A 56370-nucleotide genomic window follows, 5' to 3' on the forward strand; every position below is an offset into this window, starting at 1 on the left:
CTACGGCATGCCGGCGCTGGCGTACGACAAAACATCGCGAGGCGCCGTTGCCTACCTGGCATTGGCGGGCGAAATGGTTCGTCGTCAACGCAAAAACTCACGCATCGCCGCTGCTCAGGCAACTTAAGGAATCCCCATGGCCGTCAAGAAACGAGGTCTCGGACGTGGACTGGATGCTCTGTTGAGTGGTCCGACTGTCAGCTCGCTGGAAGAACAAGCGGCGCAAGCCGATCTGCGTGAGCTGCAGCACCTTCCCCTTGATCTGCTCCAGCGCGGCAAGTACCAGCCGCGTCGTGACATGGATCCGCAGGCGCTCGAAGAGCTGGCGCAGTCGATCAAGGCCCAGGGCGTCATGCAGCCTATCGTGGTTCGCCCGATCGGCGGCGGCCGCTTCGAGATCATCGCCGGCGAACGTCGCTGGCGCGCCAGCCAGCAGGCCGGGCAGGAAACGATCCCGGCGATGGTTCGCGATGTACCCGATGAAACCGCGATCGCCATCGCGCTGATCGAGAACATCCAGCGCGAAGACCTGAATCCGATTGAAGAAGCGGTGGCCCTGCAGCGTTTGCAGCAGGAGTTCCAGCTGACCCAGCAACAGGTGGCCGAGGCCGTGGGCAAGTCGCGGGTGACCGTGGCTAACCTGTTGCGCCTGATTTCCCTGCCGGAAGTCATCAAGACCATGTTGTCCCACGGCGACCTGGAAATGGGTCATGCCCGTGCTTTGCTCGGTTTACCGGAAATTCAACAGGTTGAAGGGGCGCGACATGTTGTCGCACGCGGGCTGACCGTGCGCCAAACAGAGGCACTGGTTCGCCAGTGGTTGAGTGGTAAACCGGAGCCTGTGGAAGCGGCAAAACCGGACCCGGATATTGCTCGTCTCGAACAGCGCCTGGCCGAGCGCCTAGGCTCTGCGGTGCAGATCCGCCACGGTAAGAAGGGTAAAGGGCAGTTAGTGATTGGCTACAACTCACTGGATGAGCTTCAAGGCGTACTTGCACATATCCGCTGAAACATTTCCTCATGTAGCGCGCAGTCGGAAATCACTACCTGACAGTTGAATAGGGGCAGAACCGCCCCTATACTCTGCGCGCATTTTGTCGGCACAAATTATGCCAAGTTATTGAATTTCGGCAGCCGACCATTGGAGAGTAAAAGTGATGGAAACCCGCACGCCAAACCGCCTGCCCTTCCATCGCCTGGCAGTTTTTCCGGTGTTAATGGCTCAATTTGTCGTATTGCTGATTGCCGCTTTGGCGCTTTGGTACCGATATGGAGTCGTTGCCGGGTACTCGGGACTCTGCGGAGGCCTGATAGCCTTGCTACCCAATGTTTATTTCGCTCACAGGGCATTTCGGTTTTCCGGCGCTCGAGCGGCCCAGTCCATCGTCCGGTCTTTTTATGCCGGCGAGGCAGGCAAACTGATTTTGACGGCAGTGCTGTTTGCACTGGTGTTTGCAGGTGTGAAGCCACTGGCGCCGATTGCAGTATTCGGTGCCTTCGTGCTGACTCAGTCAGTCAGCTGGTTCGCTCCCCTGCTGATGAGAACAAGACTTTCGAGACCTTAGGGCGTTTGAGGCAACCATGGCAGAAACAACCGCTTCGGGCTATATCCAGCACCACTTGCAGAACCTGACTTTCGGTCAGCTCCCTACCGGCGGCTGGGGCTTTGCCCACACCGCAGCAGAAGCCAAGGAAATGGGCTTCTGGGCTTTCCACGTCGATACCCTCGGCTGGTCGGTCGCATTGGGTCTGATCTTCGTTCTTCTTTTCCGTATGGCGGCAAAGAAAGCGACTTCGGGTCAGCCAGGTGCTTTGCAGAACTTCGTTGAAGTATTGGTCGAATTCGTCGATGGCAGCGTGAAAGACAGCTTCCATGGCCGCAGCCCGGTGATTGCACCGCTGGCACTGACCATCTTCGTCTGGGTGTTCCTGATGAACGCCGTCGACCTGGTACCGGTCGACTGGATTCCTCAGCTGGCCATCCTGATCACCGGCGACCACCACATCCCGTTCCGTGCCGTGTCGACCACCGACCCGAACGCGACCCTGGGCATGGCGTTCTCGGTTTTCGCACTGATCATTTTCTACAGCATCAAGGTCAAGGGCCTCGGCGGCTTCATCGGCGAGCTGACCCTGCATCCGTTCGGCAGCAAGAACATTTTCGTTCAGGCCCTGCTGATCCCGGTGAACTTCCTGCTGGAATTCGTGACCCTGATCGCCAAGCCGATCTCCCTGGCTCTGCGTCTGTTCGGCAACATGTACGCCGGTGAGCTGGTCTTCATTCTGATTGCTGTGATGTTCGGCAGCGGTCTGCTCTGGCTTAGTGGCCTGGGCGTTGTTCTGCAGTGGGCGTGGGCTGTGTTCCACATCCTGATCATCACCCTGCAGGCGTTCATCTTCATGATGTTGACCATCGTTTACCTGTCGATGGCACACGAAGAAAACCATTAAGACCAGTCTCGACTAGTCTGATGTCCTTCCCGGTAAAACGGGAAGGTGCTCCTTACGGGGCATCTGAAACGATTTGTTTTACCGCTTTAATCTAAAAAACCTAAACCATACGACGTAAAAGTCGGGAGGAAAGATGGAAACTGTAGTTGGTCTAACCGCTATCGCTGTTGCACTGTTGATCGGCCTGGGCGCACTGGGTACCGCAATTGGTTTCGGCCTGCTGGGCGGCAAGTTCCTGGAAGGCGCAGCGCGTCAGCCAGAAATGGTTCCAATGCTGCAAGTTAAAATGTTCATCGTTGCCGGTCTGCTCGACGCCGTAACCATGATCGGTGTTGGTATCGCTCTGTTCTTCACCTTTGCGAACCCGTTCGTTGGTCAAATCGCTGGCTAATTACTCGGATCTTCCGGGTAATTTGGTGTGATGGACAACGTAACTGCGAGGTGTTGGCGTGAACATTAATGCGACCCTGATTGGCCAGTCCGTTGCGTTCCTGATTTTTGTACTGTTCTGCATGAAGTTCGTATGGCCTCCGGTCATTGCGGCTCTGCACGAACGTCAAAAGAAGATCGCTGATGGTCTGGACGCTGCCAGCCGTGCAGCTCGCGACCTGGAGTTGGCCCAAGAGAAAGCGGGTCACCAACTGCGCGAAGCGAAAGCTCAGGCAGCTGAAATCATCGAGCAAGCCAAGAAACGCGGTAACCAGATTGTCGAAGAGGCTGTTGAAAAAGCCCGTGTCGACGCTGACCGTGTGAAGGTTCAGGCTCAAGCCGAGATCGAACAGGAACTGAACAGTGTCAAAGACGCGCTGCGTGCCCAAGTGGGCTTGCTGGCAGTCGGCGGCGCCGAGAAGATCCTGGGTGCCACAATCGATCAAAACGCGCACGCAGAGCTGGTTAACCAACTGGCTGCTGAAATCTAAGCGAGGGCGATCATGGCAGAACTGACCACGTTGGCCCGACCTTACGCTAAGGCGGCCTTCGAGCACGCTCAGGCCCACCAGCAACTGGCCAATTGGTCAGCCATGCTCGGCCTGGCTGCAGCGGTGTCGGAAGACGACACCATGCAGCGCGTGCTCAAGGCCCCGCGACTGACGAGCGCAGAAAAGGCCGCCACGTTCATTGACGTGTGCGGCGACAAGTTTGATGCCAAGGCACAGAACTTCATCCACGTCGTTGCCGAAAACGACCGTCTCCCGCTGTTGCCGGAGATTGCCGCTCTATTCGACCTGTACAAGGCCGAGCAAGAGAAGTCGGTAGACGTTGAAGTGACCAGTGCTTTCGCATTGAACCAAGAACAGCAAGACAAACTCGCCAAGGTTCTCAGTGCACGACTCAACCGGGAAGTGCGCCTGCAAGTTGCGGAGGACGCTGCCCTTATTGGTGGTGTCGTCATCCGCGCCGGCGACCTGGTTATCGATGGCTCGATTCGCGGCAAAATCGCGAAACTTGCCGAAGCATTGAAATCTTGAGTTTGAAGGGGCAGCAGAGCAATGCAGCAACTCAATCCTTCCGAAATAAGTGAAATTATCAAGGGCCGCATCGACAAGCTCGATGTGACCTCCCAAGCCCGTAACGAAGGCACTGTCGTCAGCGTATCTGACGGTATCGTGCGGATTCACGGTCTGGCCGACGTAATGTACGGCGAGATGATCGAGTTTCCGGGCGGCGTCTTCGGTATGGCCCTCAACCTGGAGCAAGACTCCGTAGGTGCCGTTGTATTGGGCGCATACCAGTCTCTGGCTGAAGGCATGAGCGCCAAGTGCACTGGCCGCATCCTGGAAGTTCCGGTTGGTAAGGAACTGCTGGGTCGCGTAGTCGACGCACTGGGTAACCCTGTTGACGGCAAAGGTCCACTGGGCAACACCGAGACCGACGCGGTCGAGAAAGTTGCTCCAGGCGTGATCTGGCGTAAGTCGGTAGACCAGCCTGTACAGACTGGCTACAAGGCTGTCGATGCCATGATCCCTGTCGGCCGTGGCCAGCGTGAGCTGATCATCGGTGACCGTCAGATCGGTAAAACCGCTCTGGCGATCGACGCGATCATCAACCAGAAGAACAGCGGCATTTTCTGCGTCTACGTAGCAATCGGTCAGAAACAATCGACCATCGCCAACGTGGTTCGCAAGCTGGAAGAAAACGGCGCCCTGGCCAACACGATCATCGTGGCTGCCAGTGCTTCGGAATCTCCTGCGCTGCAATTCCTGGCACCGTACTCCGGTTGCACCATGGGTGAATTCTTCCGCGACCGCGGTGAAGACGCGCTGATCGTTTATGACGATCTGTCCAAGCAAGCAGTGGCTTACCGCCAGATTTCCCTGCTGCTGCGCCGTCCACCAGGCCGTGAAGCTTACCCAGGCGACGTGTTCTATCTCCACTCCCGTCTGCTGGAGCGCGCATCCCGCGTTTCGGAAGAATACGTAGAGAAGTTCACCAACGGCGCAGTGACCGGCAAAACCGGTTCCCTGACCGCACTGCCGATCATCGAAACCCAGGCTGGCGACGTTTCCGCGTTCGTTCCGACCAACGTGATTTCCATCACCGACGGTCAGATCTTCCTGGAATCGGCCATGTTCAACTCGGGCATCCGCCCTGCAGTGAACGCCGGTGTTTCGGTATCCCGTGTGGGTGGTGCCGCTCAGACCAAGATCATCAAGAAGCTGTCCGGTGGTATCCGTACCGCTCTGGCTCAGTACCGTGAACTGGCGGCATTCGCCCAGTTCGCTTCTGACCTGGACGAAGCGACCCGTAAGCAACTTGAGCATGGTCAGCGCGTTACCGAGCTGATGAAGCAGAAGCAATACGCACCAATGTCGATCGCTGACATGGCGCTGTCGCTGTATGCCGCTGAGCGTGGGTTCCTGACTGACGTTGAAATCGCCAAGATCGGCAGCTTCGAGCAAGCGCTGATTGCTTTCTTCAACCGCGATCACGCCGATTTGATGGCGAAGATCAACGTGAAAGGTGACTTCAATGACGAAATCGACGCTGGCATGAAAGCCGGTATCGAGAAGTTCAAGGCCACCCAAACCTGGTAAGCCGCAGCGGGAGCCGCAAGGCTCCCGCTTGCTAACCTGATAGGTGTTACATGGCAGGCGCAAAAGAGATTCGCAGTAAGATTGCGAGCATCAAAAGCACGCAAAAGATTACCAGCGCCATGGAAAAAGTGGCGGTCAGCAAAATGCGCAAGGCACAAATGCGCATGGCTGCTAGCCGTCCTTATGCGGAGCGTATCCGCCAGGTAATTGGGCATCTGGCCAACGCCAACCCGGAATACCGCCACCCGTTCATGATCGACCGCGAAATCAAGCGTGTGGGTTATGTCGTAGTGAGCAGTGACCGTGGTCTGTGCGGCGGCTTGAACACCAACCTGTTCAAGGCCCTGGTCAAGGACATGGCGGTAAACCGCGAAAACGGCGTCGAGATCGATCTGTGTGTCGTTGGTAGCAAGGGTGCGGCCTTTTTCCGCAACTTCGGCGGTAACGTCGTTGCAGCTATCAGCCACCTGGGTGAAGAGCCGTCGATCAATGATCTGATCGGCAGCGTCAAGGTGATGCTGGATGCCTACCTGGACGGCCGTATTGACCGCCTGTCCGTGGTGTCCAACAAGTTCATCAACACCATGACGCAACAGCCTACCGTGGAGCAGTTGATTCCACTGGTGGCAACCCCGGATCAAGACCTCAAGCACCACTGGGACTATCTCTACGAACCGGATGCCAAGGAGCTGCTGGACGGCTTGATGGTCCGTTACGTGGAGTCGCAGGTCTACCAGGCGGTGGTCGAGAACAACGCGGCTGAACAAGCTGCGCGGATGATCGCGATGAAGAACGCTACCGACAACGCCGGTGATTTGATCAGCGATTTGCAGCTGGTCTACAACAAGGCGCGTCAGGCTGCGATCACCCAAGAGATCTCGGAAATCGTCGGCGGCGCTGCCGCGGTTTAACGGTTCAAATATTCAGAGGATCCAGCTATGAGTAGCGGACGTATCGTTCAAATCATCGGCGCCGTTATCGACGTGGAATTTCCACGCGACAGCGTACCGAGCATCTACAACGCGCTGACTGTACAAAGCGCGGCCGGGACCACCCTGGAAGTTCAGCAGCAGCTGGGCGACGGCGTGGTTCGTACCATTGCGATGGGTTCCACCGAAGGCTTGAAGCGCGGTCTGGACGTTGTCGACTCTGGCGCAGCCATCTCCGTACCGGTCGGTAAAGCGACTCTGGGCCGGATCATGGACGTTCTGGGCAACCCGATCGACGAAGCTGGTCCAATCGCTACCGAAGAGCGTTGGGGCATTCACCGTCCAGCGCCTTCGTTCGCTGAACAGGCAGGCGGCAACGACCTGCTGGAAACCGGCATCAAGGTTATCGACCTGGTTTGCCCGTTCGCCAAAGGCGGTAAAGTCGGTCTGTTCGGTGGTGCCGGTGTAGGCAAGACCGTAAACATGATGGAACTGATCCGTAACATCGCCATCGAGCACAGCGGTTATTCCGTGTTCGCCGGTGTGGGTGAGCGTACTCGTGAGGGTAACGACTTCTACCACGAGATGAAGGACTCCAACGTTCTGGACAAAGTGGCACTGGTTTACGGTCAGATGAACGAGCCGCCGGGAAACCGTCTGCGCGTAGCACTGACCGGCCTGACCATGGCCGAGAAGTTCCGTGACGAAGGTAACGACGTTCTGCTGTTCGTCGACAACATCTATCGTTACACCCTGGCCGGTACTGAAGTATCCGCACTGCTGGGCCGTATGCCTTCGGCAGTAGGTTACCAGCCGACCCTGGCTGAAGAGATGGGCGTTCTGCAAGAACGTATCACTTCGACCAAGGAAGGTTCGATCACCTCGATCCAAGCGGTATACGTACCTGCGGATGACTTGACCGACCCGTCGCCAGCGACCACCTTCGCCCACTTGGACGCTACCGTCGTTCTGTCCCGTGACATCGCTTCCCTGGGTATCTACCCAGCGGTCGATCCACTCGACTCGACTTCGCGCCAACTGGACCCGAACGTAATCGGCCAGGACCACTACGACACCGCTCGCGGCGTTCAGTATGTTCTGCAGCGTTACAAAGAACTGAAGGACATCATTGCGATTCTGGGTATGGACGAGCTGTCGGAAGCCGACAAGCAGTTGGTAAACCGTGCTCGTAAGATCCAGCGCTTCTTGTCGCAGCCGTTCTTCGTGGCTGAAGTCTTCACCGGTGCATCGGGTAAATACGTTTCCCTGAAAGACACCATTGCTGGCTTCAAAGGCATCCTCAACGGTGACTACGACCACCTGCCAGAACAAGCGTTCTACATGGTTGGCGGCATCGAAGAAGCGATCGAGAAAGCCAAGAAACTGTAATCCCGGCGCCCGGCAACGGGCGCTAATTTAGGTTGAGGCAATCAGATGGCTATGACAGTCCATTGCGATATCGTCAGCGCGGAAGGAGAAATCTTTTCCGGTCTGGTCGAGATGGTGATTGCGCACGGTGCACTGGGTGATCTTGGTATCGCCCTGGGTCACGCGCCGCTGATCACTAATCTGAAGCCAGGTCCGATCCGCCTGGTCAAGCAGGGCGGGGAAGAGGAGGTGTATTACATCTCCGGTGGTTTCCTCGAGGTTCAGCCGAACATGGTCAAGGTTCTTGCCGACACCGTGCAACGTGCTGCCGACCTGGACGAAGCCTCCGCTCAGGAAGCCGTCAAGGCTGCCGAGAAGGCACTGCATGAGCGGGGCGCGGAATTCGATTACGGTTCTGCTGCCGCACGTCTGGCCGAGGCTGCAGCTCAGCTGCGCACCGTCCAGCAGATCCGCAAGAAGTTCGGCCACTAAGGCAGCACTTGTTGTGTGATTGATTAAAAAGGGTAGCCTCGGCTACCCTTTTTTCTTTTCCAACTTTTACAACCTGGTCGCAGCCGCTGACCACCCAGGATTGGTAGCCAGTCATGTCTCTTGAAATCGTTATTCTTGCTGCTGGCCAAGGCACGCGCATGCGTTCCGCTTTGCCGAAAGTCTTGCACCCGATTGCCGGCAACTCCATGCTTGGCCATGTTATCCACAGCGCCCGGCAACTTGATCCACAGCGCATCCACGTCGTGATCGGTCACGGTGCCGATGCCGTGCGCGAACGCCTGGCGGCGGATGACCTGAACTTCGTCCTGCAGGATAAACAACTGGGTACCGGTCACGCCGTTGCCCAAGCCGTGCCGTTCATTCAGGCCGACACCGTGCTGGTGCTCTACGGTGATGTGCCGTTGATCGAAGTCGATACCCTGCAGCGCTTGCTCAAGAAGGTGGGGCCGCAGCAGTTGGGCTTGCTGACCGTCGAACTGGATGACCCGACCGGTTACGGTCGGATTGTTCGTGATGCTGCCGGCAAGGTTGCGGCCATCGTCGAACAGAAAGATGCCAACGAAGCTGAACGCAAGATCACCGAAGGCAATACCGGCATTCTGGCGCTACCTTTTGCCCGTCTTGGCGACTGGATGAGCCGACTTTCCAATAACAACGCCCAGGGCGAGTACTACCTGACCGACATCATTGCGATGGCCGTGAGCGATGGTCTGGTGGTGGACACCGAGCAGCCGCACGATGCCATGGAAGTGCAGGGCGCCAATGACCGCAAGCAGCTTTCCGAACTGGAACGGCATTATCAATTGCGCGCCGGTCGTCGTTTGATGGCTCAAGGTGTAACGCTGCGCGACCCGGCACGATTCGACGTGCGTGGAGACGTGACAGTAGGCCGCGACGTGCTGATCGACATCAACGTGATCCTCGAAGGCAAGGTGGTCATCGAAGACGATGTGGTGATCGGCCCGAACTGTGTGATCAAGGACAGCACCCTGCGCAAAGGCGTGGTCATCAAGGCCAACAGCCATATCGAAGGTGCCATTCTGGGTGAAGGCAGCGATGCCGGCCCATTCGCGCGTCTGCGTCCAGGCACCGTGCTGGAAGCGCGAGCCCATGTGGGTAACTTCGTCGAGTTGAAAAATGCTCACCTGGGCGAAGGCGCCAAGGCCGGTCACCTGACCTATCTGGGCGATGCCGAAGTGGGCGCGCGCACCAACATCGGTGCTGGCACTATTACCTGCAACTACGACGGCGCGAACAAGTGGAAAACCGTGCTGGGTGAAGATGTGTTCATTGGCTCCAACAACTCGTTGGTGGCGCCTGTGGATATCCTGGATGGTGCTACCACAGCGGCCGGCTCGACCATTACCTCAACTGTGGATAAATCCCAGTTGGCCATCGGGCGTGGTCGTCAGAGGAACATCGATGGCTGGAAGCGGCCGGAGAAGATCAAGAAGAGCTGAGTTATCCACAGTTCGTTAGATCAAAAGATCGCAGCCTTTGGCAGCTCCTACAGGGTGACCAAAAATCCTGTGTAGGAACTGCCGGAGACTGCGATTTTTTTTACTTATCCACAGCTCTTTTTATCGCATGGCGCTTGACGAAGTTTCGCTGATAGGTTTTGATTGCTTCCGTTATCTTTCGAAACGAAACTTACCAGCTCATGTCGAAGCGCAATACCCCTCAGCGTCGTCACAATATCCTCGCCTTGCTCAATGAGCAGGGCGAAGTCAGTGTGGATGAGTTGGCCAAGCGCTTCGAAACGTCGGAAGTTACGATTCGCAAGGATCTGGCGGCGCTTGAAAGCAATGGTCTATTGCTGCGTCGTTACGGCGGGGCGATCACCATGCCTCAGGAGTTGGTCGCGGACCTTGGTCAGCCGGTTTCCAAATACAAGCAAGCCATCGCCCGTGCCGCCGTCGCGCGGATACGCGAGCATGCGCGCATCATTATCGACAGTGGCAGTACCACCGCCTCCATGATCCCGGAACTCGGCCAGCAACCCGGCCTGGTGGTGATGACCAACTCGTTGCATGTCGCCAATGCCCTGAGCGAGCTTGAGCACGAACCGGTGCTATTGATGACCGGGGGTACCTGGGACCCGCATTCCGAGTCCTTTCAGGGGCAGGTTGCCGAGCAGGTACTACGATCCTACGATTTCGACCAGTTGTTTATCGGTGCCGATGGCATCGATCTGGTTCGCGGTACAACCACCTTCAACGAACTGCTCGGGCTGAGCCGAGTCATGGCCGAAGTCGCCCGCGAAGTGGTCGTGATGGTGGAGGCCGACAAGATCGGCCGCAAGATTCCCAACCTGGAACTGCCCTGGAGCAGTGTCCATACCCTTATTACCGATGAACGCCTGCCACTTGAGGCTCGCGATCAGATTCAGGCCCGCGGCATCACTTTGATATGCGCGGCTGTCAGTCAGGAGAAATAGCATGTGTGGAATTGTCGGCGCAGTCGCAGAACGTAACATCACCGCCATCCTCGTCGAAGGCCTGAAGCGCCTCGAATACCGTGGGTATGACAGCGCTGGCGTGGCGGTCTACACCAACGATGAAAAACTCGAGCGCCTGCGTCGTCCGGGCAAGGTCAGTGAACTGGAGCAGGCATTGACCAACGAGCCGCTGGTCGGTCGTCTGGGCATCGCCCACACCCGCTGGGCCACCCACGGTGCACCGTGCGAGCGCAATGCCCACCCGCATTTCTCCGGCGACCTGGCAGTAGTGCACAACGGCATCATCGAAAACCACGAAGCCCTGCGTGAACAACTCAAGGCCCTGGGTTATGTGTTCACCTCGGACACCGACACCGAAGTCATCGCTCACCTGCTGAATCACAAACTCAAGGATCTGAGCGACCTGACCGTGGCCCTCAAGGCAACGGTCAAAGAGTTGCACGGTGCTTACGGCCTGGCAGTGATCAGCTCCAAGCAACCTGATCGTCTGGTCGCAGCCCGCAGCGGCAGCCCGCTGGTGATCGGCCTGGGCCTGGGGGAAAACTTCCTGGCGTCCGACCAGTTGGCCCTGCGTCAGGTCACCGACCGCTTCATGTACCTGGAAGAAGGCGATATCGCCGAAATCCGCCGCGACAGCGTGCAGATCTGGGACGTCAACGGCCAGGCTGTCGAGCGCGAAGCCGTGCAGTATCGCGACGGTGCCGAAGCCGCTGAAAAGGGCGAGTTCCGCCACTTCATGCTCAAGGAAATCCACGAGCAACCATCCGTGGTGCAGCGCACCCTGGAAGGTCGTCTGAGCCAGAATCAGGTACTGGTACAGGCATTCGGCCCACAGGCGGCCGAACTGTTCGCCAAAGTACGCAACGTACAGATCGTCGCGTGCGGCACCAGTTACCACGCCGGCATGGTCGCGCGTTACTGGCTCGAAGAACTGGCCGGCATTCCTTGCCAGGTCGAAGTCGCCAGCGAATTCCGCTACCGCAAGGTAGTGGTGCAGCCGGACACCTTGTTCGTGACCATTTCCCAGTCCGGTGAAACTGCCGACACCCTGGCCGCGCTACGCAACGCCAAGGAACTGGGCTACCTCGCCAGCCTGGCGATCTGCAACGTCGGTATCAGTTCGCTGGTGCGTGAATCCGATCTGACCCTGTTGACCCAGGCCGGTCGCGAAATCGGTGTGGCATCGACCAAAGCCTTCACCACGCAACTGGTTGGCCTGTTGTTGCTGACGCTTTCCCTGGGTCAGGTTCGTGGCACCTTGGCCAAAGGCGTCGAAGCGACGCTGGTCGAAGAACTGCGTCGTTTGCCGACCCGTCTGGGCGAAGCGCTGGCCATGGACAGCACCGTGGAAAAAATCTCCGAGCTGTTCGCCGAGAAACACCACACGCTGTTCCTCGGCCGTGGCGCGCAGTTCCCGGTAGCGATGGAAGGGGCACTCAAGCTCAAGGAAATCTCCTACATCCACGCCGAAGCCTATCCGGCCGGCGAGCTGAAACACGGCCCGTTGGCGCTTGTGGATAACGACATGCCAGTGGTGACTGTGGCGCCGAACAACGAACTGCTGGAGAAGCTGAAGTCCAACCTCCAGGAAGTCCGCGCCCGCGGTGGCCAGTTGATCGTCTTCGCAGACGAGAAGGCCGGCATGACCAACGGTGAAGGCACCCACGTGGTGCACATGCCGCACATCCACGACATCCTGTCGCCGATTCTCTACACCATCCCGCTGCAGCTGCTGTCGTACTACGTCGCCGTACTCAAGGGCACCGATGTTGACCAGCCGCGCAATTTGGCGAAGTCGGTTACTGTGGAATAAGTTATCCACAGATGAAAAACCCCCTTTTCAGGGGGTTTTTCTGTTTCTAGGCGGTCGTAATTCGACGCTTACGCCGCGTGTCCAGCAGATAGACCATCACACAGGCATACAAGGTCACCAGGATGAACAGGCCCATACGAATGGCGAAGGCTGTGTAGACATCTTTGCCCGCGGCACTGTCCTGCACCGATTGGCCGAGCAGAATGATCAGGGTCGCCAGGCTGTTGAGCCAGAAGCTCGGTGGTTGTCGGGTCAGGGACAGGCCATAGAGCTTTCTGGCCGCCAGCAATCCGAACAGCAGCATCCACAGAAAGAACATCCACAGGTTGACGAACAGGCTCAGCGCGCACCAGAAAAGGATCGCCATCAGGCCGCCGAGCAGGGTCGAGCCGAGCAATTCCTGGCCGGCGGTGCGAGCGCTGGTCGCGCAGCTTTGTTGGCCGAGGCTGACGGCTTTCATGATGATCGGCAGGTAGCTGGCCGGGTCGATCATGGCCAGCAGGAAAGTCGGCAGCACCACCAGCGTGGCCCGTAGCGCCAGCCAACCGCTTTCGGTTGGCGTAAGGCTCGGTCCGGGTTTGGCCGCGGGGGCACTGGCGGGGTCGGGAAACAGCCAATGGCTGATGGTCAGCGTGGTGACGGCCAGGAACAGGCCCTTGACCAAGGCCACGATCACTTCAAGCGCCAAGGCGAATTCAGCGGTTCCGGCCGAACTGATCAAGGTCAGGCCCACCACCAGGAAGGTTGCCACCAGCGGGTTGCCGCCGCGCAGGCCATAACCGAAGGCCATGAACAGGCACAGTCCGACCAGCAGCACGCCACTGAACGGGTAGTAACGCAGCAGGGGAATGAGCAGCAGGCCGGTCCCGGTGGTCAGCATAAGGATCAGGATCAGGCCCAGGCTGGCCTTGAATGGCAACGGTCGGTTCATCGCTGCCAGCATCATCAGCGCCAGCATCGGCGAGAGGAACGGGATGGGCAGGGCCAGACCAAAGCTCGTCGCCAGGCACAGCGCCGTACCGAAGCTCAGGCGCAGGGCGCGCTGAACCCGGGCCGGACGCTCAATACGCATAGGACATCCAGCTCATCACGCGCAGGAACAGGCGACCCAGGATATTCAGCGGGTTACTTTCACTCGGGAATGCCATGACTTCGGCCTGTCCGCCGGACCGGATACCTTGCGGGCCGGTCAACTCACCGGGCTCGAACTCGATGATGACCGGAAAGCGCTGGGCAGGGCGTAGCCAATCGCGACTGTTCTCTACTGTCGGCAGGCTGCCCGGCTGGGTGGTCTGGCCGATATCGACGCCATAGCCGACGCTGCGCACATGGCCTTTGAAAATTCTGCCCGGGTGGGCGTCGAGGATGATGGACACCGGCGTCCCGGGCTGCACGCTTCCCAGATTGTTTTCGGTCATGTCGGCGCTGATCCACACATCGTGGATAGCGATCAGGGTCATCACCGGAGCACCGGCGGCGGCGAACTGGCCGACATCGGTGCGCAAATCGGTGATCAGGCCGGCCGAGCGTGCGTGGATCTTCGTGTTGCTCAAGTCCAGCTCGGCTTTTTCAAGGTTGCTGGCGGCGCTGAGCAGTTGGGCGTTTTCGTCTTCGTTACCGCCCTGTTGTTCCCGTGCACGTTGCACTTCGGCCTTGGCCGCGGCGACCTGGCTGATGGATTCTGACAGGGTGGCGCGGGATATCTCCAGGCGGCGCAGGGAGATGGTGCCCGGGTCTTCGCTGTACAGGCGTTCAAGCCGCTGGATGTCCTGGCGTGCCTTGAGCTCGTTGGCCTGGGATGCACGCAGGGACGCTTGCTTGGAGTCGACGCCGGCGGTGTTGGCGCCTACCTGGCGACGGGTCGATTCAAGGTCGGCGCGGGCGCGATCGACGGCGATCTGGTACTGCTCCGGATTGACTTCAAACAGCAATTCGCCGGCCTTGACGTCCTGGTTGTTGCGTACATGCACCTTGGTCACCCGACCGGATACCTCGGCGGCCACCGGTACAATGAAGGCCTGCACCCGTGCCTGTTGCGTGTAGGGGGTGTAGCGGTCGGCCATCAGGTACCAGACCAGGCTCAGGATGATCAGCAGCACCACCCAGTTGATCGCTTTTTTCGCAGGGTCGGCGGCGGGTGCCGGGGCTTTCTCGGCGGCCGGTTGTTGGCTGTCAGTCATGGGCACTTTCCTTCGGTTCGTCGAGCAGATCGCCCCAATCGGTCCGTTCTTGCATTTGTTTGCGGGTGGCCGGGTCGACTATCGGCTGGTCGCTGTACCAACCTCCGCCCAAGGCTTTGTACAGGGCGATCAGACTGTTGACCGCGGTGCCACGGTTGACCAGATAGGTATCCTGTTGGGCAAACAGGGCTCGCTGGGCATCCAGCACGCGCTGGAAATCCGAATAGCCTTCGCGGTATTGGGCGTTGGCCAGGGTCACCGAACGTTGGGCGGCCACCGATGCGTCACTGAGAATTTGGTCGCGCTCCAGTGCCTTGATCAAGCCGGTCGCGGCATCGTCGGCCTCACGTGCCGCCTGGCGCACGCTGTCCTGGTAGATAACGATCAATTGCTGCAAGCGCGCGTCCTGCACGCGAACGTTGTTGGTGATCCGGCCGTGGTCGAAGATGTCCCAGCGCAGGCTGGGGCCGGCCACCATGTCGAGGGTGTTGGACGCACCATTGAGCGAGCTGGCGGACCAGACGATGCTGCCCAGCAGGCTGATGGAGGGGTACAGGTCGGTCTCGGCCACACCGATCAATGCCGACTGCGCTGCTACTTGCAGCTCGGCAGCGCGTACATCGGGGCGTCGCACCAGGAGGTTGGCCGGCACATCTTGCAAGACCGCGGTATCGAGCAGCGGCACTAAGCCGGTGTTGCGATTGAGGTCAGGGATCGAGCCGGGCGGCTGGCCGATCAGGGTGGACAACGCATTGCGCAGGCTCGCCACCTGGCTCTCGAAGTCCGGGATGGTGCTCAGGGTGCCCAGGTACTGGGTCTTGGCTTGTTGCAGATCGAGTTCGGCTTCGGCCCCGCTGTTGAACAGGCGCTCGGTGATCTCGTAGCTGCGTTTTTGCAGCTTGGCGTTGCTGCGGGCGATGGCCAGGCGCGCCTCGGCGGTGCGCAAGGCGTAGTAGTTTTGTGCCAGCTGCGCGTGCAACAGCACCAGGGCATTTTCGTAGTTGGCCTGGGCGGCAAACCAGGACGCATCGGCCGACTCGATGGCACGGCTGAAACGCCCCCAGAAATCCAGCTCCCAGCCGATATCGAAGCCGACGCTGTGTTGCCAGAAATTCGTGTCCTGGGGGTTGGCGCCGCCCGACTGTCGACGGTTCAGGTACAGGCTGTCGGCGCTGGCCTGCTGCAATTGCGGGTAGCGTCCACTCAGGGCGATACCCAATTGCGCCCGGGACTCCATGACCCGCAGGCCAGCGACGTGCAGGTCGGGGTTGTGGGCATCGGCTTCGGCCATCAAATGGTCCAGCACCGGGTCGTTGAACACGCGCCACCATTGACGGCTGTCAGGTTGCGCGTGTTGTTGGCCGGCGATCTCCAGGGCCGGGCTGTTCCAGTGGTCGACCCAGGGCTGGGCCGGCGACTGGAAATCCGGGCCCAGTTGCACGCAGCCCCCCAGGACGACGGTGCTAAAGAGCAGAAGCCGGCTGATGCGAGCAGGGCGTGGCATCAAGCGCAAACTCCTCAGACAGGACGCTGATCGTTCGTTGCCTCTATCGTCGGTGTCTCGTTCAACGCCTCGATCTCGGGTGTCTCGTTCAGGACCTCGACAGTCGGTTGGTCCTGGACCCATTGCCAGAACAGTTGGTAGCCCACCGCCAGCGCAACCGGCCCGATGAACAAACCGATGAAGCCGCCGCTCACCATGCCGCCCAAGGCACCAATCAGAATCACCGGCATCGGGACATCGACGCCACGACCCAGCATCAACGGCTTGAGGACGTTGTCGGCCATCCCGGCGATCAGGCTGTAGATGCCAAACACGACGGTGGCCAGGCTGGTCCCTTCGGTGGCGAAGACATAAGCGATCACCGGGATGGTCACCAGCAGCACCGGCAATTGCATGATTCCCATCAACAGCGCCACCATGGCCAGCAGCCCGGCACCGGGGACACCCATGAGCACGAAGCCCACGCCAACCAGCAACATCTGGATAAACGCGATGCCCACTACGCCTTGGGCGACCGCGCGGATGGTTGCAGTGCAAAGTACGGTAATGCGTGGCCCACGCTCTGGTCCGGAAAGGCGCGAGGTGATGGCAAGGGCGCTTCTTTCGCCATTTTCGCCGTAGGCCATGAACACGCCGGCAATGATCAGGGCACCGATGAACAATAGAAAGCCCACGCCAACGTCGGCCATTTTGCCCAACAAGGTCAGGCCGACGGACTTGATATAGGGCAGTACCTTCATCACCACGCTGCTCATGTCAGTGGCGGCCTGCATCCAGTAGCCATAGAGCGGCTCGCCAATGAGTGGCAAGGAGGCGATTTTTTCGCTGGGAAGCGGAATCTGCAACGTATCGGACTTGAGGATCGCCAGGGTGGCCTGGACCGACTCACTGATCGAGGTGCCCAGCAAGTAGATCGGCACCATCAGCAAAGCCAGGGCTACCACCACGATCAGGGTGGCGGCACGACCGTCCTTGTTGACCAGCTTGCGCTTGATGAGCCCATGCAGTGGATACAGGGTGATGGCCAGAATCATTGCCCAGAGCATCAGGTTGAGAAAGGGGTGGAAGATCTGGAAGCAAAACAGTACCAGCACCGTAATCAGCCCGGCGCGAATCAGTACGTCGAGCAAACCACCGGACAGTGCTCTAGCGGAAATGTTAGTGCGCAACATTGTCGAACTCCTTGCGGTGTCACACAGGTTAGCCAGGCCGTTGAAGTTCAACTCTTCCCTACTAAGGGAATCCAAAAAAGCAGGATCGACGGACAGCCGTCCAAGCGTTAAAAAACCCATAACGCCTTACTTTAAGTAGAGAAAACTTCAACGAGGTACCTACCAAAAACCCAATAGGTAACGGGGTGGTTTGTAGTATAGGAGCAGTCGTATATTCCGCCCGTTTATACAGGCTGGAATTCTGCTGTAGTTGATGGAGTCCGCTGCGAGCCCCTGCCTGAAGCGGTCCGGAAGCTGAACCAATGGTTCTTTTTCTCTATCGGGCATTAACCGTTGCAGCGGGCTGCTCAGGATAATTGCCAACAGTCGCACCCCTCGCAAGAAAATAATCCTCATTAATTATCAATAATCAAGGTTTGTGACACGCTTGGTTTTTACGGTGCCGGCGCTAGAGTGCAGTAGCCCATTGCTCTACCTGATGGTCGCGCGCCCAACTATGTAGTTGAACGATTAAAATTCCGGTCTTCGGTTGCGATTTATCTATCTGAAATGAGGACAGTCCCATGGACCGCTTCCAGGAAATGCAGGTCTTCGCTGCTGTCGCCAAGGAGCAGGGTTTTTCGGCGGCGGCGCGGGGTTTGGGTCTGTCGGCGGCCAGCGTCACCCGGGCGGTCGCGGCGCTGGAGAAGCGAATAGGCACACAACTGCTCACGCGTACCACGCGCAGTGTGTATTTGAGCGAGGCCGGCCAGCGATACCTGGAGGACTGTCGGAGAATTCTCGCCGAGGTACAGGAAGCCGAGGACTCGGCAGCAGGCAGCCATATCCATCCCCGTGGGCAACTGACCATCACCGCACCGGTCTTGTTTGGCGAGCTGTTTGTCACGCCGTTGATGGTGAATTATCTGACGCAGTTCCCCGAGGTCTGCATCAACGCGCTGCTGGTGGACCGGGTGGTGAGCGTGGTCGAGGAGGGCGTCGACGTGGCCATTCGTATCGGCGAGCTACCCGACAGCAACCAGCATGCGATTCGGGTCGGCGAGGTGCGGCGGGTGATCTGCGCCTCACCACAATTTCTGGCCACCCATGGTCGGCCCAGGCATCCCCGGGAGCTGGCCCAGGCGCCGATTATCGCGACCTCGGCAATTGGCCAACTCAGGAGTTGGCCATTCATTGAAGACGGCGAAACCTTGAGTGTCCGGGCTGAACCACGGCTGGTGGTGACGGCGAATCAGGCGGCCATCACGGCAGCCTGCCTGGGGTTGGGATTCACCCGGGTACTGTCTTATCAAGTGGCGAGCAAGGTGGCTGCCGGCGAGCTGGAAATCATCCTGGCCGAATTCGAACTGCCACCATTGCCCATCCATGTGGTCTATCAGGGCGGGCGTAAAGCGCCGGCCCGGGTGCGCAGTTTTGTCGATTTCGCGGTGAAGACCCTGCGCGAGCATCCGGCGCTCACGCGTTGAATTATTTCACCCGCTGAAATAATGGATTGCGTTGGCTGGTGATTCTGTTGGTTTAGATGTGAGTAGAAGATATGACCCATCTCACTCCTGAACAGCAGCACTCACCCCGAGGTGTCGACCATGCAAGCGATCAAACTCTACAACTTCCCACGTTCCGGCCACGCTCATCGTGTCGAGTTGATGCTGTCCCTGCTGAAATTGCCGACGGAATTGATCTTCGTTGACCTCGCCAAGGGCGAACACAAGCAACCGGCGTTTCTGGCGCTCAATGCATTCGGTCAGGTGCCGGTGATTGATGACCAAGGCGTGGTGTTGGCCGATTCCAACGCAATTCTGGTTTACCTGGCGCAAAAGTACGGCAACGGTCGCTGGCTGCCGGCTGATCCCGTAGGGGCCGCCAAGGTACAGCGCTGGTTGTCGGCGGCTGCCGGTCCGATTGCCTTCGGCCCTGCCCGGGCAAGATTGATCACTGTGTTTGGCGCGCCTTACAACGCAGCAGAAGTGATTGCCTACGCCCATACCGTGCTCAAAGTGATCGATCACGAGCTGGCCAGTACGCCGTACCTGGCCGGCACTGAACCGACGATTGCCGACGTCGCCGTCTACAGCTACGTCGCCCACGCGCCCGAGGGCAATGTGTCGCTGGACGAGTACGCCAACATTCGCGCCTGGCTGGCCCGCATCGAAGCCTTGCCGGGGTTTGTCGGCATGCCACGCACCGTCGCCGGCCTGCAAAAAACCGCCTGATGCTGGTGGCCCGGTGTTGCCGGGCCGCCCCGTTCTGCGCCACAGGCGCAAGGGAGCAGCCGTATGGACCGTTCACCCTGGCATGCCGGCGAGAAACAATTGCAGGCGCATGTGGGCGTTGCCGAACGAATGGAGGCGTTCGGTCGTAAGGTAATTCGTAGCGAGATGCCGGACCAGCACCGAACCTTCTATCAGCAATTGCCGTTCATGCTGTACGCAGCGGTGGATGCTGAGGGTCATCCATGGGCCAGCATCCTGGAAGGTCAGCCCGGTTTTGCGCACTCGCCGGAACCTGGCTTGCTGCAGTTTCGCAGCCTGCCGGCCTTTGATGATCCCGCGCAGTTGAGCGACGGCTCGGCCATCGGCCTGTTGGGCATCGAGTTGCACACTCGCCGCCGTAATCGCATCAATGGGCATGTCCGCGCCATGTCCAAGGACGGTTTCGCGGTGACGGTGGATCAGTCCTTCGGCAATTGCCCGCAGTACATTCAGCTGCGCCAGTTTCGCTCGGTGCCGCTGGCCGATCCCTCGACGCGTGTCGCCCAGCACTTCAGCGAACTGGATGATGCGGCCAAAGCCATGATCGCCGAGGCGGACACCTTCTTCGTTGCCAGTTATGTGGACGTCGACGGTGAACGCTCGGTGGATGTTTCTCACCGCGGCGGTCAGGCCGGTTTCGTACAGGTGGAAGGCAATCGCCTGACCATCCCGGACTTCGCCGGCAACCTGCATTTCAACACCTTGGGCAACCTGCTGCTCAATCCCCGGGCCGGGTTGTTGTTCATCGATTTCAATACCGGTGATTTGCTGCAGCTCAGCGGGCGCACTGAAATCATCCTGGACGGCCCTCAGGTCGAGGCGTTCCAGGGCGCCGAGCGCCTGTGGACAATCGATGTCGAGCAGGTGGTACGTCGCCCCGCCACCCTGGCGTTGCGCTGGCGTTTCGACGGTGTTTCACCCACCAGTTTGCTCACTGGCACCTGGGAGCAGGCCAAGGCGCGTTTGCAGGCCAAGGCCCTGGGCGATCAATGGCGGCCGTTGCGGGTGGCGCGGATTGAAGCGCAAAGCCACAGCATTCGCTCGATTTACCTGGAGTCCGCCGATGGGGCCGGGTTGCCACTGTTCCAGGCCGGGCAGCATTTGCCCCTGCGCTTCAACATTGACGGCGATGTGCAAATCCGCACGTACAGTTTATCGAGCGCGCCGTCCGATGATTTTTTCCGCATCAGCGTGAAGCGTGACGGGCGGGTGTCTACGCATTTGCATGAGCAGATTCGTGTTGGTGACCTGTTGGAAGCACGGGCGCCACAAGGTCATTTCACCGTGGCGCCCCATGAGCGTCGGCCTTTGGTGTTGCTGGCTGCCGGGGTCGGCATCACGCCGCTGTTGTCGATGCTGCGGGAGGTGGTTTACCAAGGATTGCGTACCCGTCGTATACGGCCGACCTGGTTAATCCAGAGTTCGCGCACGCTGGCCGACCAGCCGTTTCGCCGGGAGCTGGATCGCTTGCTCGAGGATGCCGGAGACGCGGTGCGGGTGGTGCGCTTGCTTAGCCAACCGGAAGCCGAAGCGATGCAAGGAGAGGATTTCGACCTCGGTGGACGGATCGACGTCGCGCTGCTCAAGGATCTGCTGACAGTCGAGGACTACGATCAGCCGGATTTTGTCGTCTGTGGTCCCGGGAGTTTTACCCAGGCGCTGTACGACGGCTTGCGCGAGTTGGACATTCGCGATTCGCGGATTCACGCCGAAACCTTCGGCCCGTCCACCTTGCGGCGGCGACCGGACCCCGATGCGGTGGTCATCGAGCAACCGCCCGCCGCCACCACATCCGTGCCCGTGATGTTCCAGCGTTCGGCCAAGGAGGCGCGTTGGCAGCCAGACGGCGGCAGCTTGCTGGAGCTGGCGGAAAGCCGTGGCCTGCGTCCCGAGTTCAGCTGTCGCGGCGGCTCCTGCGGCACCTGCAAGACGCGCCTGATCAGCGGCCAGGTGCATTACCCACTGCCGCCAGCGGAGGTGCCGGATGACGGACAGGTGCTGATTTGCTGTGCGATTCCGGCGCAGGGGGCGCAACCGTTGGTACTCGATATCTGAAGATCATTGCAGGCGAACATTGCCCGCCGATCGATGGCTGGGTAGGGTAGTGAGCAGAACTAAAAAGGGCCGCAGAGGCCCTTTCTGCATTTCAGGAACAGGCGTTTCAATGGTTTTTTTCACTCGCTCGATGGTCTTTCTGATGGCGCTGGTGCTCACCACCGGTTGCGAAAGACAGGATGCTCCGCCGCTGGATCAACAGCTTTACGTCTGGCAGCGGCAGTGGACACCGGCCCACGACGCCGCCCTTCGGGACAGCCGCGCCGATTTTTCGACCCTGCGGGTGCTGGCCTTGCAGGCTTTCCCCAACGCCGGCTGGAGTCAGGCCCGGATTGATCCGGCACTGCTCAAGCGTGATGGTCGGCCGGTGATTGCGGTGATTCGCCTGGATGGGCAGCTCAAGGCGCTGGATCAGGATGAGATTACCGCGCAAATCCGGCAGGTGATCAGCGATTGGCAGGGGCAGGAGGTGAACCTCGCCGGCGTGGAAATCGACCACGATGCCGGTAACGCTCGGCTGCCGGCCTACCGCCAGTTTCTCGCGCAGTTGCGCGCAGCGCTGCCGACGTCGCTGCCCCTGAGCATCACCGCGTTGCCGTCCTGGCTCGACAGTCGCGAACTGCCGGCGTTGTTATCCACAGTCGACAGCAGCGTGTTGCAGGTGCACGCGGTGAGCGATCCGCGTCGTGGTTTGTTTGATGCCGATCAGGCCCGGCAATGGGCGAAGGCCTGGAGCCGAATCACGACAAAACCTTTCTATCTGGCGCTGCCAGCCTATGGCGTGGGGTTGCTGCCATCGGCGGGTGGCGCGCCCGTTGTGGAAAGCGAAGTCACGGTGGAGCGCGGAGGCCAGCGCCGGGAGTTGCTCGCCGATCCGCAGTCATTGCGCACCCTCGGTACCGAGCTGCGGGCCGATCCACCGAAACATCTGGCGGGCCTGATCTGGTTTCGCCTGCCATTGGCCAACGACCGTCGGGCCTGGAGCCTGACCACCTTGCGCGCCGTGGCGCGTGGAGATGTGCTCGACAGTCAGTTGGCGCTGAAACTCTCGGCCGACAATGGCCTCTATGACATCGGCATCAGCAACCAGGGCAACCTCGACCGCGCCTGGCCCGAACGCCTGACACTGGCGGTCAGCGGTTGTGAGGGAGCCGATGCCTTGGCCGGTTACGCGTTGCAACAGCGTCCGGATCTGCTTACCTTCACCCGCCTGCGCGATGGCCGAATATTGGCCGGCGGACAGCGTGCCATTGGTTGGGCTCGCTGCGCACACATTGATCAAGGAGGTTCGAATGTTCACCCGTAACTGGCCGCGTCATTTGCTTTGCCTGAGCCTAAGCCTGCCGCTGGGTTCGGCGCTGGCCTGCGGCCCGGACTTCCCCATGCGCCTGCTGGATAACCGTGGCCAGTCGTTGGCGGAACTGCCGGAAGGCAACTTCAGCTTCGAAATCAGCCGCCTCGGCCACGCCATCAACGGATTGAAGAACGTCACCGCCAACGTCGACTACTCGGATGAACCTGATGCTGTAGCGCTGCGGGATCAAGCCGAGCAGGCGGGACTTTCCGCTGAGCAACAGGTGTTGGTGAAACACCTGCGCAGCCTGACGGATGCCCATCAGGTTGAAACCGAAGGGGCGCAACTGCCGCCTGAGCTCAGATTGTATCTGGCCGGCGCTGTGGCTTTTGGCGCGGGTGATCCCGCCTTGGCCGCCGGGTATTTCAAGAAAGTACTGGCCTTGCCCGCCGAACAACGGGCTTCGCGCAGCACCTGGGCGGCTTACTCGTTGGGTCGCGCATTGTTCGCCATGAGCGCCGAAGCCAATGCGGCTCCGGGTCTGCTCGAACAATCCGCCAAGGCCTTCGAGCAAACCCGGCAACTGAGCATCGACGGTTTCAGCGACCCACTGGAACTGGGTGTCGCCAGCCTCGGTGAAGAAGCCCGGGTGGTACGCACCGCCGGCGACTGGAACCGCGCCATCGAGCTCTACGCCACGCAGAATCTGCACGGATCCGCAGTAGGTTACACCTCACTGAAACTGTTGATGGCGGACCTGATGACGCTGCCGGAGGATCAAGTAGCCGAGTTGCTCAAGGGCCAACCCGTGCAGCAATTGGTGACCGCGTCGCTGATCAGCCGGTTGGGTTGGTCGTTCGGCGATCAACCGCCCAACGAACAGAAAATGATCAAGCTGCTGCAAAACAGCACTCGTGGCAGTCTCGAAAACGCCGACCGCCTGGCAGCGATGAATTATCAACAGGGTGATTACGCCAGCGCCAAGGCTTTCCTCGAACATGCCGGCGATGGCGGATTGGCCTGGTGGTTGCGGGCCAAGCTGGCGGTGCGCGAGGGTGATAAGAGTGCGGCCGCCGCAGCCTATGCCAAAGCAGCCCAGGCCTTCCCGCAGAATGAATCCTGGGGCGAGCGCCGCACACCGGACTACGATTACGAAACGCTTCAGCCCAAATGCCGGGTCGAGGGTGAAAGTGCGATCCTGGCGCTGCAACGCGGGGATTACCTGCAGGCCTTCGATCAGCTGTATCGCAGCCAAAGCATTTACTGGTTCGACGCTGCCACCGTTGCCGAGCGCGTGTTGACCCTCGAAGAACTCAAGCACTACGTCGACACGCAGGTGCCGGCACCGCCGCCGCTCAGCCAGCAGGACCGCGACAATTATGTGCCCTTGCCGGTGGCGGCGAGCCTGCGCAATCTGCTGGGGCGACGTTTGTTGCGCGAGGGGCATTACGAGGAGGCGCCGGCGTACTTCGATAACGTCGATTTGCAGAACAAGGCCAAGTCATACGCAATATTACGCAAAGAGGCGGATTCTGCCTGGTGGCCCACGACTCGCGCTGCTGCGCTGTTTAACTCGGCCGGGGTCGCGCGCACGTGGGGAATGGAAATCCTCGGTTATGAAATGGCCCCGGATTACGCCACATTCGGCGGCAACTACAGTCTGGAAAGTACCGAACTCAAGGTCGGGCCGTTAGTAACCGTGGGCGAAGTGAAGCGCCAGCAGGCCAGCGTTGCTCAGCCCGATGAGCGTTATCACTATCGTTTTGTGGCCACGGCATTGGCCAGCCGTGCGGCCGACAATTTGCCTCACACCAGCCAGGCCTTTGCGGCAGTGCTGTGCGCGGCTGCAGGCTGGAACAGCAGTCTTGAAGAAGAAAACGCTTTCTACCAGCGCTATGTCAAAGAGGGGCCGTACGTGGATTGGGCGTTCAATTTCGGTCATCAATGCCCGTATCCCGACTTCCAGAACGCCGACAAGCGCTACGTGACCCAGGTTACCGATTCCGTGCGTTCAGCGCTGCGGCCGTACAAGAAGCCGTTGCAGTATGGCGGCGTGATTGTGGTCACGGCGGCGGCATTACTCCTGATCAATCGCCGCCGCAAGGCGCAGTGAGGTTCAAGCCTGTTGCACAAAGGTCAACCGTACGGCGAAACCGATCAACAGGCTACCGAACAACCATTGTTGCAGGCGCTGGGCTGAGGGGCTGCGTTGCAGCCAACGGCCGAGTGCCGCGCCGACCAGGGCGTATGCGCTGTCGAACAGCAAACCGACGCCGACCAGCACCACGCCCAAGGTCGCAAATTGCCCAAGTACCGGCCCGGCCTGTGGGTTGATGAATTGCGGCAGCAGCACCGAGCAGAACAAAAGTGCCTTGGGGTTGAGCAGGTTGGTCAGCAGTCCGCGTCGGATGGCCGTGCCCCAACGTGGTTTTTCGCCGGTGGTGTCGGCGCTGGTGAGGCTCGGCAGCATCGTGGTTCGCAGGCACTGAATGCCGATCCACAGCAGATACGTGGCGCCGGCCAGGCGCACCAGGTCGAAGGTCCATGGCGCGGCCTTGAACAGTGCCGCCAGCCCCAGCGCCGCCAATGCCACATGGCAACCCCGGGCGATGCCCAGTCCCACGGCCGTAGATAGCGCGGCGCCTTTGCCCTGACGGGCACCGGTCTGCAACAGCAGGATCATGTCGGGCCCCGGCAACAGATAGACCACTGCCAGCGCCATGAAAAACAGCCAGAGACCTTGCATGTTGCACCCCGTTCGTTGTCGATTTGGTCGTACCAGTCTAGGGCTGGAGGGCGGGGCAGGTGCTTGCGTTGTCAGCTTCTATCAGCTCGTGTATTGGCATAATCTGCCACTTAATCAAGCTTGAACCATCAGGATCTGCCAAACCATGAAACTGGACGCTTACGACCGCAAGATTCTCGCCGCGCTGCAACGGGACGGCCGCCTGAGCAATGTGCAACTGGCAGACGAGATCGGCCTGTCGGCATCGCCTTGCTTGCGCCGGGTGCGAATGCTTGAAGAGGCGGGGGTGATTCGCGGCTACCAGGCCAATCTGGATCGCGATGAAGTGGGGTTGGGGCTGACGGTGTTTGTCGGGGTCAAGGTCGAGCGTCACAACGATGAACAAGCCGAAGCCTTTCGCCTGGCGGTGACGGCATTGCCCGAGGTGATTTCGGCGTTTCTGGTGTCGGGGGAGTCGGATTTTCTGCTGCAGGTGGTGGTGCCGGACTTGCGTGCCTATGACCGCTTTCTCACCGGGCGTTTGCTGAAGCTGCCGGGGGTGAGCGACATTCGCAGCAACTTTGCGATTCATACGGTGAAGGCCCCGGGATCGTTGCCGCTGGAGCATTTGCCGCTCTGAACCGAGTCGTCTGCGTTCGTCGGAACGCCGCCCGGAGCGGGCTTGCTCCGGGCGGCGTTCCGACGAAGGCGGTGGCCCCGTCACCGCCAGTCCTTTGGATTACATCTGCGTCGCCATCCCTTCCACATCCATCGCCGCCTGACGCAAGGCCTCGGAGCGGGTCGGGTGTGGGTGGCAGGTCAGCGCGATGTCTTCGGCCGAGGCGCTGAACTCCATGGCCACGCAATATTCGCCAATCATTTCACTGACGCTCGGGCCAACCAGATGCACGCCCAGGACTTCGTCCGTGTGCTCATCGGCCAGCACTTTGGCGAAGCCTTCGGTTTCATGGTTGATCTTCGCCCGGCTGTTGGCGGTGAAGGGAAACTTGCCGACCTTGTACGCCCGGCCTTCAGCCTTGAGCTGCTCTTCGGTCTTGCCGACACTGGCCAGTTCCGGTTTGGTGTAGACCACACTGGGGATCAGGTTGTAATTGACCTCGCCCGCCTTGCCGACGATCTGCTCGACGCAGGCCATGGCTTCGTCCTCGGCCTTGTGGGCGAGCATGGGACCCGAGGTCACGTCGCCAATCACCCAGACCCCGGCGGCATCTGTGCGATGCCCTTTGTTGGCGAGCATGCCGCGCTTGTCCGTGGCGAGGCCGACGTTCTCCAGGCCCAGGCCCTGTGTATAAGGTCGGCGCCCGATGGCTACCAATACGTAATCCGCTTCCAGCAACTCGGCGGCACCGCCAGCGGCAGGCTCGATGCTGAGCTGAACGCCATTGGCGGAACTGGTGGCGCTGGTCACTTTTGAACTCAATTTGAAACTCAAGCCTTGCTTGCTCAGGGAGCGCTGCAGGGTTTTGCCGGCTTCGATGTCCACGCCGGGGCAGATCCGGTCGAGAAACTCGACCACCGTCACCTGCGCCCCAAGGCGGCGCCAGACCGAACCCAGTTCCAGGCCGATCACACCGGCGCCGATCACCACCAGGTGCTTGGGCACCTCGGTCAGTGCCAGGGCGCCTGTGGAATCGAGGATGCGTTTGTTATCGATGTCTACACCGGGCAGGGGCGTGGGCTCCGAACCGGTAGCGATGATGATGTCCTTGGCGCTCAGTACTGTCTTGCCGCCGGCGCTATCGGTCACCGTGACTTTGCCCGGCCCATCGATGTGGCCCCAGCCTCTGATCCAGTCGACCTTGTTCTTGCGAAAAAGAAATTCGATGCCCTTGGTCAGCCCGGTAACGCTTTCATTTTTTTGTTTCATCATCTGGGCGAGGTTGAGGCTGGGTTTGACGTTGATCCCCAGGTTGGCGAATTCCGCACCCATGGCCGCGTCGTACAGTTCGGAGGCATGCAGCAACGCCTTGGATGGCATGCAACCAACGTTCAGGCAGGTGCCGCCGAGTGTGGCGCGTCCTTCCACGCAGGCGGCCTTCAGACCCAGTTGTCCGGCGCGGATCGCCGCGTTGTAACCGCCGGGGCCACCGCCAAGTATCACGACGTCATAAGTGCTCATGGATGTACTCCTGGATCGAAAGGGGATGGGTAAAAGTAGTTCCTTGATAAAATTACGATCGTAATATGTGCGTTCGGCTGCATTTCGGTCAAGGCTTCAGCCAAGCGACAGGTTGGGCATCTTTAGATAGCGCGCTTGAATACGGAAATTTCACCATTTCCGTTATATCGTAACGAATGGCCCTGTAAGCGAAGACACTCTGGAGTGGTATGCAAGTCGATCTCGATGTTGATCAAGCGCCGTTAGCCGGGTTGCCGCGCTTTCAGCAGGCGTTCATTCAAGGGCGGCGTTTGCGCCAGTTCGCCATCGGTGCGGGCGTACTCGCGTCGGTGGGTGTGTTGCTGGCGCTGTTTGCCGGGCTGTTTTCGACGCAAACACTGTGGCCGGCGTTGCTGCTGAACCTGAGCGCGGCGTCTGTGGTGCTGATGGCCGGTTTGCAATCGGCCTGGTGGGTAACCCAGTGGCGTGCGCTGGCGATGAATCCCGAAGTGCCGGTGGTCGTTGTCGACGAGTCTGTCGCGCCTTCGGGGTGGTATGAGCGTTTGCTGGACCGGATCAGCCAGCAATCGCAGCACCTGCTGGGGCAAATCGGCGCGCCGACGCTGTGGCTTGGCGGCTGGGCATTGTTGGCGCTATTGGGCGTGGAACAGGCCTGGAACCTCGCGTTGCCTCCGGCAGCGCTGGGCCTGTCGGCCACTGTCGGGGCAGCGTGCACCTTACTGTTGGCATTCGGCCTGTTGGTGATGGAGCGCCATCTGGCTCAGGAAAACACCGCGCAATGGCCTGAAGCCGCTGCGTTGGCGCAATTGACTCGTGTGGCGATCATCAGCCTGGTGCTCGGTGCTTTTTGTCTGTTGTTTGCCGATGAAACCTCGGTATGGCCTGTACGCCTGGCGGTGTTGATCGGACTGCTGCCGGGGCTGGTGGCGGCAGAACTGTTGCTGCGCGCGGTGTTGTCACTGTTCAGCCCGCGCCGGGACCGCCTTGAGCCGGAGCTGTTGGCGCGCAGTTTTGTCGCCGACATGCTGCGCTGGCCACCACAGCCATTGCTGGCGTTGCAGCACGAATTGCATAACCGCTTCGGCATCGACCTGCGACAGATCTGGGCCTTCACTTACATGCGTCGGGCGTTCCTACCGGTGTTGGCGGTGGTGTCGCTGGTTGGCTGGTCGCTGACCGGCATTCACGAGATTGCCCTGCAAGGGCGTGGCATCTACGAGCGATTCGGCAAGCCAGTGGAGGTGTTCGGCCCAGGTTTGCACATGGGTCTACCTTGGCCATTGGGCCGGGTGTTGAGCGTCGAGAATGGCGTGGTTCACGAGTTGGCTACCAGTGTTGGAGAAACCACGGCCCCTGCTCAGGCAGACCCTGCGGAAGGCCCGGCCCCGACAATCGCCAATCGCCTCTGGGACGCCAGCCATGTGAACGATAAATCCCAGGTGATCGCCAGCAGCCGAGCCGACAAGCAGAGCTTTCAGATCGTCAACATGGACGTGAGATTCGTCTATCGCATCGGGCTGAGCGATCAGGCGGCATTGGCCGCAACCTATAACAGTGCCGATGTGCCGATGTTGATTCGCAGCACCGCCAGCCGAATCCTGGTTCACGACTTCGCCTCGCGCACACTCGACGGTTTGCTTGGCGAGGACAGGGTAGGGCTGGCCGAAGAAATTGGCCGCGCCGTCCAGGCTGACTTGCAAAAACTCGACAGCGGCGTGGAAATTCTCGCCACGGTGGTCGAGGCGATTCATCCTCCGGCCGGTGCAGCCAATGCCTATCACGGCGTGCAAGCGGCGCAGATTGGCGCGCAAGCCTTGATCGCCCGAGAACACGGCGCCGCTGCCGAGGCCATCAATCAGGCTCAGTTGCAGGCCAGTATTGCCCACGATCAGGCGACGGCCAGCGCCCGAGAAAACAATGCTGGTGCCGAGGCCGCGAACCTGAAATTCAACGCTGAGCAAAAGGCCTATGCCAGCGCTGGCCAGGCCTTCTTGCTGGAGCAGTATTTCAGTCAGTTGTCCCAGGGTTTGGCCAACGCCAAGTTGCTGGTGCTCGATCATCGTCTAGGCGGCAGCAGCAACGCGCCGACCATCGACCTCCGTACTTTCACGCTGCCGGTTGACCCTGCGCCGTCGCGTAAAACCGCTCAGCCAGGAGCTGCCAATTGAGCCAGTCCCATACGCACGATCACGATGACCACGCCGGACACGATCACGGTCATGGCGGGCATCACCACCACGGCCATCACCATCACCACGGCGATTCCCAGGAGGCTGGTCCATTCCCATGGCGTCGGATGGGGTGGGCGGCATTGCTGGTGGCGTTTGCGGTCGCCGCTGCAAGCCTGGTGCAGGTGCGTTCGGGGGAAGCCACAGTGATCACACGCTTCGGCAATCCATCGCGAGTCTTGCTGGAGCCCGGCCTGGGTTGGCGCTGGCCGGCACCGTTCGAGGCGGCAATCCCGGTGGATCTAAGGCTGCGCACCACGTCCAGCGGTTTGCAGGATGTCGGCACCCGGGACGGTTTGCGCATCATTGTTCAGGCCTACGTGGCTTGGCAGGTGCAGGGCGATCCGGACAATGTGCAACGTTTCATGCGCGCGGTGCAGAACCAGCCTGATGAAGCCGCGCGGCAGATTCGTACCTTTGTCGGCTCCGCACTGGAAACCACTGCCAGCAGTTTTGATCTGGCGAGCCTGGTCAATACCGATGCCAGCCAAGTGCGCATCGCCGATTTCGAAACACAACTGCGCAAGCAAATCGATCAGCAGCTGCTCACCACGTATGGCGTGCGCGTGTTGCAGGTCGGCATCGAACGATTGACGCTGCCTTCGGTGACGCTCACTGCGACGGTCGACCGGATGCGCGCCGAGCGTGAAACCATCGCCACTGAGCGCACGGCCATCGGCAAGCGCGAGGCCGCGCAAATTCGTTCCGCCGCCGAGCGCGATGCGCGAATTGTGCAGGCTGATGCCACCGTGAAAGCGGCAGATATCGAAGCGCAATCGCGGGTGGAAGCGGCGCAGATTTACGGTCGCGCCTACGCGGGGTCGCCGCAGCTCTACAACCTGCTGCGCTCGCTCGACACTTTGGGCACGGTGGTGACGCCTGGGACCAAGCTGATTTTGCGCACCGACGCCGCACCGTTCCGGGTGTTGGTTGACGGTCCGCCAAGCTTCGACAACAAATCCGGATCGCAGCCATGAGTTTGGTTCCACGTGGAACAAATGAGTTGAGCAGCCCTTGGATTCAGGCCGGGCGCTTGGCGTTTCTGGCCTTGTATGCGGTAACGGTGTTGGCGGCATTGGCGTGGGCGTTTTCCAATGTGCGGCAGATCGACCCGCAGAATCGCGCAGTGGTTTTGCATTTCGGCGCGCTGGATCGCATTCAGAATGCCGGGCTGTTGTTGGCCTGGCCGCAACCGTTCGAGCAGGTGATTTTGTTGCCAGCGGCGGATCGGGTGATCGAGCGTCGGGTGGAAGGTTTGTTGCGCAGTGGTGCCGCGATGCAGGCAGATCGCGTGGCCAGTTTTGCCACGCCCATCAGCGATGCCCTCGCAGGCTCCGGCTATCTGCTAACGGGTGATGCCGGTGTCGTGCAACTCGATGTGCGGGTTTTCTACAAAGTCACCGAACCTTACGCCTTTGTGCTTCAAGGCGAACATGTGTTGCCCGCATTGGATCGCTTGGTCACCCGTAGCGCTGTGGCACTCAGCGCCGCACGGGATCTGGACACTATCCTGGTCGCTCGCCCGGAATTGATCGGCGCTGACAGTCAGGCGGCGGAGCGACGCGAGCGCTTACGAGGCGATCTGGTACAGGGCATCAATCAACGGCTGGCCGAACTCACCGCGACGGGGCAGGGACTGGGGATCGAAGTGGCGCGGGTCGATGTGCAATCGAGTCTGCCAAGCCCGGCGGTCAATGCCTTCAATGCGGTACTCACAGCGAGTCAGCAGGCCGACAAAGCCGTGGCCAATGCGCGTACCGAAGCCGAAAAGCTGACGCAAACCGCCAACGAGCAAGCCGACAGAACACTGCAAGTCGCCCATGCCCAGGCCAGTGAGCGATTGGCCAAAGCATCCACCGACACGGCCACGGTATTGAGCCTGGCCAAGGCGCAACAACAGGGCACTGACCCGCAAATGCTGCTGCGCATCTATCGCGAGCGGATGCCGAAAATTCTTGGTCAGGCCGGTTCGGTCACGACGGTCGATCCCAAAGACGATTCCCGCCTGATCATTCAGGGAGCTGCACAATGACTGCTCAAATCGCCGCTGCACCGAGCCTGTTGTCTTCGGCAGAACAGCGCCGCGCCGCGCGCCAGTTGACCCTGGCCATGCTTGCATTGGGCCTGCTCGCGCTGGGCTTGATCTGGCGTTGGCTGGCGCCGGAACAGACCGGCGTCAGCCAACTGCTGCTGGGTTTTGCCTCGTTGTTGGTCGCCGTGCCGGTCATGCGCTCGGCCTGGTACAGCCTGCGCTATCCAAGCTTGCATGGCATCACCGATCAATTGATCGCGCTGGCCATGCTGGGTGCCTGGGCCACCGGGGATCTGCTGACGGCGGCTCTGTTGCCGATCATCATGATCTTCGGTCACGTGCTGGAGGAGCGCAGCGTGATCGGTTCCCAGGAGGCGATTCACGCCCTCGGCAAACTGACCCGCAGTCACGCGCGCAAGGTTCAGGCGGACGGCTCCGTCATCGAAGTCGACAACGGCACGCTCAAGGCCGGCGATCTGATTGAGGTCCGCGCGGGGGACCGGGTGCCGGCGGATGGTCGGGTACTGTCCGGTCAGGCCAGTCTGGACACCGCCTCCATTACTGGCGAATCGGTACCGATGGAGGCGGGCGTCGGCATGTCGGTGTTCGGTGGCGCGATCAACCTCGACGGTTTGCTGCGGATCGAGGTGACCCGCACCGGCCAGGAGTCGACCCTCGGCAAAGTCATCGCCCTGATGCAAAACGCCGAGCGCTCGAAACCGCCGATCACTCGTCTGCTGGAGCGTTACGCCGGCAGCTATATGGTGCTGGTGTTGCTGTTGGCGGCGGTGACCTGGTTCATCACCAACAACGCTCAAGCGATGCTCGCGGTGTTGGTGGCGGCCTGTCCTTGTGCGCTGGTGTTGTCGGCACCGGCGACGGCGATTGCCGGGGTGGCGGTAGCGGCACGCCACGGGATTCTGATCCGCAGTTCTGCGTTCCTCGAAGAGTTGGCGGACCTGACTTCGCTGGTGGTCGACAAGACCGGAACGCTGACCTTCGGCACCTTGCGCCTGCAATCCATCGACAGCCCGCTGGAGGATCGCAGCCATGTCCTCACGCTCGCTGCCAGCCTCGGTTCGGCCAGCAGTCACCCGGTCAGTCGTGCGCTCGCGGGGTTGGTGACCCAGGAGCATTTCCTGCTGCTTTCCAACATTCATGAGCGCCAGGGCCTGGGCGTGGTGGCAATGACCGGGCAGGGCGAAGCGGCGCTCGGCCGGCCGGAGTTGTTTGCGCAACTGGGCATCAGCACAACATCCGTTCCCGATCATGACGGTCCGATTGCCGGGCTGGCGCTCAACGGTGAATTCCTCGCCTGGCTGTTGTTGGCCGACAGCGTCAAGCCCGAGGCGCAGTTTGCCCTGGGTGAGTTGCGCGACCTCGGATTGGGCCGCCAGTTGTTGCTTACCGGTGACCGCCACAGTGTCGCGCAAACGCTCGCCCGGAATGTCGGGATCAGCGATGTCGAAGCGCAAGCCCTACCCGAAGACAAGCTGAACCGCGTGCTCAAGGAAATCGACAGTGGCTTCCGGCCGATGGTGGTCGGAGATGGCATCAACGACTCCCTGGCCCTCAAGGCTGGCGTGGTGGGTGTGGCCATGGGCGCGGGCGGTGCGGACATCGCCCTGGCATCGGCGGACATCGTGCTGATCGGCAGTGACCTGCGCCGCCTCGGCACCTGCGTGCGCCTGAGTCGTCAGTGCCGCCAGACATTACAGGTGAATGTGGTCATCGGTCTGGGCTGGACCCTGGCTATCGTGGCCTTCGCCGCGTTTGGCTGGCTCGGCGCTGCCGGGGCGATGGTTGCGGCGCTGCTGCATAACCTCAGCACCTTGCTGGTGTTGGGCAACGCCGGTCGTTTGCTGCGGTTTCAGGAGCCGTTGCTCAAGCTCAAGGACGAAGCCTGAATGCGAATGCTCTAAACCGGGTGATCACGGTGCTTAATCTTTTTTAGAACTGTGCGCCCGGTTCGTAGTCATTGGAAATGAGGGCACATCTTTTTGTGCGTTCGCGGCGGCAGGTGTGGGCTTCGCGAATCATTGAAAACGGCTGTTAATTCGATAGCCAGCTATTTTTCAAAGATGGTCTACCCTCTGATCAGACGTCTGAAACAAGGGGAATTTCCATGCTCGCGCAACTTCCACCGGCCTTACAGAATCTGCAATTACCGCTTCGCCTGAGACTCTGGGATGGTCATGAACTCAATCTGGGACCGGCGCCCAGCGTCACGATTGTGGTCAAGGATCCACAAATGGTCACCCAGTTTACCCATCCAAGCCTGGACGCCCTCGGTGCTGCGTTTGTCGAAGGCAAACTGGAACTCGAAGGCTCCATCAGCGAAGTGATCCGCGTCTGCGATGAATGGAGCCAGGCGTTGCTGGACGAAGACGACGACAACAAGCCTGTCCGTAGTGCCCATGACAAAGAGACTGACGCCAAGGCGATTTCCTACCACTACGACCTTTCCAACGCGTTCTATCAACTGTGGCTCGACAGCGATATGGCGTATTCCTGCGCTTACTTCGAGACCGGCAGCGAAAGCCTCGAGCAGGCCCAGCAAGCCAAGTTCCGTCATTTGTGCCGCAAGCTGCGCCTGCAGCCCGGCGAATATCTGCTGGATGTGGGTTGCGGGTGGGGCGGATTGGCGCGTTATGCGGCGCGGGAGTTTGGCGCGAAAGTGTTCGGTATCACCCTCAGCAAGGAGCAGTTGGCCCTGGCCCGGGAACGCGTAAAAGCGGAGGGCCTGGAGGATCTGGTCGAACTGCAACTGCTCGACTATCGCGATCTGCCGCAGGATGGCCGTTTCGACAAGGTTGTCAGCGTCGGCATGTTCGAACACGTCGGCCACGCCAATCTGGCGGAGTACTGCAAGACCCTGTTCGGTGCGGTGAAAGAGGGCGGTCTGGTGATGAATCACGGGATCACCGCCAAATACACCGATGGCCGTCCGGTGGGACGCGGTGCCGGCGAATTCATCGAGAAATACGTGTTCCCCAACGGCGAACTGCCGCACCTTTCAATGATATCTGCCGAGATCAGTGAGGCCGGGCTGGAGATCGTCGACGTCGAAAGCTTGCGCCTGCACTACGCACGCACGCTCGATCACTGGAGCGAGCGCCTGGAGGACAACCTCGAAGCGGCGTCCAAACTCGTACCGGAACAAGCCCTGCGTATCTGGCGGCTGTACCTGGCCGGTTGCGCTTACGCGTTTGCCCGGGGCTGGATCAACCTGCACCAGATTCTCGCGGTGAAGGCCCACGCCGATGGCAGTCATGAACTGCCATGGACCCGTGACGATATCTACCTCTAGAGAACCGGCGAAATAAGCCGGGCGACCCGCATGCCGACCTGCTGCAGGCGGTGGGTCTCCCGGCCTTCTCCTTTGGCGATTTCGTGGGCGTTGGCGAAATCATCGTTGAGCATCTGTTCCACCTCGGCGGCAAAGGCGCGGTCGACGGTCAGCAGCATCACTTCAAAATTCAGCCGGAACGACCGGTTGTCCAGGTTGGCGCTGCCGATGGCGCTGATTTCGCTGTCGATCAACACCACTTTCTGGTGCAGGAATCCGGGCTCGTAACGGAACACCCGCACACCGGCGCGCACGGCTTCGAAGGCGTAGAGGCTGGAGGCGGCGTAGACGATTCGGTGGTCGGGTCGAGACGGCAACAGCAGCCGTACATCCACACCCCGCAGCACCGCCAGGCGCAACGCTGCGAACACGGCTTCATCGGGGATGAAGTACGGGCTGGTGATCCAGACCCGTTCCGTCGCCGCATGGATCGCTTCGACAAAGAACAGAGAGCAGGTTTCGTAGGCGTCTGCCGGGCCGCTGGCGAGCAACTGGCACAGCACGCCGTCTTCCGGGTAAACCTCGGGCAGGATCAGTGGCGGCAGGGCATGAGCCACCCAGAACCAGTCTTCAGCGAAAGACTCCTGCATGCACGCCACCACTGGCCCGCGCACTTGCACGTGGGTATCGCGCCAGGGGGCCAGGGGCGGTTTTTCGCCCATGTATTCATCACCGACGTTGTGCCCGCCGACGAAGCCGAGAATGCCGTCTACGACCACTATCTTGCGATGGTTGCGGAAGTTCACCTGAAAGCGATTGAACCAGCCACTACGGGGGCCAAAAGCCTTGACCTCGACTCCGCCATCACGCAAAGCCTGCACGTACCCGTTGGGCAGGGAGTGGCTGCCGATTCGGTCATACAACAGGTAGATCGCCACGCCTTCGGCGGCTTTCTTCAACAGCAAAGTCTGCAGGAGTTGGCCTAGGCGGTCGTCGTGGACGATGAAAAACTGGATCAGCACGGCTTCTTTGGCCTGGCTGATGGCATCAAAAATGGCGTCGAATGTCGCCTGGCCGTTGATCAACAGCCGCGTCTGGTTATTGGCCAGGCAGGGCATGTGTCCGAGCTTGGGCATCGCTCTGAGTGAGGCGTAGGCAGAAGAAGCACGGGCGGTGAGGGCTTCTTCTACCCAGGGTCGCCAGTTGAGTTCGGAAACGGCCTTGCGCATCTCCTCGTTGGCCTGCCGCCGCGCCTTGATATAGCCATCAAAGGTGCTGCGGCCGAACATCAGGTACGGGATCAGCGTGAGGTAAGGGATGAAAAACAGCGACAGGGCCCAGGCGATCGAGCCTTGGGCGGTACGGACGGTCAACACAGCATGTATGGCCGCGATCATGCCCAGCGAGTGCAACAGGGCGATGGTATAACCGAAAATATGCGGTCCGAAATAATCCATGGGGGCTGCCTTGCTCCTGAAGATTCAGTGCTTAACAGACCATGTTCCGTGCAGAATGTCGCTAATTAATTCGCCCATGAACCGAAGCTTGCGGCTGACGTCTAACGGCCACTACTGATCAGGAGTTACTCGATGAACGTTCGTCTGCTGGGTTTGGCCATGGCACTGGGTTTGGCACTTCCTGTGGCGGCTCACGCGCAAATGCTGCAACCAGGATTGTGGGAGATGACCACGAGCAACATGAAGGTCGACGAGCAGAATATGCCGGACCTGCAATTGATCCTCGGCCAGATCCAGAGCCAGATGACCCCTGAGCAGCGCGCCCAACTGGAAAAGCAGGGCATCACCATGGGCGGAAAAGGGATCCGGGCGTGCCTGACCCCTGAGCAGGTCAAGACCGACAACATCCCGCTGACCGATCCGCAGTCTGGCTGCAAACAGGAAATCACCGACCGCTCCGGCAATCAGTGGAAATTCCGTTTCAGTTGCCCGAGAGCCCAGGGTGCCGGCGTGGCGACGTTCCTCAGTGATCGCGAATTCACCACCAAGGTCAACGGGACGTTCAACGCCACCGGCATTCAGCAGAAGGGCAGCCTCGAATCCCGCGCCGTCTGGTTGGGGCAGGATTGTGGCACTGTGAAGCCGAGAGCTTAAAAGCTTCGTCGGATCGCCGCCCGGAGCAAGCCCGCTTGCTCCGGGCGGCGATCCGACGAAGGCGTCCACCCAGCCTCCCTAGATCCCCGGCCGACTCAACCACTCACACGCCGCCTCGACAGCCATCCGGCCAAAATCCTCCCCCGTGCGGCTGCGCACACTGACAAACCCCCCAGCCTGTTCCTTTTCACCAACCACGACCAGGTACGGCACGGTCTGGCTGTGCTGGCGAATCTTGTAGCGGACTTTTTCGTTTCGCAGATCGGCCTTGGCGCGCACGCCTTTTTGGCGCAAGGACTCGGTCACCGCTTGGGCATAAGTCGCCTGGCGGTCATCCATGCTCACGACGACCACATGGGGTGGAACGCGCCAGTGTTGCAGTTCCTGATGGCTGGACCAGCAGGTGCCGTAGATCCGTTGCTGTAACGTGCCGCTGATGTGATCGAGGGCAAAGGCCTGCAAGACTTTGGTGGTGGGGACGTGCGGTCCGTGACTTTGGTACTCGGTGTCCCCCAGACGGTACAGCGGCACTGCTTCGCGCGCCGGCCGTCGACGGATCGAGTGATTGGTCGCTGCCAGTGACTGCATGCGCGCTTCGATGAGGGGCAGGTCTGCCGGGGTCAGCGGTTGCTCGACTGTGAACTCGTAAAAGAAACCGTCACCCAATTCCTTTCCCGCACGCATTTGCGCATGAGGGTGCAGTTGCTTGACCGCCATGGCCAGCATCAACGCGCAGGAGCGGCGCAGGATCTCCAGGCCATCCGGCTCCCGGGGCGTGACAATGCTGACGCGGGCATCCGCCTCGATCAGGTATTCGCAGTCCACCAATACACCATTGACTCGACCCGCTACGGCTGCGCTGGCCAGTTCGGGACCGATGCTGGCGGCCATCTCGTGCACGGACAGTGGCTGGTCGTATTCACGCAATGAACCATCGGGCAGGGTGATCTGGATCATGGTCGGCGTACTCACGTGCTTCTAACGAGCGTTATCGCATAAACCGTTGGGGTAAACATTAAGACGTTTGTCGTGCCAGGCAATTTGTCCTGACACGATGGCTGTTTTTGGCCACCCGCGTCAGAACTCGTTTTGCAGGGCTTTGTAGCCGCGCACCAGATCGACGTTGGTGCGCGCCACGTCTTCGGAAAACTCCGAGGCACTGACACTTACCGGCGGGTATTGCGAGAGGTCGGTGTTGGGGCCAATCCGCGTGGTGGAGGGCACGTAGAAGGCTTCAGGCAGGTCACGACCGTCCACCACCGAGTTGTGCCGCACCACGCAACCGTCACCGACCACACAGTTGAACAGTACGCTGTTGAAGCCGATGAACACTCGATTGCCCACGATGCAGGGACCATGCACGATCGAGCGGTGGGCGATGGAACTGAACTCGCCAATGGTCACCGCCGCACCGGATTTGGAATGGATCACCACGCCGTCCTGGATGTTCGAGTTGGCACCGATGGTGATCGGCTGCATGTCGCCTGAGTCATCGACTTCGTCTGCGCGGATCACCGCGTAGGGCCCGACGAACACGTTCTCGCCGATCACCACTTTGCCGCAGATGATCGCCGTCTTGTCGACGTAGGCCGACTCGGCAATCAGCGGTAAATCTCCGGAAGGGTTCTTGCGGATCATGGCTTGCTCAACGCGTTGTACAGGGTGTTGAGGTTGTACTCGAACAACCCGGTGAAGGTGCTGGCCGGACCGCTCGCCGCCAGGGCATCGGAGTACAGCGTGCCGCCGATCTGCGCGCCGCTTTCATCCGCGATCTGCTTGAGCAGGCGCGCGTCCTTGATGTTTTCCATGAACACCGCCTTGACCTTGGCTTGACGAATCTGGGTGATCAGTGCGGCCACTTCGGCGGCTGAAGGTTCGCGCTCGGTGGACAGGCCTTGAGGCGCCATGAACTCGATGCCGTAGGCTTGGCCGAGATAACCGAAGGCATCATGGGACGTGACGATCTTGCGGTTGCCCGGTGGCAGTGAACCGAGCTTGGCCTTGGCTTCGGCGAGCAGGGCATAGACCTGTTTCAGGTACACCTGGCTGTTGCGCTCATAGTCGGCGGCGTTCGCCGGGTCGGCGGCAATCAGCGCCTTGGTAATGTTGGCGATGTACAGTTCGGTGTTCGCCAGGTTATGCCAGGCGTGCGGATCAGGAACGGTTGCGCCGTCTTCATCCAGGCTACGCGGGATGACGCCGTGGCTTGCGCTGATGACTGGCACCCGGGTCTCTGTGCTCGTTACCAGGCGATCCAGCCAGGGCTCGAAACCCAGGCCGTTCTTGATGATGAGCCTGGCCTTGAGCAGCGCTTTGGCGTCGTCCGGTGTCGGCTCGTAGGTATGGGCATCCGCGTCCGGGCCGACCATGTTGGTGATCTGGATATGCTCCTTGCCGACCTGGCGGGTCATGTCGGCAAGGATGCTGAAGCTGGTGACCACCTGGAGTTTTTCGGCGGCAGACAGCGACATCGACACCATCAAGCTGAGCAGCACGAGTAAAGCGCGCATCGGGTAACACCTCATTGGGATGTGAGCAAAGGCGGGCGGCGCAGCAAGCCGTGCACCGGCCCGAACACCACGGACAGCAGATACCCGCCGCCGGCCACCAGCACGATTGCCGGGCCACTGGGCAGCGAGTAATAGAACGAGATCAATAAACCGAGCCACACCGAGAGGCTGCCGAGCAAGGCGGCGACGACGATCAGCACCGGCAGACGACGACTCCAGAAGCGCGCCGCGGCGGCAGGCAGCATCATCAGGCCGACCACCATCAACGCGCCGATCGCCTGGAAACCGATGACCAGATTCAACACCACCAGCGTCAGGAATACGCCGTGGGCCAAGGGGCCGAGTCGGCTGACCGTTTGCAGAAAAAGCGGGTCGAGGGTGTCGAGCAGTAGTGGTTTGTAGATCAATGCCATGGCCATCAGGCTCAGGCCCGAGATCCAAAGCATGCCGGTCAAGGTCGGGCCGTCGACCGCCAGCGCCGAGCCAAATAACAGGTGCAACAGGTCCAGGCGTTTGCCGGCGATGCCGAGAATCAGCACGCCACCGGCCAGGGAAATCGGGTAGATCGCCGCGAGGCTGGCGTCCTCTCGCAGGCCGGTTCGCCGTGTAATCCAGGCTGCAAGGCCGGCCATGCTCAGGCCGGCGCCGAGACCGCCGATGGTCAACGCCGGGAGGCTCAAGCCGGCAAACCAGAAGCCCAGGGCCGCACCGGGAAGGATGCCGTGGGCGACCGCATCGCCGATCAGGCTCATGCGCCTGAGGATCAGAAACACTCCAAGAGGCGCCGTACTGCACGCCAGGAGCAAACCGCCCAGCAGCGCCCGACGCATGAACACGAACTCGTGGAACGGTTGCCAAAGATGCGCGGCAGCGATCATCAGGCCACCTGCGTTTGTGGTGGTTGGCTGATCAGTTCGGTGCTCGGACCGTATACGCAACCGCTGCCTTTGATCTGCAACGTGTGTGGGATGTGCTCGCGGACAGCGGCGAGGTCATGGCACACGACCACCTGTGTCCGGCCTTCAAGGTGCCATTGGTGTATGTGCTTCCAAAGCAATGCCTGGCCGACTTCATCGAGGGCCGCGTGGGGTTCATCCAGCAACAGCAAGGGTGCATCGGTCAGGCTCAATCGGGCGAGCAGGGCGCGTTGCAATTCGCCGCCGGAGAGGGCCATCAACGGTCGATCTTCCAGACCGTTCAGGCACCAGTTTTCAAGGACGGTTTTCAGTCGTTGGCTACGGATCTCCGGTGACTGTTTGCTGCCCCAGAAACCGGCGGCAATCAATGCCTGAAGGCTGATCGGAAATTGCCTGTCCAGGTGTTGTTGCTGGGGCAGGAACGACACACTGCGCTTGAGTGGAACACTCAGTCGAACCTTTCCGGCCAACGGTTTTTGCAGGCCAGCGATGACCTTCAACAGGCTGCTTTTCCCGGAGCCGTTCGCACCGATGATGGCGGTCAGGCTGCCCTGCGACAGTTCGAGGTCCAGCGCTGGCGTGAGTGGATGCCCCGGTGCGCCCCAACGTAAAGCGTGGCAAGCAATCATGCGAGCTCCCAGTTGAAACGGCTTTCGGCTACAGCGTCATGGGCGTGCAGGCTTTCGGCGTGGGTCACACGAATATGGAAGGCATTGATACCTGTGGAGCGCTTCAGGGCCTGATTCAAACGGCGTGCGGCGTCCTCGCAGAACATCAGGTTCTGACCGTTGGCGAGGGCGAAGGCCTGTTCGTCGGCGCGCTTTACCGCTGTTTGAACGGCGGTGCCGAGTGCGGCTTCGGCGTCGTTGATGATGGCGATCAGAGGCAACTCGTCCAAAAAATCGGCCAACCGTACGCGCAACTTTGCGCTGCTGCGTTGGCTGTGGGGGGTAGCGACGATGCCGTTCGGGGAGCCGAGCCAGGCTAAAACGTCGGCGTGTTGCGGTGGCTTGTTGGCGAAATCATCGATGAACTGCTGCTGAATCAACTGTCGAGAAAGGGCTGCGGAACACGGGCAGGTTGAGGAATAAGGCACGTCGATTTTTAGTTCCACGTGGAACATTGCGTTTTTCAAGCGCGCTTCGATGGTCACTGGATAGCTTTTCCAGCCGGCCAATGGACTGATCAGCGCCGGCCTTTTCAGCAACAAATCGGCGTGAATGCTTAGGTGTGCGCTACTCGACAGCCCTTCATGACTATCAAGAAAGCGCTGCAAAACCCGCCGCAATAAAACCGGTGAAAGGTTTTCCTGCTCCAGCAATTCAAGCGCCAGATAGAGCCGTGACATATGAATGCCGCGCGCGTTGCCATCGTCGAGGCTAACGCCGGCATCGGCTTTTACGTTCAATCGTTGGCCATCAAAAAAAACGGGAAGAGCAATGCCGCACATGCCCACCCACTCGAGTGGAAGGGCTTGGCGTGAGGCCTGCGCGGCGATATCCGGCAGAGTCAGCGCATTCATGAGCAGGTCCATCGTGGGAGTTGATTTGTCATGTTATAGTATAACAATAAAATCGGCGATGCCTTTTTCATGAACGGACTTTCATCACGCGCAACCACCACATGCTCAGCCTGATTTCACGCCATCAACAGAAAAACAAAGAGGCCTAACAGCCAGCGATCCGGCTGCAAGTGAATCTGGCGCTGCTGCCTCCGGAGCTGGAAAACCGGTTGATCGTGGTCCAGCCGACGCGCCGGTTGTAGCCGACCCAGGCCTCACCATCGGAAGCGATACCGGTAAAAAACGTCAGCTGGCCGTAGCGGCTGTTGGTCTGCGCCCAATAGCGTTTTCCGGCCGTTTCGAAGCCCCGCAGATAAAGGGTGTTGCCGACGGTGTTGACGCTGTAGGCGTTGCCCTGCGCATCCACGCAGGCCAGCAGATTGGCGCTGCGGGTGCATTTGGCCAGGGTCGGGACCTGTGCCATCGCGTCGGCAGCCACCAGCAGGGAAAGCATGATCAATGCAGATTTAAGGGCGTTGCGCATGGGCTTTCTCGCGAGGGGAGCGGCGTTCAGCATCCTGTCCTTTGCACTGCCGGGCAAGAGGGGATGGTTTATTTGCATTGTTACAGTATAACATTATGTAGGCCCGACACAGCGACCGGGCATCCCTGTGAGGAATATGCAGATGTCCAATCGACTTCCCGTGACCGTTCTCTCCGGCTTTTTAGGTGCCGGAAAAAGTACACTTCTTAATTACATACTACGTAATCGCGATGGGTTGCGAGTTGCAGTCATCGTCAACGATATGAGCGAAATCAACGTCGATGGCACCGAAGTCCAGCGCGATGTCAGCCTGAATCGCGCTGAAGAACGGTTGGTCGAGATGAGCAACGGGTGTATTTGCTGTACGTTACGTGAAGACTTGCTTGAGGAGGTGAGTCAACTCGCCAGGGAGGGTCGCTTCGACTATCTGCTGATCGAGTCCACCGGTATTTCCGAACCGCTGCCAGTAGCGGAAACCTTCACCTTTCGCGATGAAAGCGGCCAAAGCCTCAACGACATCGCCCGTCTCGACACTATGGTCACGGTTGTCGATGGCATGAACTTCCTGATCGATTACCAGGCTGCCGAAAGCCTGGCTTCCCGAGGAGAAACCCTTGGGGAAGAAGACGAACGTTCGATTACCGATCTGTTGATCGAGCAGGTCGAGTTCGCCGATGTGATTTTGCTCAGCAAGATCGACTTGATCAGTAGCCACCAACGCGAGGAGCTGATCGCGATACTTGAGCGGCTCAACGCCCGGGCGGAGATCATTCCGATGGCGATGGGTGAAATCCCCTTGAACAAGATTCTCAACACCGGTCGTTTTGACTTCGAAAAGGCTGCCCAGGCACCGGGATGGCTGCAGGAACTGCGCGGCGAACACGTGCCGGAAACCGAGGAATACGGTATTGCTTCCAGTGCTTACCGGGCGCGCCGGCCGTTCCATCCGCAGCGTTTCTTCAACTTCATCGACGGTCCTTGGGATAACGGCAAGCTGCTGCGCTCCAAGGGCTTTTTCTGGCTGGCGAGCAAGCACATGGACGCCGGCAGCTGGTCTCAGGCCGGTGGTTTGATGCGCTATGGTTTTGCCGGGCGCTGGTGGCGCTTTGTACCGAAAAACCAATGGCCGCAGGACGAAGAAAGTACCGCCGGGATCATGAAAAACTGGACCGCCGACAGCGGAGACTGTCGCCAGGAACTGGTGTTCATCGGCCAAGACATCGACTTCACGCAACTCACGGCTGAGCTGGACGCATGCCTGCTGACCGATGAGGAAATGGCGCTGGGCGTAGAGGGTTGGCGTTTGCTGCCTGATCCATTCGGCCCTTGGTACGAAGAAGCCGCCTGATCCACTACTGGCGCTTCAAGGCTTGAGCCAGGTGCCCTGGCTCCGGGCCTCGCAGTATGGCTGCAGATACGCCGCGTCGGTGGCAACGCCGTAATAGTGAATATCCTGTCGGTAGGGCATATTGGCGACTTGGGCGTTGCTGCAGATACCAAATGCGCCGCCGGGGCATTGATCGACGTACTGCACATCGACTTTCTGTCCCGCCAGGTTTGGTTGGCAGAAACCATCGGCGAAGAGTTTTGGCGGGATGTTGCGGTTCTGCTGGCAAACCTGGACATCAAGCCGCTCGCCCTGGCTGTGAACCACACAAGCCTGGGCCAGCGCCTCGCCTGAAACGAGTGCCAGGAGCAACGACAAGCCGATCAACCGCATCCACCACCTCCTCAGAAATCATCAACCATGCTGCAGAATATCCCCACTCATGTCATTGCCGGCCCGTTGGGCGCCGGCAAGACCAGCCTGATCAAGCACCTGCTGGCCCAGCGCCCGGCTGGCGAGCGGTGGGCAGTATTGATCAACGAGTTTGGCCAGATCGGTCTCGACGCTGCGCTACTGACCCAGGACGCCGATGGTATCGCACTGGGGGAAGTGGCCGGGGGCTGCTTGTGTTGCGTCAACGGTGCACCGTTTCAGATTGGTCTTGGGCGCTTGTTGCGCAAGGCACAACCGGATCGGCTGTTCATAGAGCCCTCGGGACTGGGGCATCCGGCGCAGTTGCTCAGGCAATTGAACGAAGCGCCGTGGCAAGGCGTGTTGGCCGTCCAGCCTTGTGTGCTGGTGGTGGATGCCCAGGCGCTCGCCGCAGGCAAACCGCTGCCGGATGTTCAGCAGCAAGCGCTGGGCCATGCGGGACTGCTGCTGTTGAACAAGTCTGAAGGTCTCGAAGAAGACATCCGCCAGCGAATCGCCGGGCAATTGCCGCCGCTCCCCCTGTGCTGGACGCAACAGGCGGCTTTACCCTTGAGCGAGTTGCCGGGGTTGAATGCCAAAGCGCGGGCAGGTGTGGATAACTTCGTCGTGCCCAAGGGATTGGCGCAGCTGCCGGCAGTCTGGAGCGATCCCGCGTTGCCCATTTGCCTGCGTCAGGAACAGGACGGAGGCTGGAGCATCGGATGGCGTTGGCACCCAAGCCAGGTGTTTGATGCCGCTCTGGTTGGCCGGTGGCTTGAAAGCCTTGGCTGGAGGCGGGCGAAGCTGGTTATCCACAGTGCCAGCGGCTGGATCTCGGCGAACGCGGTGGATAACTCGGCGCTGGACTGGCAACCCAGTGAATGGCGGCAGGATTCGCGTATCGAGCTGATTTTCAGTGAAGCGCAGAATGCAGAACAGTTGCAGCGTGAGCTGGCTGCGTGCCGATCCGGATCGGGTTAACGGCTCAAGGCCGCCACTTGGTATGGTCCTGACGCCACTGACTCAGCTCGATCACTTCCGCGCGAGGTTTCGCCACGTCGACCACTGGTTCGGTTTCGTCGAACGGGACCGGGTAGGGCGCCAGTTCAATCTGTGCGCTGTGAGCGCCGAACTGGGTGATGGTGCCGTTGTGGCGGCTTTCGCCGGTTACGGTGAATTCGAAGTTATACACACGGGCCAGGCGTCGCCGACCACTGGCATCCTTGATGAAGGCGATTCTTTTCAAGGCCACGTTGCCGTCTAGCAATTCAATCCCGAGCTTGCCGCAATGCTGCTTGACCCGTTCCAGCGCGCGCTCGCGCAAGCCGTGGTTGTGCCATAGCCATGCGCCGGCAGTGGCGAACAGCATCAGCACGAATATATTTCCAAGGGTCAGCATCAACAGGGTGCTCCAACAAGATAGTGTCAGCTTAACTGTGTCGCTGGTCTGTCGTACAGGCTGCGTTTAGTCGCATACTGCGCGGCTAGAATTTCAATCGTTTTACGGAAATCCACCGCATGAAACGTACACCGCATTTGCTCGCTATCCAGTCCCACGTGGTATTCGGTCACGCCGGCAACAGTGCCGCGGTTTTCCCGATGCAACGGGTCGGGGTGAATGTCTGGCCGCTCAACACCGTGCAGTTCTCCAATCACACCCAGTACGGTCAGTGGGCCGGTGAAGTGCTGGCGCCACACCAGATTCCTGACCTGGTCGAAGGCATCGCGGCGATTGGCGAGCTGGGCAACTGCGATGCGGTGCTCTCCGGTTACCTCGGCAGTGCGGCCCAGGGCCGGGCGATCCTGACGGGGGTGGAGCGGATCAAGACGATGAACCCCAAGGCGCTGTACCTGTGTGACCCGGTCATGGGGCATCCGGAGAAGGGCTGCAGTGTTCCGGCGGAAGTCAGTGATTTCCTGCTGGAAGAGGCTGCCGCCGTGGCGGACTTCATGTGCCCGAACCAATTGGAGCTAGACAGCTTCTCCGGGCGCAAGCCGCAATCGCTGTTCGATTGCCTGGCAATGGCGCGTGCATTGCTGGTGCGCGGTCCGAAAGCGGTGCTGGTCAAGCATCTGGACTACCCCGGTAAACCGGCGGAGGTCTTCGAGATGCTGCTGGTGACGGCCGAAGGCGGCTGGCATTTGCAGCGCCCGTTGCTGGCGTTCCCGCGTCAGCCGGTGGGCGTGGGCGATTTGACGTCCGGCCTGTTCCTGGCCCGTGTGCTGTTGGGCGACAGCCTGGTGGCCGCGTTCGAGTTCGCGGCGTCGGCGGTGCATGAAGTGCTGCTGGAAACCCAGGCCTGTGCCAGCTACGAGTTGGAACTGGTTCGGGCTCAGGATCGGATTGCGCATCCGCGGGTGCGGTTCGAGGCGACCTCGATCAGTTTTTAATCAGATTTGGGCAGAAAGATCGCAGCCTGCGGCAGCTCCTACAAGGGAATGTGACCTACTTGTAGGAGCTGCCGCCGGCTGCGATCTTTAGCTTTAAGCGTCGCCCTTGATCTCCTGATAACGCTTTTCCAGCTCTTGACGAATCTGGCGACGCTGCTGAGCCTGGATGAAGCGGCGCTTGCTCTCGCTGTTGTCCGGTTGCAGCGGCGGTACCGATGCAGGTTTACGCTGGTCATCCACCGCAACCATGGTGAAGAAGCAACTGTTGGTGTGACGTACCGAGCGCTCGCGGATGTTCTCGGTCACCACTTTGATGCCCACCTCCATGGAGGTGTTGCCGGTGTAGTTGACCGAGGCGAGAAAAGTCACCAGTTCGCCGACATGGATCGGCTCGCGGAAAATGACCTGGTCCACCGACAGGGTCACCACATAGCGGCCGGCATAACGGCTGGCGCAGGCGTAGGCCACTTCGTCGAGGTATTTGAGCAGGGTGCCGCCGTGGACATTGCCAGAGAAGTTGGCCATGTCGGGGGTCATCAATACCGTCATCGACAGCTGGGCGTTTCCGGGTTCCATAGCATTCTCACGGGTCAAGGCCAGGTTTGAGGGATGCACCTCTGCGGGTGCCTCAGTGGCTTTTTCAAACCAACAGTTATCGGGACGCCGGGTGCAGGGTCGCCGTCACGCCGGATCGATCTGTTTCCATATATTGCACCGCCTTTCTGCCAGAAGTCGCGGTGTTACCCTGCAAAAAGCCCTGTCTCAAGGGCATTTCCTACGTGCAATTCCGATTTTTGTTCTGCTCGATCAGATATTTCCTGCGTCCGGGGATCGAGCAATGCCAGCCAGGGAGTCTCACGCCATGCATGCCATCAGTTTCATTCAGGATCTGGCAGTGATCATGTTGATCGCAGGTGTGGTCACCGTGGTCTTCCATCGCCTGAAACAACCGGTGGTGCTGGGATACATCGTCGCCGGGTTCATCATTGGCCCGCATACCCCGCCGTTCGGCCTGATCCATGACGAAGAAACCATCAAGACCCTTGCCGAACTCGGGGTGATATTCCTGATGTTCTGTCTGGGCCTGGAGTTCAGCCTGCGCAAGTTGTTCAAGGTCGGTGCCACGGCATTCATCGCGGCATTCCTGGAAATCGTGCTGATGATCTGGATCGGCTACGAGATCGGTCGCTGGTTCGACTGGAACACCATGGATTCACTGTTCCTCGGCGCGATCCTGGCAATTTCCTCGACCACCATCATCGTCAAGGCGCTCAATGATCTGAAGCTGAAGAACGAGCGGTTTGCCCAGTTGATATTCGGAGTGCTGATCGTCGAAGACATCCTGGGCATCGGCATCATCGCGCTGCTGTCCAGCATCGCGGCCAGCGGCACGGTCAGCTCCGGTGAAGTGTTTTCCACGGTCGGCAAGCTGTCGCTGTTCATGATCGTCGCGTTGGTCATCGGCATCCTGATGGTGCCGCGGTTGCTGGCCTACGTCGCCAGATTCGACAGCAACGAAATGCTGCTGATCACGGTGCTGGGCCTGTGTTTTGGCTTCTGCCTGCTGGTAGTCAAGCTTGAATACAGCATGGTCCTCGGGGCATTCCTGATCGGCGCGATCATGGCGGAATCCCGGCAACTGCTGAAAATTGAACGACTGATTGAACCGGTCCGCGATCTTTTCAGTGCGATTTTCTTCGTGGCCATCGGGCTGATGCTCGATCCGGCGATCCTGCTTCAGTACGCCTGGCCAATCGCTGTAATCACCGTAGCCGTGGTGCTTGGAAAGATGCTGTCCTGCGGCCTCGGTGCATTTATCGCCGGCAATGACGGACGCACTTCGCTGCGGGTCGGGATGGGTCTTTCTCAGATTGGCGAATTCTCTTTCATCATCGCGGCACTGGGCATGACGTTGCAGGTCACCAGTAACTTTCTGTACCCCGTGGCTGTGGCAGTTTCGGTGATCACGACCCTGCTGACGCCCTATCTGATCCGCGCGGCGGATCCATTGTCGATCAAGCTTGCCAGCGCCATGCCAGAGCGCCTGGGACGGGTGTTGGGGATGTATGGCGAATGGCTGCGCAGCATCCAGCCTCAGGGTGAGGGCGCGTTACTGGCATCCATGATTCGCAGGATTTTGCTGCAGGTGGGAGTCAATCTGGCGCTCGTGATCGCAATCTTCTTTTCGGGCGCGTACTTCGCCGAACGCATGTCGGCTTACCTGCAAGGCTGGATCAGTGATCCGAGCTGGCAAAAGGCGTTGATCTGGGGTGGGGCGCTGCTGTTATCGCTGCCTTTTTTGATTGCGGCGTACCGCAAGCTAAAGGCACTGTCGATGTTGCTGGCGGAAATGGGCGTGAAGCCGGAGATGGCCGGGCGCCATACGCAGCGAGTGCGCCGGGTAATCGCCGAAGTGATCCCGATCCTGTCGCTGCTGGTGATCTTTTTGCTGTTGGCAGCCTTGTCGGCCAGTATTCTGCCGACCAACAAGTTGCTGGTACTGATCGCCGTAGTCGCGGCCGCCGTGGCGGCGCTACTGTGGCGCTGGTTCATTCGCGTGCATACGCGGATGCAGGTGGCGTTGCTGGAAACCCTCGATAATCACAAGGAGTCGTCCGGGCATTGACCACCCAGCGGCGTTGACTGGATCAGCTTTCCAGCCAGACGTCCCGCGCCCAGTGCCATACCGATTCCCAGGTTTCTTCGGCGAGCAGCTCTTCTTCGGCCAACCACAGCACCACGGTGCCGTCTTCTTCGACCAGGTAGTAATTGTCACCGTCCTGGCAGATCGGAATCATGCTGCGATCGACCCCGGCGTCCCAGGCGTTGGCGGCAACGTCGGGCAGGTAAGTGTGGGATTGCGGGTCAGTCACGGTGACCGGTTCCAGGCTGCCGTATACCACGTCGCTGACGGTCAGCAGAAACTCTCTGAAGACGAACGGAATGTCGATGAACAGTTGTTCTTCGATTTCGACCAGCAGGTCTTCGTCGGGCAATTCCAAGGGGACCGGTACCGGTTCGTTGGCTTCACGCAGTTGTTCGATGATTTCTTCCACGTCCGGGATCCTCTTGCTTGTATGGCGCGGTTTATATGGGGCGGTTTATACAGTAGCTTGCTATAGATGCAACCGCGAAATAGAAAACCCCGGCCGAGGCCGGGGTTTTGTTTACTGCAAGTGAAGCGCTGGAGGGAATCAGCCGTTCTGGCGGATACCAGCTACCAGCCAAGGCTGGTTTTCGCCTTGTGCACGTTCCATGTTCCAGCTTTCGCTGAAGACTTCGCCCTGGTCGAAACGCGAGGTTTTCGACACGCCAGTGAAAGTCAGGGTGGCAATGGTCTTGTCGGCGCGATCGTCCACGCCGTCCAGTTGTACATTGAGGTTATCAATGTAGGTGGACTGGAAACCGTCGCCCAGGTCAGCACGCTCACGCTTGAGGAACTCCAGCATTTGCGGGGTCACGAACTCGGCGATCTTGTCCATTTCGTTGGCGTCCCAGTGCTGTTGCAGGGACTGGAAGTGATTGCGCGCCGCTTCGACGAAGTTTGTTTCGTTGAACCAGGCTGGTGCGTTGATCACCGGGCGAGCGGCAACAGGTGCTGCCGAGCCACCGAAGATCGAACCACCGGCGGGCTTTTGTTCGAACGCCTCACGTTGCATCGGCGCGTGGCCGGCCGGGGCGTACTGCTCCTGCTGCTTGCGACGACGGGCGGCGATAAAGCGGAAGACCAGGAACGCAATGACGGCCATGATCAGGATGTCGAAGATCTGCATGCCCTGGAAGCCGTCACCCATGAACATGGATGCCAGCAGGCCACCGGCCGCGATACCGGCGAGCGGGCCGAGCCAGCGCGAAGCGCCACCAGCCTTGGCGGCAGCGCCAGCGGCACCGGCAGCACCAGCGGTCGCCGCAGCGCCGCCCATGCCTGGAGAAGAAGGAGCCATCTGGCTGGTCTGGTGAGTCGGCGCAGCGCCTGCGCTTTTGCCACCACCGAAGCGCTTGGCGGCATTGACGTCGAGACTCATCGTCAGGCCGATGCACAACGCCATGGCGATGCTAAGAAAACGTTTCATAAAGGGAATTCCCATTTGTGGAAGGCACGCGCGCCATGTTGCACAGGTGAAGTGTTACTGGCTAGCGGCAGAGTGTTTCGGGCTTTTGCCTGACAGGTCGTGTTCAGCTCCAGTCAGTGCAATAAGGCCTTTTGACTTTGATCTGTCAGATGAGTGGACAGGGCTTGTAGGACGCTTGCCTGGCGTCGCAGGGAAACCAATGACACCGATGCGGGGAAATAGCAGATCCACGATGCACCGGTGGCAAGGCCCGACAACAGCAGGAACAGATAGCACTGCGTAGAGATCGATCCCAATGATTGATATTGGCCCGTGGCGTACAAAATCAAGGCCAGGCTCGCTTCCACAGATAAACTGTCAGTGTGACCTTAAATAGCTTCCAGCTTGGCGTAACCCAGCATCAGCCACTTGCTGCCTTCGCTGAAGTTCACCTGCACCCGGGCCTGGGCCCCGGCGCCTTCGAAGTTGAGGATCACGCCATCGCCAAACACCGAGTGGCGTACGGTCTGGCCCAGGCTGAAGCCGGTCTGCGGAATCTCGCTGCCGCTGAACAGGTTGCTGCCACTCATCGACTGGTTGCCACCGAACGGGCGGCTGACGCTGTTGGACAGCCGCACCTCCTGAATCAGGCCTTTCGGAACTTCGCGTACGAAACGCGACACCTTGTTGTAGGTCTCGCTGCCATAGAGGCGTCGGGTCTCGGCATAGGTCATCACCAGGTTCTGCATGGCCCGGGTGATGCCTACGTAGGCCAGACGACGTTCTTCCTCAAGGCGGCCGGGTTCTTCCAGGCTCATCTTGTGCGGGAACAGGCCTTCTTCCATGCCCACCAGGAACACGTAAGGGAATTCCAGGCCTTTGGCGCTGTGCAGGGTCATCAACTGGATGCTGTCTTCGTGCTCGTCGGCCTGGGTGTCGCCGGCCTCCAGCGATGCGTGACCGAGGAACGCTGCCAATGGCGTCAGCTCTTCGTCTTCTTCGCTGTTTTCGAAATTGCGTGCGGCGCTGACCAGTTCCTCAAGGTTTTCTACCCGGGCCTGGCCTTTCTCGCCTTTTTCCGCTTCGTGATAGGCGATCAGCCCCGACTGCTCGATGACGGTCTGGGTCATCAGGTGCAGTGGCATTTCCATGCACTTGGCGGCGAGGTTCTCGATCAGCTCGATAAACGCGCCAAGGGCGCCGGCCGCACGACCGGTCAGGCCTTTGTTGGCCACCAGTTGGCGCATCGCTTCCCACATCGACACATCGCTGTGGCGCGCATGGTCGCGGATCGCTTCGACGGTTTTTTCTCCGATGCCACGGGCCGGCACGTTGATCACCCGTTCCAGCGCGGCGTCGTTGCCACGACCTTCAAGCAAGCGCAGGTAGGCCATGGCGTTCTTGATTTCGGCGCGTTCGAAGAAGCGCTGGCCGCCATAGATACGGTAGGGAATGCGCTCGCGCAGCAAGGCTTCTTCCAGAACCCGCGATTGGGCGTTGGAACGGTACAAAATCGCGATATCGCTACGAGACAAGCCGGTTTTCAGCGCGCTTTCTATAGTTTCGACAACGTAGCGTGCTTCGTCGTGTTCGTTGAAGGCTGCGTACAGGTTGATCGCTTCGCCTTCGCCGCCGTCTGTCCACAGCTCTTTGCCCAGGCGTCCGGTGTTATTGGCGATCAAGGCGTTGGCAGCTTTCAGGATGCCGGCGGTGGAGCGATAGTTTTGCTCCAGGCGAATGGTTTCGGCGTCCGGGAAGTCTTCGGAATACTGGTAGATGTTCTCGATTTTCGCGCCGCGCCAGCCGTAGATCGACTGGTCATCGTCGCCTACGACCATCAGGCTGTCGCCACCCTTGGCCAGCAGGCGCAACCAGGCGTATTGCACGGCGTTGGTGTCCTGGAACTCGTCCACCAGGATGTGCCGGAAGCGCTTTTGATAGTGAGCGAGCAGGCCTGGGTGATCACGCCACAGATCGAGGGCGCGCAGCAGCAATTCGGAGAAGTCGATGACACCCGCACGCAGGCAGGCGGCCTCGTAGGCTTCATAGATGCCGCGCATGGTCGCCAGGAACAGGTCGCCGCTGGCCTGGATGTGTTGCGGGCGCAGGCCTTCGTCTTTCTGGCCGTTGATGAACCATTGGGCCTGACGGGCCGGCCAGCGCTGTTCGTCCAGGCCGAGCTCGCGGATCACCCGCTTGACCAGCCGCTGCTGGTCATCGCTGTCGAGAATCTGGAAGGTCTGGCTTAGGCCCGCTTCCTGCCAGTGTGCCCGCAACAAGCGGTGCGCCAGGCCGTGGAAGGTGCCGACCCACATGCCGGCCGGGTTGATACCCATAAGCTGCTCGATGCGCTGGCGCATCTCGGCAGCGGCCTTGTTGGTGAAGGTCACCGACAGGATGGAGTGGGGCGAGGCGTTTTCGACCTGGATCAACCAGGCGATACGGTGCACCAGCACTCGGGTTTTACCGGAACCAGCACCGGCCAGGACCAACTGACGACCCACGGGGGCTGCTACGGCCTGACGTTGGGCATCGTTGAGGGAGTTCAGCAGAAGGGAGAGATCATCGCGCATCGGGGCATTCTAGGGGGCCGCGACACACCGGGCAAACCCCGCTTTGCTTTAACCGATGAAAGTTACGCGAAGGACGACTGGTCAGTCATCGGCTGCAGGCGTTGGCGGGGCGTGCCTTGAGCATTTTCAGCGGCATCGGCAGCCGAAAAATTTGGCGATTTATTGATCAGCAGCAGTTTGGTCCGGGCAATTGCTTGTGTATGCTCCGAGCAGTTTCGGGCACATGCTCATCATTATAAGAACAAGAACATCGCCTATGACCCTCAGCTTCGACCTGTCGGGCCCCACTGTGGAGCCTCGGGTGATCCGTAAACAGTACGCCATGGAAATGGCGGTCGAACGCACGCGCCTGTTGTATCAAGGCTCGCTGCTGCCCACGTTGTTCATGCTGATCAATGGCCTGGTCTGCGCCGGTTTGCTCTGGAGCCCGCAGCGCTATTTTCTGGTCAGTGTCTGGCTGGTGTGGTTGTTGTCGTTGGTGGCATTGCGGGTGATTCAGGTCGCAGCCTTCGACTCGGCCATTCCCAACCGTCAGGCCCATCCCATTTGGCGACGGATGTTTTTGCTGGGCTCCGGTCTCACCGGTCTGACGCTGGCAGGTGCCGGCATTGCCCTGGTTCCTGCCGATAACTTCATTCAGCAAGCCTGGGTCTTCGGCCTCATCGGTGCCGCGGCGCTCTCGGCCAGCGTGGCTTATGCGGTCAGCTTGCCGGCCTTTCTGTCATTCACCTTGCCCTGCCTGTTGCCGGCCATCGCCTATATGTTTTGGGGCGCTGACGAACAGCAGCAAGGTTGGGGCTGGTTCGGGCTGATCCTGCTCGGTGCGTTGAGCGTGGTTGCCTGGCAGGTGAATCGATTGATCGATCGGGGCTTGATGCGACGCTTTCAGAATCAGGCACTGATCGAGCATCTGCAGCAGGCGCAAAGCTGCAGTGATCAGCTCAATCAGAAGCTGGCCACTCAGATAGAGCAGCGCCGACGTGCCGAGGACGAGTTGCGAGAGATCCAGGTCGACCTGGAAAACCGAGTCGCTCAACGCAGCCTGGAACTGGACGCCGCCAACCAGGCGCTGAGCAAGAGTGAGGCGCGTCTGGCGCTGGCGTTGAAAGCCAGCGAATTGGGGTTGTGGGACTGGAATCTGCAAACCGACGAAGTCCATCACACACAGATTCAGGAATTGTTCGGCCTGGAGCCGGAACAGGTCACGGCGATACTGCGTCACCTCAAGCCGCGCCTTCACCCTGAGGATCTTCCTGGGCTGAAAAGGGCGCTGGTCGAGCATTTGAAGGGCCGCACCGAGGACTATCAAATCGAGTATCGCGTGCGGCATGGCGATGGCCACTGGGTCTGGATCGAGGACCGCGGGCGGGCAGTCGAGCGTGCCGACAACGGCCGGGTGATTCGCATGGTCGGCACTCGTCGCGATATCAGCGCCAGCAAAGGCCTGGAAGAGCAGCGGCAACTGGCGGCAACCGTATTCGAGGCGGCCAGCGAAGGGATCGTGATTTTCGATCCGAACTACGTCCTGATCGCGATCAATCAAGCCTTCAGTCAGGTGACCGGCTATGACATCGACGACATGATTGGACGCAATGTCGTTGAGTTGCCATGCAGTCGCGATGCACGTCGGCATTACGCCGCAATACATCAGGCGCTGGAGCAGCAAGGGAGCTGGCAGGGCGAACTGGTGGAGACCCGCAAGAACGGCGAGATGTATCCGCAATGGCTGCAACTGAATGCTGTGCGCGATACCCGGGGAAATGTAAGCCATATTGTGGGCTTCTTCGCCGATCTCTCGGCTCGCCGAGAATCCGAAGAGCGCATGCGCTATCTGACCCATTACGACGAGCTTACCGGTCTGGCCAACCGCGCGATGTTTCGCGAGCGACTCAGCGAGGCTCATCAACGAGTGCGACAGGGCGGTTACCGCAGCCTGGCGTTGCTGCACATCAATCTCGACCGGTTCAAGCAACTCAATGACAGCCTGGGGCATGAAGTCGCCGACCAGTTGTTGCAGAAAATGGCCCGGCGACTGGTGAATGCATTGCCTGAAGCAGACACCATCGCACGCCTTTCCGGTGATGAGTTTGCCGTGCTGTTCAATTCCTACGGTAACCTTTCGAGCCTGGCCCGGGTGGCGACTCGTCTGGCGAACAAATTGCGTTTGCCGGTGACCATTGACGGGCATGAGCTGGTGGTCAGCGCGTCGATGGGCATCAGCCTGCTGCCGGACAGCGCGCGGGAAATATCGGCATTGGTCAGTCAGTCGAACATGGCGATGCAGCACGCCAAACATCTGGGTGGCGATAATTTTCAGTTTTACACCGACAGCTTGCAAGCCAGCACGCTGGAGCGTTTACAGTTGGAAAACCATCTGCGCAAAGCCATCGAAGACAAACAACTGAAGGTGTTTTACCAGCCGAAACTGTGCCTGGCCACTGGCCGATTGAATGCCGCCGAAGCCTTGGTACGTTGGGATCATCCGACCATGGGGCGCGTGCCGCCGGGGGATTTCATCGGCCTGGCTGAAGAAACCGGATTGATCGGCCCGATCGGTGAGTTCGTGCTGCGTCAGGCCTGCTGGCAAGCCTGTGA

At 60.0% G+C, this 56370-nt stretch carries 51 protein-coding genes and 1 pseudogene (2 of these 52 only partly in view); 31 read left to right on the plus strand and 21 right to left on the minus strand.

The window, feature by feature from the left end:
* The 14 genes from ACM6IT_RS07015 to glmS form a co-directional block, all read left to right on the plus strand.
* Window positions 1-127, plus strand: the final stretch of a protein-coding gene (locus ACM6IT_RS07015) for a ParA family protein (RefSeq protein WP_056726774.1). 671 nt of this gene lie to the left of the window's left edge; the window shows 127 of its 798 coding nt (coding positions 672-798); its start codon lies off the left edge, out of view; the stop codon is at window positions 125-127.
* A gap of 9 nt (window positions 128-136) precedes the next feature.
* A complete protein-coding gene (locus ACM6IT_RS07020) occupies window positions 137-1009 on the plus strand; it encodes a ParB/RepB/Spo0J family partition protein (protein ID WP_056726775.1) in 873 nt (290 codons plus the stop codon).
* Window positions 1010-1157: 148 nt separating this feature from the next.
* A complete protein-coding gene (locus ACM6IT_RS07025; protein ID WP_008045685.1) occupies window positions 1158-1565 on the plus strand; it encodes a F0F1 ATP synthase subunit I in 408 nt (135 codons plus the stop codon).
* Between the two features lie 16 nt (window positions 1566-1581).
* Window positions 1582-2451 (plus strand): F0F1 ATP synthase subunit A, encoded by an 870-nt coding sequence (atpB, locus tag ACM6IT_RS07030; RefSeq protein ID WP_095943038.1) that lies wholly within the window; start codon window positions 1582-1584, stop codon window positions 2449-2451.
* 133 nt (window positions 2452-2584) lie between these two features.
* Window positions 2585-2842, plus strand: coding sequence for a F0F1 ATP synthase subunit C (gene atpE / locus ACM6IT_RS07035; RefSeq protein ID WP_003097235.1), 258 nt, complete (start codon window positions 2585-2587; stop codon window positions 2840-2842).
* Between the two features lie 58 nt (window positions 2843-2900).
* The gene (locus tag ACM6IT_RS07040; protein ID WP_008045681.1) at window positions 2901-3371 is read left to right on the plus strand and encodes a F0F1 ATP synthase subunit B; all 471 of its coding nucleotides are present in this window, start codon (window positions 2901-2903) and stop codon (window positions 3369-3371) included.
* Between the two features lie 12 nt (window positions 3372-3383).
* Complete coding sequence (locus ACM6IT_RS07045) at window positions 3384-3920, plus strand: F0F1 ATP synthase subunit delta (protein WP_008045680.1); 537 nt, start codon at window positions 3384-3386, stop codon at window positions 3918-3920.
* Window positions 3921-3941: 21 nt separating this feature from the next.
* The gene (gene atpA / locus ACM6IT_RS07050) at window positions 3942-5486 is read left to right on the plus strand and encodes a F0F1 ATP synthase subunit alpha (RefSeq protein ID WP_030132553.1); all 1545 of its coding nucleotides are present in this window, start codon (window positions 3942-3944) and stop codon (window positions 5484-5486) included.
* A 50-nt stretch (window positions 5487-5536) separates the two neighbouring features.
* Window positions 5537-6397 (plus strand): F0F1 ATP synthase subunit gamma, encoded by an 861-nt coding sequence (atpG, locus tag ACM6IT_RS07055; RefSeq protein WP_008045673.1) that lies wholly within the window; start codon window positions 5537-5539, stop codon window positions 6395-6397.
* A gap of 27 nt (window positions 6398-6424) precedes the next feature.
* Window positions 6425-7804 carry a F0F1 ATP synthase subunit beta gene (gene atpD, locus ACM6IT_RS07060; RefSeq protein WP_008045671.1) on the plus strand — a complete coding sequence of 460 codons (1380 nt, stop codon included), beginning with the start codon at window positions 6425-6427 and terminating at the stop codon, window positions 7802-7804.
* A 45-nt stretch (window positions 7805-7849) separates the two neighbouring features.
* Window positions 7850-8275, plus strand: coding sequence for a F0F1 ATP synthase subunit epsilon (locus tag ACM6IT_RS07065; protein ID WP_007969909.1), 426 nt, complete (start codon window positions 7850-7852; stop codon window positions 8273-8275).
* A gap of 113 nt (window positions 8276-8388) precedes the next feature.
* The gene (gene glmU / locus ACM6IT_RS07070) at window positions 8389-9756 is read left to right on the plus strand and encodes a bifunctional UDP-N-acetylglucosamine diphosphorylase/glucosamine-1-phosphate N-acetyltransferase GlmU (protein WP_056726777.1); all 1368 of its coding nucleotides are present in this window, start codon (window positions 8389-8391) and stop codon (window positions 9754-9756) included.
* Window positions 9757-9956: 200 nt separating this feature from the next.
* Window positions 9957-10733, plus strand: coding sequence for a DeoR family transcriptional regulator (locus ACM6IT_RS07075; RefSeq protein ID WP_008018362.1), 777 nt, complete (start codon window positions 9957-9959; stop codon window positions 10731-10733).
* 1 nt (window position 10734) lies between these two features.
* Window positions 10735-12567: a glutamine--fructose-6-phosphate transaminase (isomerizing) gene (gene glmS, locus ACM6IT_RS07080; protein ID WP_414913589.1), complete on the plus strand. Its 1833-nt coding sequence runs from the start codon at window positions 10735-10737 to the stop codon at window positions 12565-12567.
* A gap of 46 nt (window positions 12568-12613) precedes the next feature.
* On the opposite strand, the gene ACM6IT_RS07085 is transcribed toward glmS, so the two are convergent.
* From ACM6IT_RS07085 to ACM6IT_RS07100, 4 genes are read right to left on the minus strand one after another with little or no spacing between them, the layout of a single operon-like run.
* On the minus strand, window positions 12614-13639 hold the full coding sequence (locus ACM6IT_RS07085) for a DUF2955 domain-containing protein (protein WP_056726779.1): 1026 nt from the start codon (window positions 13637-13639) through the stop codon (window positions 12614-12616).
* Complete coding sequence (locus ACM6IT_RS07090; protein ID WP_414917745.1) at window positions 13629-14747, minus strand: HlyD family secretion protein; 1119 nt, start codon at window positions 14745-14747, stop codon at window positions 13629-13631. Before ACM6IT_RS07090 ends, ACM6IT_RS07085 begins: the two co-directional genes overlap by 11 nt.
* Entirely contained in the window at window positions 14740-16251 is a 1512-nt protein-coding gene (locus tag ACM6IT_RS07095) for an efflux transporter outer membrane subunit (protein WP_414913586.1), read from the minus strand. The genes ACM6IT_RS07090 and ACM6IT_RS07095 overlap by 8 nt, the downstream gene beginning before the upstream one ends.
* A gap of 14 nt (window positions 16252-16265) precedes the next feature.
* Complete coding sequence (locus ACM6IT_RS07100) at window positions 16266-17423, minus strand: AI-2E family transporter (protein ID WP_056726782.1); 1158 nt, start codon at window positions 17421-17423, stop codon at window positions 16266-16268.
* A gap of 563 nt (window positions 17424-17986) precedes the next feature.
* Between ACM6IT_RS07100 and ACM6IT_RS07105 the strand changes: the two genes are divergently transcribed.
* The 5 genes from ACM6IT_RS07105 (at window position 17987) to ACM6IT_RS07125 (ending at window position 25137) form a co-directional block, all read left to right on the plus strand.
* The gene (locus ACM6IT_RS07105; RefSeq protein WP_414917746.1) at window positions 17987-18889 is read left to right on the plus strand and encodes a LysR family transcriptional regulator; all 903 of its coding nucleotides are present in this window, start codon (window positions 17987-17989) and stop codon (window positions 18887-18889) included.
* A 120-nt stretch (window positions 18890-19009) separates the two neighbouring features.
* Window positions 19010-19636, plus strand: a complete 627-nt coding sequence (locus ACM6IT_RS07110) for a glutathione S-transferase family protein (protein WP_056726784.1) — start codon at window positions 19010-19012, stop codon at window positions 19634-19636.
* Window positions 19637-19699: 63 nt separating this feature from the next.
* A complete protein-coding gene (locus tag ACM6IT_RS07115; protein ID WP_414913584.1) occupies window positions 19700-21730 on the plus strand; it encodes a pyridoxamine 5'-phosphate oxidase family protein in 2031 nt (676 codons plus the stop codon).
* 109 nt (window positions 21731-21839) lie between these two features.
* Entirely contained in the window at window positions 21840-23036 is a 1197-nt protein-coding gene (locus ACM6IT_RS07120) for a DUF3142 domain-containing protein (protein WP_414917747.1), read from the plus strand.
* Window positions 23023-25137: a hypothetical protein gene (locus ACM6IT_RS07125; protein WP_414917748.1), complete on the plus strand. Its 2115-nt coding sequence runs from the start codon at window positions 23023-23025 to the stop codon at window positions 25135-25137. The genes ACM6IT_RS07120 and ACM6IT_RS07125 overlap by 14 nt, the downstream gene beginning before the upstream one ends.
* A 3-nt stretch (window positions 25138-25140) precedes the next feature.
* Here ACM6IT_RS07125 and ACM6IT_RS07130 read toward each other — a convergent pair whose 3' ends face one another.
* Entirely contained in the window at window positions 25141-25770 is a 630-nt protein-coding gene (locus ACM6IT_RS07130) for a LysE family translocator (protein ID WP_414917749.1), read from the minus strand.
* 145 nt (window positions 25771-25915) lie between these two features.
* On the opposite strand from ACM6IT_RS07130, the gene ACM6IT_RS07135 reads away from it, so the two are divergent.
* Complete coding sequence (locus tag ACM6IT_RS07135) at window positions 25916-26389, plus strand: Lrp/AsnC family transcriptional regulator (RefSeq protein ID WP_008045644.1); 474 nt, start codon at window positions 25916-25918, stop codon at window positions 26387-26389.
* A gap of 99 nt (window positions 26390-26488) precedes the next feature.
* Here ACM6IT_RS07135 and lpdA read toward each other — a convergent pair whose 3' ends face one another.
* Entirely contained in the window at window positions 26489-27889 is a 1401-nt protein-coding gene (lpdA, locus tag ACM6IT_RS07140) for a dihydrolipoyl dehydrogenase (RefSeq protein ID WP_414917750.1), read from the minus strand.
* Between the two features lie 209 nt (window positions 27890-28098).
* Between lpdA and hflK (ACM6IT_RS07145) the strand changes: the two genes are divergently transcribed.
* From hflK (ACM6IT_RS07145) to cfaB, 5 genes are all read left to right on the plus strand, one after another.
* The gene (gene hflK / locus ACM6IT_RS07145; protein ID WP_414917751.1) at window positions 28099-30057 is read left to right on the plus strand and encodes a protease modulator HflK; all 1959 of its coding nucleotides are present in this window, start codon (window positions 28099-28101) and stop codon (window positions 30055-30057) included.
* The gene (hflC, locus tag ACM6IT_RS07150) at window positions 30054-31094 is read left to right on the plus strand and encodes a protease modulator HflC (RefSeq protein ID WP_414917752.1); all 1041 of its coding nucleotides are present in this window, start codon (window positions 30054-30056) and stop codon (window positions 31092-31094) included. Before hflK (ACM6IT_RS07145) ends, hflC begins: the two co-directional genes overlap by 4 nt.
* Window positions 31091-32149: a protease modulator HflK gene (gene hflK / locus ACM6IT_RS07155; protein ID WP_056726792.1), complete on the plus strand. Its 1059-nt coding sequence runs from the start codon at window positions 31091-31093 to the stop codon at window positions 32147-32149. The genes hflC and hflK (ACM6IT_RS07155) overlap by 4 nt, the downstream gene beginning before the upstream one ends.
* The gene (locus tag ACM6IT_RS07160) at window positions 32146-34056 is read left to right on the plus strand and encodes a heavy metal translocating P-type ATPase (protein ID WP_414917753.1); all 1911 of its coding nucleotides are present in this window, start codon (window positions 32146-32148) and stop codon (window positions 34054-34056) included. The genes hflK (ACM6IT_RS07155) and ACM6IT_RS07160 overlap by 4 nt, the downstream gene beginning before the upstream one ends.
* Before the next feature lie 218 nt (window positions 34057-34274).
* A complete protein-coding gene (gene cfaB / locus ACM6IT_RS07165) occupies window positions 34275-35459 on the plus strand; it encodes a C17 cyclopropane fatty acid synthase CfaB (protein ID WP_414913576.1) in 1185 nt (394 codons plus the stop codon).
* Here the strand turns inward: cfaB and cls are convergent.
* Window positions 35456-36895 (minus strand): cardiolipin synthase, encoded by a 1440-nt coding sequence (cls, locus tag ACM6IT_RS07170; protein ID WP_056726795.1) that lies wholly within the window; start codon window positions 36893-36895, stop codon window positions 35456-35458. The two genes, cfaB and cls, sit on opposite strands and share 4 nt — an antisense overlap.
* A gap of 132 nt (window positions 36896-37027) precedes the next feature.
* Between cls and ACM6IT_RS07175 the strand changes: the two genes are divergently transcribed.
* On the plus strand, window positions 37028-37549 hold the full coding sequence (locus tag ACM6IT_RS07175; RefSeq protein WP_056726796.1) for a DUF3617 domain-containing protein: 522 nt from the start codon (window positions 37028-37030) through the stop codon (window positions 37547-37549).
* A 78-nt stretch (window positions 37550-37627) separates the two neighbouring features.
* On the opposite strand, the gene ACM6IT_RS07180 is transcribed toward ACM6IT_RS07175, so the two are convergent.
* From ACM6IT_RS07180 to ACM6IT_RS07210, 7 genes are all read right to left on the minus strand, one after another.
* Window positions 37628-38506 carry a His/Gly/Thr/Pro-type tRNA ligase C-terminal domain-containing protein gene (locus tag ACM6IT_RS07180; protein ID WP_414913575.1) on the minus strand — a complete coding sequence of 293 codons (879 nt, stop codon included), beginning with the start codon at window positions 38504-38506 and terminating at the stop codon, window positions 37628-37630.
* A gap of 120 nt (window positions 38507-38626) precedes the next feature.
* Window positions 38627-39187, minus strand: coding sequence for a carbonate dehydratase (locus ACM6IT_RS07185; RefSeq protein ID WP_056726798.1), 561 nt, complete (start codon window positions 39185-39187; stop codon window positions 38627-38629).
* On the minus strand, window positions 39184-40059 hold the full coding sequence (locus ACM6IT_RS07190) for a metal ABC transporter substrate-binding protein (RefSeq protein ID WP_414913574.1): 876 nt from the start codon (window positions 40057-40059) through the stop codon (window positions 39184-39186). Before ACM6IT_RS07190 ends, ACM6IT_RS07185 begins: the two co-directional genes overlap by 4 nt.
* A gap of 11 nt (window positions 40060-40070) precedes the next feature.
* Entirely contained in the window at window positions 40071-40937 is an 867-nt protein-coding gene (locus tag ACM6IT_RS07195; protein WP_414917754.1) for a metal ABC transporter permease, read from the minus strand.
* Window positions 40937-41605: a metal ABC transporter ATP-binding protein gene (locus ACM6IT_RS07200; protein ID WP_414917755.1), complete on the minus strand. Its 669-nt coding sequence runs from the start codon at window positions 41603-41605 to the stop codon at window positions 40937-40939. Before ACM6IT_RS07200 ends, ACM6IT_RS07195 begins: the two co-directional genes overlap by 1 nt.
* The gene (gene folE2, locus ACM6IT_RS07205) at window positions 41602-42498 is read right to left on the minus strand and encodes a GTP cyclohydrolase FolE2 (RefSeq protein ID WP_414913572.1); all 897 of its coding nucleotides are present in this window, start codon (window positions 42496-42498) and stop codon (window positions 41602-41604) included. The genes ACM6IT_RS07200 and folE2 overlap by 4 nt, the downstream gene beginning before the upstream one ends.
* Before the next feature lie 145 nt (window positions 42499-42643).
* Window positions 42644-43021, minus strand: a complete 378-nt coding sequence (locus ACM6IT_RS07210; RefSeq protein WP_414913571.1) for a glutamine synthetase — start codon at window positions 43019-43021, stop codon at window positions 42644-42646.
* A gap of 142 nt (window positions 43022-43163) precedes the next feature.
* Here ACM6IT_RS07210 and zigA point away from each other — a divergent pair, with 142 nt between their 5' ends.
* Complete coding sequence (zigA, locus tag ACM6IT_RS07215) at window positions 43164-44369, plus strand: zinc metallochaperone GTPase ZigA (RefSeq protein ID WP_414913570.1); 1206 nt, start codon at window positions 43164-43166, stop codon at window positions 44367-44369.
* A gap of 15 nt (window positions 44370-44384) precedes the next feature.
* Here zigA and ACM6IT_RS07220 read toward each other — a convergent pair whose 3' ends face one another.
* Window positions 44385-44741, minus strand: coding sequence for an NADH:ubiquinone oxidoreductase (locus ACM6IT_RS07220; RefSeq protein WP_414913569.1), 357 nt, complete (start codon window positions 44739-44741; stop codon window positions 44385-44387).
* A 27-nt stretch (window positions 44742-44768) separates the two neighbouring features.
* Between ACM6IT_RS07220 and ACM6IT_RS07225 the strand changes: the two genes are divergently transcribed.
* Window positions 44769-45740, plus strand: a complete 972-nt coding sequence (locus ACM6IT_RS07225) for a CobW family GTP-binding protein (protein WP_056726804.1) — start codon at window positions 44769-44771, stop codon at window positions 45738-45740.
* A 4-nt stretch (window positions 45741-45744) separates the two neighbouring features.
* Here ACM6IT_RS07225 and ACM6IT_RS07230 read toward each other — a convergent pair whose 3' ends face one another.
* Window positions 45745-46158, minus strand: coding sequence for a DUF3301 domain-containing protein (locus ACM6IT_RS07230; protein ID WP_056726805.1), 414 nt, complete (start codon window positions 46156-46158; stop codon window positions 45745-45747).
* A gap of 119 nt (window positions 46159-46277) precedes the next feature.
* Here ACM6IT_RS07230 and pdxY point away from each other — a divergent pair, with 119 nt between their 5' ends.
* The gene (gene pdxY, locus ACM6IT_RS07235; RefSeq protein WP_414913568.1) at window positions 46278-47150 is read left to right on the plus strand and encodes a pyridoxal kinase PdxY; all 873 of its coding nucleotides are present in this window, start codon (window positions 46278-46280) and stop codon (window positions 47148-47150) included.
* Window positions 47151-47243: 93 nt separating this feature from the next.
* Here the strand turns inward: pdxY and ACM6IT_RS07240 are convergent, their stop codons facing one another.
* Window positions 47244-47726: an acyl-CoA thioesterase gene (locus tag ACM6IT_RS07240; RefSeq protein ID WP_056726807.1), complete on the minus strand. Its 483-nt coding sequence runs from the start codon at window positions 47724-47726 to the stop codon at window positions 47244-47246.
* Window positions 47727-48012: 286 nt separating this feature from the next.
* On the opposite strand from ACM6IT_RS07240, the gene ACM6IT_RS07245 reads away from it, so the two are divergent.
* Window positions 48013-49776: a cation:proton antiporter gene (locus tag ACM6IT_RS07245; RefSeq protein ID WP_414917756.1), complete on the plus strand. Its 1764-nt coding sequence runs from the start codon at window positions 48013-48015 to the stop codon at window positions 49774-49776.
* A gap of 22 nt (window positions 49777-49798) precedes the next feature.
* Here the strand turns inward: ACM6IT_RS07245 and ACM6IT_RS07250 are convergent, their stop codons facing one another.
* From ACM6IT_RS07250 to uvrD, 4 genes and pseudogenes are all read right to left on the minus strand, one after another.
* A complete protein-coding gene (locus ACM6IT_RS07250) occupies window positions 49799-50206 on the minus strand; it encodes an SMI1/KNR4 family protein (RefSeq protein WP_019694340.1) in 408 nt (135 codons plus the stop codon).
* Between the two features lie 138 nt (window positions 50207-50344).
* Window positions 50345-51223: a Tim44 domain-containing protein gene (locus ACM6IT_RS07255; protein WP_056726809.1), complete on the minus strand. Its 879-nt coding sequence runs from the start codon at window positions 51221-51223 to the stop codon at window positions 50345-50347.
* A gap of 209 nt (window positions 51224-51432) precedes the next feature.
* Window positions 51433-51570: pseudogene (locus ACM6IT_RS07260) on the minus strand (EamA family transporter); the annotation flags it as partial.
* Window positions 51571-51591: 21 nt separating this feature from the next.
* The gene (uvrD, locus tag ACM6IT_RS07265) at window positions 51592-53775 is read right to left on the minus strand and encodes a DNA helicase II (protein ID WP_056726810.1); all 2184 of its coding nucleotides are present in this window, start codon (window positions 53773-53775) and stop codon (window positions 51592-51594) included.
* Window positions 53776-54031: 256 nt separating this feature from the next.
* Here uvrD and ACM6IT_RS07270 point away from each other — a divergent pair, with 256 nt between their 5' ends.
* Window positions 54032-56370 carry the 5' portion of an EAL domain-containing protein gene (locus ACM6IT_RS07270; protein ID WP_414917757.1) on the plus strand. The gene runs 532 nt beyond the window's last position, so only the first 2339 of its 2871 coding nucleotides appear in the window; the start codon lies at window positions 54032-54034; the stop codon falls past the right edge of the window.

It is taken from the genome of Pseudomonas sp. IT-P4, assembly GCF_949767755.1.
Lineage (GTDB): Bacteria > Pseudomonadota > Gammaproteobacteria > Pseudomonadales > Pseudomonadaceae > Aquipseudomonas > Aquipseudomonas monachiensis.

What these genes read in the sequence shown, in the direction of transcription:
- ACM6IT_RS07020 (WP_056726775.1), top strand. Translation starts at nt 137, where the DNA reads ATGGCCGTCAAGAAACGAGGTCTCGGACGTGGACTGGATGCTCTGTTG.
- ACM6IT_RS07025 (WP_008045685.1), top strand. Translation starts at nt 1,158, where the DNA reads ATGGAAACCCGCACGCCAAACCGCCTGCCCTTCCATCGCCTGGCAGTT.
- atpB (WP_095943038.1), top strand. Translation starts at nt 1,582, where the DNA reads ATGGCAGAAACAACCGCTTCGGGCTATATCCAGCACCACTTGCAGAAC.
- atpE (WP_003097235.1), top strand. Translation starts at nt 2,585, where the DNA reads ATGGAAACTGTAGTTGGTCTAACCGCTATCGCTGTTGCACTGTTGATC.
- ACM6IT_RS07045 (WP_008045680.1), top strand. Translation starts at nt 3,384, where the DNA reads ATGGCAGAACTGACCACGTTGGCCCGACCTTACGCTAAGGCGGCCTTC.
- atpA (WP_030132553.1), top strand. Translation starts at nt 3,942, where the DNA reads ATGCAGCAACTCAATCCTTCCGAAATAAGTGAAATTATCAAGGGCCGC.
- atpG (WP_008045673.1), top strand. Translation starts at nt 5,537, where the DNA reads ATGGCAGGCGCAAAAGAGATTCGCAGTAAGATTGCGAGCATCAAAAGC.
- atpD (WP_008045671.1), top strand. Translation starts at nt 6,425, where the DNA reads ATGAGTAGCGGACGTATCGTTCAAATCATCGGCGCCGTTATCGACGTG.
- ACM6IT_RS07065 (WP_007969909.1), top strand. Translation starts at nt 7,850, where the DNA reads ATGGCTATGACAGTCCATTGCGATATCGTCAGCGCGGAAGGAGAAATC.
- glmU (WP_056726777.1), top strand. Translation starts at nt 8,389, where the DNA reads ATGTCTCTTGAAATCGTTATTCTTGCTGCTGGCCAAGGCACGCGCATG.
- ACM6IT_RS07075 (WP_008018362.1), top strand. Translation starts at nt 9,957, where the DNA reads ATGTCGAAGCGCAATACCCCTCAGCGTCGTCACAATATCCTCGCCTTG.
- glmS (WP_414913589.1), top strand. Translation starts at nt 10,735, where the DNA reads ATGTGTGGAATTGTCGGCGCAGTCGCAGAACGTAACATCACCGCCATC.
- ACM6IT_RS07085 (WP_056726779.1), bottom strand. Translation starts at nt 13,639, where the DNA reads ATGCGTATTGAGCGTCCGGCCCGGGTTCAGCGCGCCCTGCGCCTGAGC.
- ACM6IT_RS07090 (WP_414917745.1), bottom strand. Translation starts at nt 14,747, where the DNA reads ATGACTGACAGCCAACAACCGGCCGCCGAGAAAGCCCCGGCACCCGCC.
- ACM6IT_RS07095 (WP_414913586.1), bottom strand. Translation starts at nt 16,251, where the DNA reads ATGCCACGCCCTGCTCGCATCAGCCGGCTTCTGCTCTTTAGCACCGTC.
- ACM6IT_RS07100 (WP_056726782.1), bottom strand. Translation starts at nt 17,423, where the DNA reads ATGTTGCGCACTAACATTTCCGCTAGAGCACTGTCCGGTGGTTTGCTC.
- ACM6IT_RS07105 (WP_414917746.1), top strand. Translation starts at nt 17,987, where the DNA reads ATGGACCGCTTCCAGGAAATGCAGGTCTTCGCTGCTGTCGCCAAGGAG.
- ACM6IT_RS07110 (WP_056726784.1), top strand. Translation starts at nt 19,010, where the DNA reads ATGCAAGCGATCAAACTCTACAACTTCCCACGTTCCGGCCACGCTCAT.
- ACM6IT_RS07115 (WP_414913584.1), top strand. Translation starts at nt 19,700, where the DNA reads ATGGACCGTTCACCCTGGCATGCCGGCGAGAAACAATTGCAGGCGCAT.
- ACM6IT_RS07120 (WP_414917747.1), top strand. Translation starts at nt 21,840, where the DNA reads ATGGTTTTTTTCACTCGCTCGATGGTCTTTCTGATGGCGCTGGTGCTC.
- ACM6IT_RS07125 (WP_414917748.1), top strand. Translation starts at nt 23,023, where the DNA reads ATGTTCACCCGTAACTGGCCGCGTCATTTGCTTTGCCTGAGCCTAAGC.
- ACM6IT_RS07130 (WP_414917749.1), bottom strand. Translation starts at nt 25,770, where the DNA reads ATGCAAGGTCTCTGGCTGTTTTTCATGGCGCTGGCAGTGGTCTATCTG.
- ACM6IT_RS07135 (WP_008045644.1), top strand. Translation starts at nt 25,916, where the DNA reads ATGAAACTGGACGCTTACGACCGCAAGATTCTCGCCGCGCTGCAACGG.
- lpdA (WP_414917750.1), bottom strand. Translation starts at nt 27,889, where the DNA reads ATGAGCACTTATGACGTCGTGATACTTGGCGGTGGCCCCGGCGGTTAC.
- hflK (WP_414917751.1), top strand. Translation starts at nt 28,099, where the DNA reads ATGCAAGTCGATCTCGATGTTGATCAAGCGCCGTTAGCCGGGTTGCCG.
- hflK (WP_056726792.1), top strand. Translation starts at nt 31,091, where the DNA reads ATGAGTTTGGTTCCACGTGGAACAAATGAGTTGAGCAGCCCTTGGATT.
- ACM6IT_RS07160 (WP_414917753.1), top strand. Translation starts at nt 32,146, where the DNA reads ATGACTGCTCAAATCGCCGCTGCACCGAGCCTGTTGTCTTCGGCAGAA.
- cfaB (WP_414913576.1), top strand. Translation starts at nt 34,275, where the DNA reads ATGCTCGCGCAACTTCCACCGGCCTTACAGAATCTGCAATTACCGCTT.
- cls (WP_056726795.1), bottom strand. Translation starts at nt 36,895, where the DNA reads ATGGATTATTTCGGACCGCATATTTTCGGTTATACCATCGCCCTGTTG.
- ACM6IT_RS07175 (WP_056726796.1), top strand. Translation starts at nt 37,028, where the DNA reads ATGAACGTTCGTCTGCTGGGTTTGGCCATGGCACTGGGTTTGGCACTT.
- ACM6IT_RS07180 (WP_414913575.1), bottom strand. Translation starts at nt 38,506, where the DNA reads ATGATCCAGATCACCCTGCCCGATGGTTCATTGCGTGAATACGACCAG.
- ACM6IT_RS07185 (WP_056726798.1), bottom strand. Translation starts at nt 39,187, where the DNA reads ATGATCCGCAAGAACCCTTCCGGAGATTTACCGCTGATTGCCGAGTCG.
- ACM6IT_RS07190 (WP_414913574.1), bottom strand. Translation starts at nt 40,059, where the DNA reads ATGCGCGCTTTACTCGTGCTGCTCAGCTTGATGGTGTCGATGTCGCTG.
- ACM6IT_RS07195 (WP_414917754.1), bottom strand. Translation starts at nt 40,937, where the DNA reads ATGATCGCTGCCGCGCATCTTTGGCAACCGTTCCACGAGTTCGTGTTC.
- ACM6IT_RS07200 (WP_414917755.1), bottom strand. Translation starts at nt 41,605, where the DNA reads ATGATTGCTTGCCACGCTTTACGTTGGGGCGCACCGGGGCATCCACTC.
- folE2 (WP_414913572.1), bottom strand. Translation starts at nt 42,498, where the DNA reads ATGAATGCGCTGACTCTGCCGGATATCGCCGCGCAGGCCTCACGCCAA.
- ACM6IT_RS07210 (WP_414913571.1), bottom strand. Translation starts at nt 43,021, where the DNA reads ATGCGCAACGCCCTTAAATCTGCATTGATCATGCTTTCCCTGCTGGTG.
- zigA (WP_414913570.1), top strand. Translation starts at nt 43,164, where the DNA reads ATGTCCAATCGACTTCCCGTGACCGTTCTCTCCGGCTTTTTAGGTGCC.
- ACM6IT_RS07220 (WP_414913569.1), bottom strand. Translation starts at nt 44,741, where the DNA reads ATGCGGTTGATCGGCTTGTCGTTGCTCCTGGCACTCGTTTCAGGCGAG.
- ACM6IT_RS07225 (WP_056726804.1), top strand. Translation starts at nt 44,769, where the DNA reads ATGCTGCAGAATATCCCCACTCATGTCATTGCCGGCCCGTTGGGCGCC.
- ACM6IT_RS07230 (WP_056726805.1), bottom strand. Translation starts at nt 46,158, where the DNA reads ATGCTGACCCTTGGAAATATATTCGTGCTGATGCTGTTCGCCACTGCC.
- pdxY (WP_414913568.1), top strand. Translation starts at nt 46,278, where the DNA reads ATGAAACGTACACCGCATTTGCTCGCTATCCAGTCCCACGTGGTATTC.
- ACM6IT_RS07240 (WP_056726807.1), bottom strand. Translation starts at nt 47,726, where the DNA reads ATGGAACCCGGAAACGCCCAGCTGTCGATGACGGTATTGATGACCCCC.
- ACM6IT_RS07245 (WP_414917756.1), top strand. Translation starts at nt 48,013, where the DNA reads ATGCATGCCATCAGTTTCATTCAGGATCTGGCAGTGATCATGTTGATC.
- ACM6IT_RS07255 (WP_056726809.1), bottom strand. Translation starts at nt 51,223, where the DNA reads ATGAAACGTTTTCTTAGCATCGCCATGGCGTTGTGCATCGGCCTGACG.
- uvrD (WP_056726810.1), bottom strand. Translation starts at nt 53,775, where the DNA reads ATGCGCGATGATCTCTCCCTTCTGCTGAACTCCCTCAACGATGCCCAA.